This is a genomic window from Lacisediminihabitans sp. H27-G8 (assembly GCF_046156175.1).
Taxonomy (GTDB): Bacteria; Actinomycetota; Actinomycetes; order Actinomycetales; family Microbacteriaceae; genus Lacisediminihabitans.
In genome coordinates this window covers 287,345-342,924 of record NZ_JAYLVL010000003.1, presented here as the reverse complement: position 1 = coordinate 342,924, position 55,580 = coordinate 287,345, and the positions used below count along the sequence as shown (strand labels likewise).

54 protein-coding genes and 1 other RNA gene (2 of these 55 running past the window's edge) are annotated in these 55,580 nt (G+C 67.1%); 30 read left to right on the top strand and 25 right to left on the bottom strand.

The window, feature by feature from the left end; genetic code table 11:
• Positions 1-90: the 3' end of an NAD(P)-dependent alcohol dehydrogenase gene (locus VLI63_RS10950; protein WP_409156892.1), read on the top strand. The gene continues 876 nt to the left of window position 1, outside the view; only the last 90 of its 966 coding nucleotides appear in the window; its start codon lies beyond the left edge, outside the window; its stop codon occupies positions 88-90.
• 9 nt (positions 91-99) lie between these two features.
• Here the strand turns inward: VLI63_RS10950 and VLI63_RS10945 are convergent, their stop codons facing one another.
• Positions 100-1,287, bottom strand: coding sequence for an MFS transporter (locus VLI63_RS10945; protein WP_409156891.1), 1,188 nt, complete (start codon positions 1,285-1,287; stop codon positions 100-102).
• A gap of 142 nt (positions 1,288-1,429) precedes the next feature.
• Between VLI63_RS10945 and VLI63_RS10940 the strand changes: the two genes are divergently transcribed.
• From VLI63_RS10940 to VLI63_RS10925, 4 genes are read left to right on the top strand one after another with little or no spacing between them, the layout of a single operon-like run.
• Positions 1,430-2,146, top strand: coding sequence for a cytidylyltransferase domain-containing protein (locus tag VLI63_RS10940; protein WP_409156890.1), 717 nt, complete (start codon positions 1,430-1,432; stop codon positions 2,144-2,146).
• Entirely contained in the window at positions 2,143-3,015 is an 873-nt protein-coding gene (locus tag VLI63_RS10935) for an N-acetylneuraminate synthase family protein (RefSeq protein WP_409156889.1), read from the top strand. The genes VLI63_RS10940 and VLI63_RS10935 overlap by 4 nt, the downstream gene beginning before the upstream one ends.
• 11 nt (positions 3,016-3,026) lie before the next feature.
• Complete coding sequence (locus VLI63_RS10930) at positions 3,027-4,376, top strand: DUF6716 putative glycosyltransferase (protein ID WP_409156888.1); 1,350 nt, start codon at positions 3,027-3,029, stop codon at positions 4,374-4,376.
• Positions 4,373-6,436, top strand: coding sequence for an acyltransferase family protein (locus VLI63_RS10925; protein ID WP_409156887.1), 2,064 nt, complete (start codon positions 4,373-4,375; stop codon positions 6,434-6,436). The genes VLI63_RS10930 and VLI63_RS10925 overlap by 4 nt, the downstream gene beginning before the upstream one ends.
• A 12-nt stretch (positions 6,437-6,448) precedes the next feature.
• On the opposite strand, the gene VLI63_RS10920 is transcribed toward VLI63_RS10925, so the two are convergent.
• Positions 6,449-7,213: a class I SAM-dependent methyltransferase gene (locus VLI63_RS10920; RefSeq protein ID WP_409156886.1), complete on the bottom strand. Its 765-nt coding sequence runs from the start codon at positions 7,211-7,213 to the stop codon at positions 6,449-6,451.
• A 150-nt stretch (positions 7,214-7,363) separates the two neighbouring features.
• Here VLI63_RS10920 and VLI63_RS10915 point away from each other — a divergent pair, with 150 nt between their 5' ends.
• The 8 genes from VLI63_RS10915 to VLI63_RS10880 all read left to right on the top strand — a co-directional run bounded on the left by VLI63_RS10915 (position 7,364) and on the right by VLI63_RS10880 (position 13,411).
• Entirely contained in the window at positions 7,364-8,770 is a 1,407-nt protein-coding gene (locus VLI63_RS10915; protein ID WP_409156885.1) for an LLM class flavin-dependent oxidoreductase, read from the top strand.
• An 80-nt stretch (positions 8,771-8,850) separates the two neighbouring features.
• Entirely contained in the window at positions 8,851-10,092 is a 1,242-nt protein-coding gene (locus tag VLI63_RS10910) for a CpaF family protein (RefSeq protein WP_409156884.1), read from the top strand.
• Positions 10,089-10,958 (top strand): type II secretion system F family protein, encoded by an 870-nt coding sequence (locus tag VLI63_RS10905; RefSeq protein WP_409156883.1) that lies wholly within the window; start codon positions 10,089-10,091, stop codon positions 10,956-10,958. The genes VLI63_RS10910 and VLI63_RS10905 overlap by 4 nt, the downstream gene beginning before the upstream one ends.
• On the top strand, positions 10,946-11,893 hold the full coding sequence (locus VLI63_RS10900) for a type II secretion system F family protein (RefSeq protein WP_409156882.1): 948 nt from the start codon (positions 10,946-10,948) through the stop codon (positions 11,891-11,893). The genes VLI63_RS10905 and VLI63_RS10900 overlap by 13 nt, the downstream gene beginning before the upstream one ends.
• Positions 11,894-11,924: 31 nt before the next feature.
• Entirely contained in the window at positions 11,925-12,101 is a 177-nt protein-coding gene (locus VLI63_RS10895) for a hypothetical protein (RefSeq protein ID WP_409156881.1), read from the top strand.
• A 17-nt stretch (positions 12,102-12,118) separates the two neighbouring features.
• Positions 12,119-12,517, top strand: a complete 399-nt coding sequence (locus tag VLI63_RS10890; protein WP_409156880.1) for a TadE/TadG family type IV pilus assembly protein — start codon at positions 12,119-12,121, stop codon at positions 12,515-12,517.
• A 4-nt stretch (positions 12,518-12,521) separates the two neighbouring features.
• Entirely contained in the window at positions 12,522-12,968 is a 447-nt protein-coding gene (locus tag VLI63_RS10885) for a hypothetical protein (RefSeq protein ID WP_409156879.1), read from the top strand.
• Positions 12,965-13,411, top strand: a complete 447-nt coding sequence (locus tag VLI63_RS10880) for a pilus assembly protein TadG-related protein (protein WP_409156878.1) — start codon at positions 12,965-12,967, stop codon at positions 13,409-13,411. The genes VLI63_RS10885 and VLI63_RS10880 overlap by 4 nt, the downstream gene beginning before the upstream one ends.
• On the opposite strand, the gene VLI63_RS10875 is transcribed toward VLI63_RS10880, so the two are convergent.
• Positions 13,324-14,076: a LysE family translocator gene (locus VLI63_RS10875; protein WP_409156877.1), complete on the bottom strand. Its 753-nt coding sequence runs from the start codon at positions 14,074-14,076 to the stop codon at positions 13,324-13,326. The two genes, VLI63_RS10880 and VLI63_RS10875, sit on opposite strands and share 88 nt — an antisense overlap.
• 59 nt (positions 14,077-14,135) lie before the next feature.
• Here VLI63_RS10875 and VLI63_RS10870 point away from each other — a divergent pair, with 59 nt between their 5' ends.
• Positions 14,136-15,314 carry a geranylgeranyl reductase family protein gene (locus tag VLI63_RS10870; RefSeq protein ID WP_409156876.1) on the top strand — a complete coding sequence of 393 codons (1,179 nt, stop codon included), beginning with the start codon at positions 14,136-14,138 and terminating at the stop codon, positions 15,312-15,314.
• Positions 15,311-15,946: a hypothetical protein gene (locus VLI63_RS10865; RefSeq protein WP_409156875.1), complete on the top strand. Its 636-nt coding sequence runs from the start codon at positions 15,311-15,313 to the stop codon at positions 15,944-15,946. The genes VLI63_RS10870 and VLI63_RS10865 overlap by 4 nt, the downstream gene beginning before the upstream one ends.
• On the opposite strand, the gene VLI63_RS10860 is transcribed toward VLI63_RS10865, so the two are convergent.
• Positions 15,922-17,166: an MFS transporter gene (locus tag VLI63_RS10860; RefSeq protein ID WP_409156874.1), complete on the bottom strand. Its 1,245-nt coding sequence runs from the start codon at positions 17,164-17,166 to the stop codon at positions 15,922-15,924. The two genes, VLI63_RS10865 and VLI63_RS10860, sit on opposite strands and share 25 nt — an antisense overlap.
• A gap of 60 nt (positions 17,167-17,226) precedes the next feature.
• Between VLI63_RS10860 and prfB the strand changes: the two genes are divergently transcribed.
• Complete coding sequence (prfB, locus tag VLI63_RS10855; protein WP_409156873.1) at positions 17,227-18,336, top strand: peptide chain release factor 2; 1,110 nt, start codon at positions 17,227-17,229, stop codon at positions 18,334-18,336.
• A 105-nt stretch (positions 18,337-18,441) separates the two neighbouring features.
• On the opposite strand, the gene VLI63_RS10850 is transcribed toward prfB, so the two are convergent.
• Positions 18,442-19,650, bottom strand: a complete 1,209-nt coding sequence (locus VLI63_RS10850) for a Gfo/Idh/MocA family protein (protein WP_409156872.1) — start codon at positions 19,648-19,650, stop codon at positions 18,442-18,444.
• 157 nt (positions 19,651-19,807) lie between these two features.
• Between VLI63_RS10850 and ftsE the strand changes: the two genes are divergently transcribed.
• The 3 genes from ftsE (at position 19,808) to smpB (ending at position 22,028) form a co-directional block, all read left to right on the top strand.
• Positions 19,808-20,578 carry a cell division ATP-binding protein FtsE gene (ftsE, locus tag VLI63_RS10845; RefSeq protein WP_409156871.1) on the top strand — a complete coding sequence of 257 codons (771 nt, stop codon included), beginning with the start codon at positions 19,808-19,810 and terminating at the stop codon, positions 20,576-20,578.
• Positions 20,575-21,489, top strand: a complete 915-nt coding sequence (gene ftsX / locus VLI63_RS10840; RefSeq protein ID WP_409156870.1) for a permease-like cell division protein FtsX — start codon at positions 20,575-20,577, stop codon at positions 21,487-21,489. The genes ftsE and ftsX overlap by 4 nt, the downstream gene beginning before the upstream one ends.
• Before the next feature lie 62 nt (positions 21,490-21,551).
• On the top strand, positions 21,552-22,028 hold the full coding sequence (gene smpB, locus VLI63_RS10835) for an SsrA-binding protein SmpB (RefSeq protein WP_185203085.1): 477 nt from the start codon (positions 21,552-21,554) through the stop codon (positions 22,026-22,028).
• Between the two features lie 47 nt (positions 22,029-22,075).
• Here the strand turns inward: smpB and VLI63_RS10830 are convergent, their stop codons facing one another.
• Entirely contained in the window at positions 22,076-22,744 is a 669-nt protein-coding gene (locus VLI63_RS10830; protein ID WP_409156869.1) for an SIMPL domain-containing protein, read from the bottom strand.
• Positions 22,745-22,922: 178 nt separating this feature from the next.
• On the opposite strand from VLI63_RS10830, the gene ssrA reads away from it, so the two are divergent.
• Positions 22,923-23,297, top strand: a transfer-messenger RNA (tmRNA) gene (gene ssrA / locus VLI63_RS10825).
• 23 nt (positions 23,298-23,320) lie between these two features.
• Entirely contained in the window at positions 23,321-24,007 is a 687-nt protein-coding gene (locus tag VLI63_RS10820) for a hypothetical protein (RefSeq protein ID WP_409156868.1), read from the top strand.
• 6 nt (positions 24,008-24,013) lie between these two features.
• On the opposite strand, the gene VLI63_RS10815 is transcribed toward VLI63_RS10820, so the two are convergent.
• From VLI63_RS10815 to VLI63_RS10770, 10 genes are all read right to left on the bottom strand, one after another.
• On the bottom strand, positions 24,014-25,918 hold the full coding sequence (locus tag VLI63_RS10815) for an alpha-amylase family glycosyl hydrolase (RefSeq protein WP_409156867.1): 1,905 nt from the start codon (positions 25,916-25,918) through the stop codon (positions 24,014-24,016).
• Positions 25,919-25,941: 23 nt separating this feature from the next.
• On the bottom strand, positions 25,942-27,465 hold the full coding sequence (locus tag VLI63_RS10810) for an aldehyde dehydrogenase family protein (protein ID WP_409156866.1): 1,524 nt from the start codon (positions 27,463-27,465) through the stop codon (positions 25,942-25,944).
• A complete protein-coding gene (locus VLI63_RS10805) occupies positions 27,465-28,109 on the bottom strand; it encodes an HD domain-containing protein (RefSeq protein WP_409156865.1) in 645 nt (214 codons plus the stop codon). The genes VLI63_RS10810 and VLI63_RS10805 overlap by 1 nt, the downstream gene beginning before the upstream one ends.
• A 7-nt stretch (positions 28,110-28,116) precedes the next feature.
• Entirely contained in the window at positions 28,117-29,400 is a 1,284-nt protein-coding gene (locus VLI63_RS10800) for an NAD(P)/FAD-dependent oxidoreductase (RefSeq protein ID WP_409156864.1), read from the bottom strand.
• A 5-nt stretch (positions 29,401-29,405) separates the two neighbouring features.
• Positions 29,406-29,726 (bottom strand): 2Fe-2S iron-sulfur cluster-binding protein, encoded by a 321-nt coding sequence (locus VLI63_RS10795; protein ID WP_409156863.1) that lies wholly within the window; start codon positions 29,724-29,726, stop codon positions 29,406-29,408.
• Positions 29,727-29,738: 12 nt separating this feature from the next.
• Positions 29,739-30,506: an SDR family NAD(P)-dependent oxidoreductase gene (locus VLI63_RS10790; RefSeq protein ID WP_409156862.1), complete on the bottom strand. Its 768-nt coding sequence runs from the start codon at positions 30,504-30,506 to the stop codon at positions 29,739-29,741.
• On the bottom strand, positions 30,499-32,352 hold the full coding sequence (locus VLI63_RS10785; protein ID WP_409156861.1) for a PEP-utilizing enzyme: 1,854 nt from the start codon (positions 32,350-32,352) through the stop codon (positions 30,499-30,501). The genes VLI63_RS10790 and VLI63_RS10785 overlap by 8 nt, the downstream gene beginning before the upstream one ends.
• A gap of 60 nt (positions 32,353-32,412) precedes the next feature.
• Positions 32,413-33,489, bottom strand: coding sequence for a PEP/pyruvate-binding domain-containing protein (locus VLI63_RS10780; protein WP_409156860.1), 1,077 nt, complete (start codon positions 33,487-33,489; stop codon positions 32,413-32,415).
• Positions 33,486-34,784 carry a cytochrome P450 gene (locus VLI63_RS10775; protein WP_409156859.1) on the bottom strand — a complete coding sequence of 433 codons (1,299 nt, stop codon included), beginning with the start codon at positions 34,782-34,784 and terminating at the stop codon, positions 33,486-33,488. Before VLI63_RS10775 ends, VLI63_RS10780 begins: the two co-directional genes overlap by 4 nt.
• A 112-nt stretch (positions 34,785-34,896) precedes the next feature.
• A complete protein-coding gene (locus tag VLI63_RS10770; protein ID WP_409156858.1) occupies positions 34,897-35,700 on the bottom strand; it encodes an IclR family transcriptional regulator in 804 nt (267 codons plus the stop codon).
• A gap of 267 nt (positions 35,701-35,967) precedes the next feature.
• On the opposite strand from VLI63_RS10770, the gene VLI63_RS10765 reads away from it, so the two are divergent.
• Positions 35,968-36,768 carry a 3-hydroxybutyrate dehydrogenase gene (locus VLI63_RS10765; RefSeq protein ID WP_409156857.1) on the top strand — a complete coding sequence of 267 codons (801 nt, stop codon included), beginning with the start codon at positions 35,968-35,970 and terminating at the stop codon, positions 36,766-36,768.
• Positions 36,769-36,778: 10 nt separating this feature from the next.
• Here the strand turns inward: VLI63_RS10765 and VLI63_RS10760 are convergent, their stop codons facing one another.
• Positions 36,779-37,738, bottom strand: coding sequence for a LysR family transcriptional regulator (locus VLI63_RS10760; RefSeq protein ID WP_409156856.1), 960 nt, complete (start codon positions 37,736-37,738; stop codon positions 36,779-36,781).
• A 108-nt stretch (positions 37,739-37,846) separates the two neighbouring features.
• Between VLI63_RS10760 and VLI63_RS10755 the strand changes: the two genes are divergently transcribed.
• Positions 37,847-39,256 carry an MFS transporter gene (locus VLI63_RS10755; RefSeq protein WP_409156855.1) on the top strand — a complete coding sequence of 470 codons (1,410 nt, stop codon included), beginning with the start codon at positions 37,847-37,849 and terminating at the stop codon, positions 39,254-39,256.
• 101 nt (positions 39,257-39,357) lie between these two features.
• Entirely contained in the window at positions 39,358-39,867 is a 510-nt protein-coding gene (locus VLI63_RS10750) for a GNAT family N-acetyltransferase (RefSeq protein ID WP_409156854.1), read from the top strand.
• On the opposite strand, the gene VLI63_RS10745 is transcribed toward VLI63_RS10750, so the two are convergent.
• Complete coding sequence (locus VLI63_RS10745; RefSeq protein WP_409156853.1) at positions 39,864-40,217, bottom strand: hypothetical protein; 354 nt, start codon at positions 40,215-40,217, stop codon at positions 39,864-39,866. The two genes, VLI63_RS10750 and VLI63_RS10745, sit on opposite strands and share 4 nt — an antisense overlap.
• A 51-nt stretch (positions 40,218-40,268) precedes the next feature.
• Positions 40,269-40,625, bottom strand: coding sequence for a winged helix-turn-helix transcriptional regulator (locus VLI63_RS10740; protein WP_409156852.1), 357 nt, complete (start codon positions 40,623-40,625; stop codon positions 40,269-40,271).
• 78 nt (positions 40,626-40,703) lie between these two features.
• Here VLI63_RS10740 and VLI63_RS10735 point away from each other — a divergent pair, with 78 nt between their 5' ends.
• On the top strand, positions 40,704-41,318 hold the full coding sequence (locus VLI63_RS10735; protein WP_409156851.1) for a malonic semialdehyde reductase: 615 nt from the start codon (positions 40,704-40,706) through the stop codon (positions 41,316-41,318).
• A 6-nt stretch (positions 41,319-41,324) separates the two neighbouring features.
• Here VLI63_RS10735 and VLI63_RS10730 read toward each other — a convergent pair whose 3' ends face one another.
• From VLI63_RS10730 to aroA, 3 genes are read right to left on the bottom strand one after another with little or no spacing between them, the layout of a single operon-like run.
• Positions 41,325-42,137, bottom strand: coding sequence for an inositol monophosphatase family protein (locus VLI63_RS10730; RefSeq protein ID WP_409156850.1), 813 nt, complete (start codon positions 42,135-42,137; stop codon positions 41,325-41,327).
• A gap of 10 nt (positions 42,138-42,147) precedes the next feature.
• Positions 42,148-43,173 carry a ribosome small subunit-dependent GTPase A gene (rsgA, locus tag VLI63_RS10725; RefSeq protein WP_409156849.1) on the bottom strand — a complete coding sequence of 342 codons (1,026 nt, stop codon included), beginning with the start codon at positions 43,171-43,173 and terminating at the stop codon, positions 42,148-42,150.
• A gap of 3 nt (positions 43,174-43,176) precedes the next feature.
• Positions 43,177-44,577 (bottom strand): 3-phosphoshikimate 1-carboxyvinyltransferase, encoded by a 1,401-nt coding sequence (gene aroA / locus VLI63_RS10720; protein WP_409156848.1) that lies wholly within the window; start codon positions 44,575-44,577, stop codon positions 43,177-43,179.
• Positions 44,578-44,745: 168 nt separating this feature from the next.
• On the opposite strand from aroA, the gene VLI63_RS10715 reads away from it, so the two are divergent.
• Together VLI63_RS10715 and VLI63_RS10710 are read left to right on the top strand one after the other, a co-directional pair.
• Positions 44,746-45,438: a sigma-70 family RNA polymerase sigma factor gene (locus VLI63_RS10715; protein ID WP_409156847.1), complete on the top strand. Its 693-nt coding sequence runs from the start codon at positions 44,746-44,748 to the stop codon at positions 45,436-45,438.
• Positions 45,435-45,677 carry an anti-sigma factor family protein gene (locus VLI63_RS10710; protein WP_409156846.1) on the top strand — a complete coding sequence of 81 codons (243 nt, stop codon included), beginning with the start codon at positions 45,435-45,437 and terminating at the stop codon, positions 45,675-45,677. The genes VLI63_RS10715 and VLI63_RS10710 overlap by 4 nt, the downstream gene beginning before the upstream one ends.
• Before the next feature lie 120 nt (positions 45,678-45,797).
• Here the strand turns inward: VLI63_RS10710 and VLI63_RS10705 are convergent, their stop codons facing one another.
• Together VLI63_RS10705 and VLI63_RS10700 are read right to left on the bottom strand one after the other, a co-directional pair.
• The gene (locus VLI63_RS10705; protein ID WP_409156845.1) at positions 45,798-46,277 is read right to left on the bottom strand and encodes a hypothetical protein; all 480 of its coding nucleotides are present in this window, start codon (positions 46,275-46,277) and stop codon (positions 45,798-45,800) included.
• Between the two features lie 328 nt (positions 46,278-46,605).
• Positions 46,606-50,490 (bottom strand): multifunctional oxoglutarate decarboxylase/oxoglutarate dehydrogenase thiamine pyrophosphate-binding subunit/dihydrolipoyllysine-residue succinyltransferase subunit, encoded by a 3,885-nt coding sequence (locus tag VLI63_RS10700; RefSeq protein ID WP_409156844.1) that lies wholly within the window; start codon positions 50,488-50,490, stop codon positions 46,606-46,608.
• Positions 50,491-50,637: 147 nt separating this feature from the next.
• Here VLI63_RS10700 and VLI63_RS10695 point away from each other — a divergent pair, with 147 nt between their 5' ends.
• The 3 genes from VLI63_RS10695 to VLI63_RS10685 all read left to right on the top strand — a co-directional run bounded on the left by VLI63_RS10695 (position 50,638) and on the right by VLI63_RS10685 (position 54,539).
• Positions 50,638-52,077: a GuaB1 family IMP dehydrogenase-related protein gene (locus tag VLI63_RS10695; RefSeq protein ID WP_409156843.1), complete on the top strand. Its 1,440-nt coding sequence runs from the start codon at positions 50,638-50,640 to the stop codon at positions 52,075-52,077.
• Positions 52,078-52,176: 99 nt separating this feature from the next.
• Entirely contained in the window at positions 52,177-53,502 is a 1,326-nt protein-coding gene (locus VLI63_RS10690) for a hemolysin family protein (protein WP_409156842.1), read from the top strand.
• Positions 53,499-54,539 (top strand): hemolysin family protein, encoded by a 1,041-nt coding sequence (locus VLI63_RS10685; RefSeq protein WP_409156841.1) that lies wholly within the window; start codon positions 53,499-53,501, stop codon positions 54,537-54,539. The genes VLI63_RS10690 and VLI63_RS10685 overlap by 4 nt, the downstream gene beginning before the upstream one ends.
• 22 nt (positions 54,540-54,561) lie before the next feature.
• Here the strand turns inward: VLI63_RS10685 and VLI63_RS10680 are convergent, their stop codons facing one another.
• Positions 54,562-55,580, bottom strand: the 3' portion of a protein-coding gene (locus VLI63_RS10680) for an NADH:flavin oxidoreductase/NADH oxidase (protein WP_409156840.1). Its footprint extends 67 nt past the window's final position; only the last 1,019 of its 1,086 coding nucleotides appear in the window; the start codon falls outside the window, past its right edge; the stop codon is at positions 54,562-54,564.

The following is a 55,580-nucleotide window of genomic DNA, read 5'->3' as shown; positions in this document are numbered from 1 at the left end:
CATCGGGTCTACCCGTTGAGCGAGGCGAAGGATGCGCTGCGGATGCTCGAAGCGGGTGACCCCCGGGGCAAACTGGTCATCACTCCGTAGCAGACGGCTTCAGAGCCGGTCGTGCTCCGCGGCCTCGCCCGGGATGAGCGGGATTGCCGCTGCCGGCAAGAGTGCCACGGCTGCGAAAGCGAGCGGGTAGCCGACCAGCCCGATCAGCGCCCCGACCGCGGGGCCGACGATGGAGGCCGCCAGGAATTGCCCGGTGTTCTGGGCACCGAGCGCGCGACCGGCCCAGGACGGCCCGGCCATCTCGGCGACGGAGGTGAAGGCGAGCCCGTTGTCGGCCACGGTCACGGTCATCGCGATCACCAGGACGATTGCGGCAGCGCTCCATTTCGGCGCCCCGAAAGCCGCGAGCAACAGCATCACGGCGGATGCCGAGATCGCGACCCAGCGCAGCGGACGCACCCGACTGCCGACGCGGTCGCTCAGGATGCCGACGCCGATGCGGCCGATCGCCCCGACGAACTGGGCGGCCCCCACGAGCAGTCCCGCGGCGAGAGCCGGCACCTGCAACTGGGTGACCAGCCACACCAAGCCGAAGACCGAGAGGGTGAACTGCGGGAAGACGAGCAGGAGCGAGACCGCGTGGATGCGCCAGAGGAACCCGCTCGAGCGATAGGGGTTGGGGGTGGGAACGCCGGGCTCCTTCACCGGCCGCGGGGGATCGCGGATGCCGATCGCGCCGGCGACGGCGAAGACGCCGGTGAGCGCGAGAGGCACGATGAGGGCTGCCCCGATGCCGCCGGCTGAGGCCAGGGACGGCACCGTAACGGCGGCGATGGTCACCCCGAGGGGCTGGCAGGTCTGGCGGATGCCCATCGCGAGTCCCCGGCGGTCCTTGGGAAACCAGCCGACCACGACGCGACCGCTCGCGGCGTTGGTGCTGGCCGCGGCCATCCCTCCCAGCAGGAAGAAGATGCCGAGGGCGACATAGCCGGTGGAGAGCAGCGCACCGACAGTGGCGAGAGCCACCAGGCCGAGACCCCCCGCGATCACCCAGCGTTCGCCGATGCGGTCGGCCAGTGCTCCCCAGGCGATGAGGGTGAGCACCATTCCGATGGTGGGGGTTGCGGCGAGAAGTCCGGCCTGCGCCAGGCTGAGCCCGCGTTCGGTGTGGAGCAGCGGGATGAGGAAGGCCGGCACGCTCACGAACACGGTGCCGGAGGTCTGGGCGGCGACTCCGAGCGTGAGAACCGTCCACGCTCGGTGGGCGTCGGGGAAGGGAGTGCTCATCGACCGTGCCTTCCTCGTTCATTTCGAGTGTAGGGACAATCCGCAACCGCACCGTCGCCCGCCGTTCATCCGGTGGCCAACTGGAGTCCGCTTCGCCTTCCTAGTCTCGCAAGAACGAGAGATTCGAAGAGCGGAGAAACTGATGAGCATCGTCGCAGTCATTCCCGCCAGGGGCGGCTCGAAGGGCATCCCCGGCAAGAATCTGCGTACTGTCGCGGGCATTCCGCTCGTGGTGCGTGCGATCGAGGCTGCGCGCTCGTGCGGACTGATCGACCGGATCGTCGTCACGACGGACGATCTCGCCATCGCGGATGCCTCCCACGCTGCCGGCGCGGAGGTCGTTGACCGTCCGGCCCACCTCTCCGGAGACCGGGCCACCTCGGAGTCGGCGGTACTGCACGCGCTCGAGCACATCGAACCGGCCGCCGAGATCGTCGTCTTCCTGCAGCCCACCTCGCCGTTCATCGATTCGGCGGCCCTCTGCGAAGCCATCGAGCGGGTGCGGAGCGGCCAGGAAGACGTGGTCTTCTCCGGCGTCGAGACCTTCGCCTTTCTCTGGCAGCTCGACGGCGAGGGGCGCGCGACGGGCGTCAACCATGACCCGTCGGCGCGGCCCCGGCGTCAGGATCGTGAACCGCACTTCCAAGAGACCGGCGGCTTCTACGTGATGCGAGCGGCGGGATTCAGCCGTGCCCGGTTCCGCTTCTTCGGCCGGGTCGGTGTCGCCATCGTGGATGAGCGCACCGGCATCGAAATCGACACCGTCGATGAGCTGATGCTCGCCAACGCGATCGCCCCCCTCGTCGACACCACCCCCATGCCGCATCCGTCCCACTCCCCACAATTGGAGCACTCATGACAGTCAACATCGGCACCTCGAAGATCGGCACCGGCTCACCGGTCTATGTGATCGCGGAGATCGGCCTCAACCACAATGGCAGCGTCGAAACGGCGATCCAGCTCATCGACGTGGCGGCGGATGCCGGCGCCCAGGCCGTGAAGTTCCAAAAGCGCACGCCGGAGATCTCCACGCCGGAGCACATGAAGAACACCCCGCGGGACACTCCCTGGGGCATGATGACCTACCTGGAATACCGCTACCGGGTGGAGTTCAGCCGCGAGCAGTACATCGAGATCGGCGACTACGCGACGCTGCGCGGACTCGACTGGTTCGCCTCGCCGTGGGACGAGCCCTCGGTCGACTTCCTCGAAGACCTCAACGTTGTCGCGCACAAGGTCGCCTCCGCGTCGGTCACCGACATCGGGATGCTCCAGGCGCTCGCCGCGACCGGCAAGCCGATCATCCTCTCCACCGGCATGTCAACGCTCGAGCAGATCGACCGCGCGGTCGAGGTGCTCGGCACCGGCAACCTGGTGATCCTGCACGCCACCTCGACCTACCCGCTTCCCGCAGAAGAGGCGAACCTCCGCACCATCACCACCCTGCAGAAGCGCTACCCCGGGGTGCCGATCGGCTACTCCGGTCACGAGCGCGGCCTGCAGATCTCCATCGCCGCGGTCGCTCTCGGCGCTGTGGCGGTCGAGCGCCACATCACCCTCGACCGCACGATGTGGGGCTCCGACCACGCCGCGTCGCTCGAGCCGCAGGGTTTCGAGCACCTCGTGCGCGACATCCGGGTGATCGGTGAGGCCATGGGTGATGGTGTGAAGCGCGTCTTCCCGGGGGAGCTCGCCCCGTTGGCGAAGCTCCGCCGCGTCTCTGCCTGATCCCTCCGGGCATGACGATCACCCACTCTGAACTATCCGGTGCCGCCGAACAGGCAGCGGAGCCTGTGTCGACGGCAGGAGTCACCGTCCTCGCCATCGCGGACTCCGACTCCTACGTCAAGTGGGGCGCCACGCTGCTCGGTCAGGTGCCGGACGACTGGCAGCGTTCGCTGATCGTGCTCGCGAGCCCGGTCATGCCGAGCGGTGAACAGCTCGCCGCGGCGCTCAACGGTACCTCGGAGTCGATCGACGCGCCGCCGATCCTCGACCTCTCAGCCCTCGCTGTTCGCATCGCCACGCTCAAGCCGGATGTCGTGCTCCTGTCGGTGCGCGGACCTCTCGTCAAGGTGGTGGTGCGCGCGATCGTCGGTGCCTCGGACGTGCGCCCCGTGATCGTGAGCGGGCTGCCCGGCATCTCCATTCCGGCGACCAAGAGGGCTATCTCGCACCGCGCCCAGGTCGACTTCTTCGTGCTGCATTCCCGCCGTGAGGTTCGCGAGTTCGAGGCTCTGGCCGAACGAATGGGCATCGACATGCCCTTCGGGCTCGCCACGCTGCCGTTCCTGCCGCGACAGGCTCTGCCGCAGAAGACCCAGGGCCGCAACCAGAACGGCGAGGTGATCTTCGCAACGCAGGCGAAGGTGCCGGCCGAGAAGGCGGATCGGCTGGCCCTGCTGGGCTGGCTGGCCGAGTCGGCGCGGCGCCACCCGTATCTGCGTGTCGTCGTCAAGGTGCGCGCCGCTCGCGGCGAGCAGCAGACGCACGCGGAACGCTACGACTACGCCGACCTCATGGACGAGCTCCAGCCGCGCGCACCGCACAACCTCGTGGTGGCCGGTGGCGCCATGTCCGACCACCTCGCCGGCGCGGCCGGGCTGGTCACGGTGAGCTCGACGGCTGCGATCGAAGCGATCGCCCTCTCCATCCCGGTGATCATCGTCAACGATTTCGGAGTGAGCGCCGAGCTCATCAACACCGTCTTCGAAGGCAGTGGGCTCCTCGGCAACTGCGGCGATCTGGTGGAAGGGCGATTCCGGCACCCCGAGGCGGCCTGGCTCGACGACAACTATTTCCACGGTGCAGACAAGAACGACTGGCTGCGCCGGGTCGACGAGCTGGTCGCCATTCGCGCGACCGGGGACTTCCCCCTCAAACCGCTGCGGCACGGCGCCTTCGGGGGAGTGCTTCGCCGGGCCTGGGACCGCAAGCGCGCCCTCGGCCGGTTCGACCGGTCGTGGAGCGGCATGGTCGCCCTCGCGCTGGGCACTCCGGTGCGGTACGCACTCATGGTCATTCGCGGCGTGCGCCGTCGTCGCGCTCGCGCTCGGCTTGCGAATGCGGAGACCGTCGGGGAGCAATGACGGCGGTCACCGCGCTCGGCACGCGTCCGAGTCCCACGGTCTCGACCGGCTTTCGCAGCGACATCCAGGGCCTTCGTGCCGTCGCGGTGGCGCTCGTGGTGCTCGGCCACGCCGGCGTGCCCGGTCTCGGTGGCGGATTCATCGGCGTGGACGTATTCTTCGTGATCTCCGGCTACCTCATCACGGGCCACCTCCTCACCGAGCTCGAGAGGCACGGACGCATCCGGCTCGGCCGGTTCTATGTGCGCCGAGCCCGGCGCATCCTTCCCGCCGCGCTCGCGGTGCTCGTGCTCACCGTCGTGGCCTGCCTCGCTCTCGTGCCACCGCTCCGACTGCCCGAAATCCTGAAAGATGCTGCGGCGACCGCCCTGTGGGTGCCTAATGTGCGCTTCGCGATCGATCAGACCGACTATCTCTCTGGCAGCGCGCCGTCCCCCTTCCAGCACTACTGGTCCCTCGGGGTCGAGGAGCAGTTCTACCTGTTCTGGCCGCTTCTGCTGCTCGGGCTGTTCCTGTTGGTCCGACGCTCGAAGCGGATGCTCGGGGTCGCGGTCGCCGTGCTCGCTGCGCTCTCCTTCTCCGTCTGCCTTCTCCTTTCCGACGTCGCGCAGCCGGTCGCGTTCTTCTCTCTTCCGACGCGGGCGTGGGAGCTCGCCGTCGGAGGGGTGGTCGTGCTTCTCGTGCCCCTCGCCCGACGACTCGCCAGCTGGCTCGCTCCGGGGACCGCCGCGGTCCTCGCCGCGGCGGGCAGCTGGATCGGCCTCGCCGCGACGATCGGCGGTGCGCTCCTCCTGGGCACCGAGACCGCGTATCCCGGGGTCGCTACTCTCGTGCCCGTCCTCGGCACCGCTGTGGTCATTCTCGCGGGATCGGCGGGAGCCGCAGCCGGCCAGTCCGTGGATCGGCTGCTAGCCATTCCTCCGCTGCAGTACCTCGGCCGCATCTCCTTTTCCCTCTACCTCGTCCACTGGCCTCTGCTCGTCGTCGTGCACGAGCGCCTTGGCCTCGCCACCCCCCTTCCCGTGTGGCTCGGCGTCGCGCTCGCCCTCGCGGCGGTGCCGCTCGCAGCCGTCCTGTACGCGGGAGTCGAGTCGCCGCTGCGGCTCGCACGGGGCAGCTCGGCCCGATCGACCCCGCTGCTGGCGGTAGCGATTCCGACCGTGATCGCGGTCGCACTCCTCGCAACGGTGCCGCTGGTCGAGAGCAATCCGCTGCATTCGAACCGCACGGCCGGACCAACAGTCATCACCGCTCCGCCGGCCGCCACGGACTTCGTTCCGAGGGACCTCGCCCCCACGCTCGCCGGTTCCGCGGCCGACACCGGTGCACTCTACGAACGCGGATGCCAGCAGACGCTGGCAGAGTCGGCTCCACTGCGCTGCACCTTCGGCGCACGCGGCTCGCCCGTCGTCATGGTGCTGTTCGGCGATTCCCACGCCGGGCGATGGGCCTCAGCTCTCGACGAGGTGGCCCGCACGAGGGGCATCCGCCTCGAGACCTATACGAAGTCGGGGTGCCGCTCCGAAGAGAGGGACGACCTGTGGGATGACCCGGCGAACCGCTCGTGCACACAATGGCGGAAGAATGTTGTGGCCCGGCTCTCCTCCGAGAAGCCGGATGTCATTGTGCTGACGAATCATCTGGGACCGACCTCGCCCAGCAACGACGGAGCCGTGCAAGCGGATTGGGAACGCGCCGCCACGAGCACGATGGAGCGGCTGCCCGCCGCCTCCCGCGTCATCACGATCGCCGATACTCCACAGTTCCCCGCCTCGCCGCCCGACTGTCTGTCGGCGCACCTCGCTGACGCCTCGAAGTGCAGCACCCCTCGGGAGGCCGCCTTCAGCACCGCCATCAGCTCGGCGCAGAGCACCGTCGCTGCCCGCACGGGCAGCGGGTTCGTCGATCTCTCGAACTACTTCTGTTCGCCGACGACCTGCGCGCCCATCATCGGCTCGACGCTGGTCTATTCCGACGAGCATCACATGACCGCGACCTTCAGCCGCCTTCTGGCTCCGGCTCTCGATGCCGCGCTGGCTCCCTACCTGTCGATCCGATGACCGGCATGCCGTTCACGCCGGTACGACGCCCCGCGCACACCACGCCATCGCCGACACCTCGAATGGGGCGGTCGGAACGGACTTCGCGCACCGGAGCCTGAGCGCTTCGCGGCCCTCCTCCGTCAGTCCGCTGACATATGCTCCGGCAGGCCCGACGCCCAGGGTGTACGGCTGCCACCACTCGTCGAAGGATGCGAAGCGCCGGGTCACGGTGAGGGTCGACGATTCGACGTCGTGCAGGCCGGCGATGCCGAAGAGCTCCGCGAGGTGACCCTCTCGCGTGCCGGCCAGGGCGGCTTCGCCGGGAGCCTCGGGGTCGAGGTCGTGAACGGCTCTCCAAAAGGTGGCGAGCGGGCCGCGATCGCCCGCGTGGTCCCAGACGCAGGCCGTGACGAGACCGCCGGGCCGCGTGACGCGAGCCATCTCGCGCAGCCCAGCCACGGGATCCGTCATGAAGTGCACCACAAGTTGGGCGAGGGCCACATCGAACTCCCCGTCTCCGAACGGCAGCTGCTCCGCTCCGGCGAGTCGGACATCGAGCCCCGGAACGCGCCGCGTCGTCGCCTCCACGAAGGAGGGCGACGGGTCGACCGCGGCGACGGCCCCCGCGCCGAGGCGCCGCGCCAGTTGCTCGGTGAGCGCGCCGGTGCCGCAGCCCACGTCGAGGGCGCGGTGGCCCGGCTGCAGCTGCGACCAGTCGGCGAAGAGCGGGGCGAGCGGCTCGGAGTACTGGCCCATGAATCGGCCGTAGGCGGCCGCCGAGACATCGAAACTCATGGGGGAACGCTACTCCCGCGGCCACCCCAGCGGGGCAGGTGCGGCACAGCGTGAGGGTTACCCATAACTTCACTACGGCAGATTTCCGACTGTGTCGCCATGCGTCCGACTCGCTTGCCCGTGCCTGAGTGAACCGTGCAGCATGGCCGGATGCCCAACCAGACCTCGCCCCGCCAGATCCGTTTCAACGCCTTCGACATGAACTGCGTCGCTCACCAGTCCTCGGGAATGTGGCGTCACCCCGACGATCAGGCGTGGCGGTACAAAGACCTCGACTACTGGACCGAACTCGCCAAACTCCTCGAGCGAGGCACCTTCGACGGCGTCTTCATCGCCGATGTGCTCGGCACGTACGACGTGTACGGCGGTTCCAACGAGGCGGCGATCCGACACGGCGCACAGGTGCCGGTGAACGACCCGGTTCTCCTCGTCTCGGCGATGGCGCACGTGACGGAGAACCTCGGGTTCGGCATCACCGCCGGCACCTCCTACGAGCACCCCTATCCCTTCGCCCGCCGCATGTCGACCCTCGACCACCTCACCAAGGGTCGGGTGGGGTGGAACGTGGTCACCGGCTACCTGCCGAGCGCCGCGCGCAACATGGGCCATGACGACCAGCTCGAGCACGACGACCGCTATGACGTCGCCGACGAATACCTCGAAGTGCTGTACAAGCTCTGGGAGGGCTCCTGGGAGGATGACGCGGTGCAGCGTAACCGTGAGACCGGTGTGTTCACCGACCCGTCGAAGGTGCACGAGATCCGACACAGTGGCAAGAACTTCACGGTGCCGGGCATCCACCTCTCCGAGCCGTCGACGCAGCGCACGCCGGTGATCTACCAGGCGGGGGCCTCGGGCCGGGGCATCCAGTTCGCCGCGGGCAATGCCGAAGCCATCTTCGTCGCCGCTCCCACCAAAGCCGTGCTCAAGACCTCCGTCGCGAAGATCCGCGACGCGCTCGAAGCCGCCGGCCGGGACCGCTACTCCGCAAAGATCTATACCCTGCTCACGATCATCACCGACTCCACCGAGCAGAAGGCGAAGGCGAAGCACGAGGACTTCCTTCAGTATGCGAGTGATGAGGGAGCCCTCGTGTTCATGTCCGGGTGGATGGGCATCGACCTGTCGCAATACGAGCTCGACGAGCCCGTGGGCAATGTCAAGAGCAACGCCATCCAATCGGTGATCGCCAACTACGCCGAATCCGCCGAGAACGGCGAGGAGTTCACGGTCAGCGACATCGGCCGGCTCGGAGCCATCGGTGGACTGGGGCCGTTCATCGTGGGCTCGGGCGAGCAGATCGCCGACCAGCTGCAGGAGTGGGTCGAGGAGACCGACGTCGACGGCTTCAACCTCGCCTACGCGATCACCCCCGGAACCTTCGAGGACATCGTGGAGCACGTCATCCCGGTGCTGCGTGAACGAGGGGCATACCCGGAGGCCTACGTCCCAGGATCCCTGCGCCAGAAGCTGCACGGCCGGGGTGACCGGCTGCCGGTCGAGCACAAGGGAGCGTCGTTCCGGATCGGCGGCACCGGGTCGACGTCGCTTCGCTGAGAGCCCGGCTGGGCGCGCCGCGCTCAGTCGCCTGTGGATAACCTCCCCGCGGGTTCGCTCCGCCGATCGATGATGTGGGGATGTCCACGGCCGTCGCCCTCATCACGGAACAGGTGCGAGAGCGCGTGCGGCGCGACGGAGTGGATCTCGGGGGAGACCGGCAGGGCGCGCTGGTCGACAGATACGTGCGAGAGGAGGTGCGGCGCTACAGCGAACGGGCGCTCGGCGGTTCCCTGCCGATGTTGCACGACGAGCACCAGGCCGCGCGCGAGATCGTGGCCTCGATCACCGGCTTCGGAGTGCTGCAGCCGTTCTTCGACGATCCGGAGATAGAGGAGATCTGGATCAACGGCCCCTCGAAGGTCTTCATCGCCCGCAACGGGGTGCCGGAGCTCACCAGTGTGCTGCTCTCGGACACCGAGGTGCGTGACCTCGTGGAGCGGATGCTGCAGTCCACGGGCCGGCGGGTCGACCTCTCCTCGCCCTTCGTCGACGCCTCGTTGCCCGACGGATCGCGGCTGCATGTGGTGATCCCGGACGTGACCCGGCGTCACTGGGCCGTCAATATCCGCAAGTTCACCCAGCGCATCCGTGATCTGCAGCGGCTCGTCGCCCTCGGCTCGCTCAGCCACCAGGCGGCGGAATTCCTGCGCCTGTGTGTGCTCTCCGGGCAGAACATCCTGGTCTCCGGCGCGACGCAGAGCGGCAAGACCACCCTGTTGAACGCGTTGCTTTCCGGGGCACGCACCGGCGAGCGCATCGTCACCGTCGAGGAGACCTTCGAACTCGACCTCGCGGCGCGGGATGTCGTCGGCATGCAGTGCCGCCAACCGAGCCTCGAGGGCACCGGCGAGATCACCCTGCGCCGACTCATCAAGGAGGCCTTGCGGATGCGCCCCGACCGGCTCGTCGTCGGCGAGGTGCGCGAGGCCGAGTCGCTCGACCTCCTCATCGCCCTCAACAGCGGGCTCCCCGGCATGTGTTCGATCCACGCCAACAGCGCACGGGATGCCCTCGCCAAGCTCTGCACCCTGCCGCTGTTGGCCGGGCGCAACATCGACTCCTCTTTCGTGGTGCCGACGGTCGCCGCATCCGTCGACATGGTGGTGCACTGCGAACTCGCCCGTAACGGCCAGCGACGGATCACCGAGATCCTCGCGCCGAGTGGCGTCGTCACCGGCGGCACGATCGTGGAGGCCAGCCTCATCTTCGCCCTGCAGCGCGGGGTGCTCACCGCCACCGGAAGCTATCCGAGCCGCAGCGGCAAATTCGACGCGGCCGGATTCGACCTTGCGTCGATTCTGGCGGGGGTGGCGGCATGACTCTCACCGTGGTGCTCGGCTTGGTGCTGGGCCTGGGGGTGGTGCTCATCGTCTCTTCCTTCGCCTGGCCGGCGACGGGAGGGGCGCGTGCGCGGTCGCGAAGCGCAGGCGGATTCCTGCGCCAGAGACTCGCCCGGGCCGGCTTGCCGTCGGTGTCGCTCACGGCGGTCGGCGTGGTTTCCGTGGTCGGCGGCCTTGCGATTGCGGCTCTCAGCTTCGCCCTCGTTCCGGTCATGGCGATCTCGTTGATCGCCGGGGCTGGCGCCCTCGCTCTCCCGCTCGCGATGATCCAGTGGCGGGTCCGTTCGCGCCGGCGGGCGGCCAGGGTGCTCTGGCCCGACATCGTCGACCATCTCGTCTCGGCGGTGCGCTCGGGACTCGCGCTGCCGGACAGCGTCGTGACCCTCGCTCACACCGGGCCGGCGCCGACCAGAGACGCGTTCTCGGAGTTCGCACGGGACTATCGGGCCACCGGGAATTTCGGCCTGAGCCTCGATGCGCTCAAGGACCGGCTTGCTGACCCGGTGGCCGACCGAATCCTCGAGACGCTTCGGATGTCGCGCGAGGTCGGGGGGAGCGAGCTGACGACAGTGCTGCGCAACCTGTCGTCCTATCTGCGACAGGAGGCAGCCATCCGCTCCGAGGTGGAGGCACGCCAGTCGTGGGTGGTGAATGCCGCCCGGCTCGGGGTCGCGGCACCGTGGGTCATCCTCGTGTTGCTTGCCACCCGGCCCGAGGCCGCCGCTGCCTACAACACCGCCGGGGGAGCGCTGCTGATCGTCGGGGGCCTCTTCGTGACGGTGATCGCGTACCGCCTGATGCTCGCTCTCGGCCGTTTCCCGGAGGAGCGCCGATGGTTCGCCTAGACGCACTCTCCGGGTGGGCGGTGCTCTGCGGACTCGGGCTGGGGCTCGGGCTCTGGTCGCTCGCCAGTCTCGTGCCCCGATTGAGCCGACCGCGGCTCACCGCCAGGGTCGCGCCCTACGTCGTCGACGTTTCGGCTGGTGCCCGCGAGCTTCTCGGCCGCCGCACCGTCGACCCGCTCCCGGTCGTCGGAGCGCTGTTCGGCCCGGCATTCGAACGGCTCCGAACCCTGCTCGGCTCTGCGCTCGGCGGAGGAGCCACCATCGAGCTGCGCTTGCGGCAATCATCGTCGCCCCTCACTGTGGAGGCCTTTCGATCCCGCCAGTTGGCGTGGGGCATCGGCGCCGCGCTTCTCGGACTGGTCGCGCCCCTGGCGTTCGCTCGCGTGCGCCCGATCGCCCCAGCCCTGGTCGGCGCCATCGTGGTCATCTCAGCGATATCCGGCATCGTGCTCTGCGACCGGATGCTGCACCGGGCGGCCGTGAAGCGCCTTGCGCGGATCACCGCCGAGCTTCCGACGGTGTTGGAATTCCTCACCCTCAGCCTCTCGGCGGGCGAGGGCATCCTCGATGCCCTTCGGCGGGTCGGCAGGGTCAGCCGCGGCGAGCTTGCAGCCGAGCTCGCGGCCGTCGTCACAGTCGTCAACACCGGGGTGCCCCTCGCCGAGTCGCTCGACGCTCTCGCCTCCGGCATCCGCTTGCCCGCTCTCACCCGCTGCGTCGACCAGGTGACCGGCGCCCTGGAGCGAGGCACCCCGCTCGCCGAGGTGCTGCGCGCCCAGGCCCAGGATGCACGCGACGATGCCAAGCGGGAGCTCCTCGAGGTCGCGGGCAGGAAAGAAGTCGCAATGTTGGTGCCGCTGGTGTTCCTCATCCTGCCGGTGACCATCGTCTTCGCGATCTATCCGGGCATCTTCGTGCTGCAATTCGGGCTCTGACAGCGATCACCTCACGAAAGGACCATCCATCATGAACAGGCTCCGCGAACGATTCCAAGGCGCATTGGGGGATGAGCGGGGCGATGTGCCGGGCTGGGTCCTCATCACGCTGATGACCGCCGGCCTCGTGATCATCATCTGGGGTCTTGCCGGCCCGGCGCTCAGTGCGGTGTTCCAGCAGGCCATCCAGCGCGTCACCGGCTTCTGACTCGCGGAGCCGTCACCGTGTACCGCCTGCGATCCCTCGCGCGCAACGAGGCCGGTTCGGCCGTCGCCGAATTCGTGATGGTGGGTGCGCTGCTCACGGTGCTCACCCTCTCGGTGATGCAGCTCGCGCTGGCGCTGCACATCCGCAACACGGTGCTCGACGCGGCATCCGAGGGCGCCAGGTTCGCCGCCCTCGCCGACAGCTCGCTCGGGGAGGGGGCCGCGCGATCCCGGGACCTGATCTCCTCGGCCATCGGGCCCGGCTATGCGACCGACGTGACGGCCGGCTATGGACGCTATCTCGGACATTCGGCGGCGATCGTCACCGTGCGCGCGCCCCTGCCGCTCATCGGCCTGTTCGGCCTCGATGGTGGGCTGGAGGTGAGCGGTCATGCGGCTGTGGAGACGATTCCATAGTGCGATGGGTGATGCGATACGTGCTGAGGAGGGCACGGCCTCCCTCGAGTTCGTCACGGCCGGCCTGATCCTGTTGCTGCCCCTGGTCTACCTCGTGCTGACGATGTCCGCCCTGCAGGCCGCATCCCTCGCCGTGGAGGGGGCCGCTCGCCAGGCGGTGCGGGTCTATGTGCAAGCACCCGATACCCACAGTGCCGAAGCCGAGGCCGATCGGGCGATCCGATTCGCGCTCGCCGACTACGGCATCGATTCCTCGACCGCGAGCGTCTCGATCTCCTGCTCACCCCAGGCCTCCGAGTGCCTCCGGCGCCGGGCCGCAGTCACGATCTCGGTCGAGGTCTCCGTTGGTCTTCCGCTCGTGCCGTCCGTCCTCTCGGCTGGTGGCCCTGCGGCGGTGCCGCTCCGGTCGACCGCGACCGAACGGGTCTCCCGGTTCTGGGGTGCGCCGTGAGAGCACCACTGGAGCGGTTGAAGGGGGAGGAGGGATCGCTCCTGCCGCTCACCATCTTCTACGGGTTCCTCTCGCTGGTGCTGATCCTGCTCGTCGTCGCCGCGACCTCCCTCTACCTCGAGCGCAAACGCCTCTTCACGGTGGCGGATGGCGCGGCCCTCGTCGGCGCGGAGGCCTTCGCCCTCGACGACGTGTCGGTCACCGCTGGCGCCCCACGCCCGAGCCTGAGTTCCGCGCAGGTACGGTCTGCCGTTACGGACTACCTCGACACCGTGCCCCACGATCGTCTCGAGGCGTTGCGCCTGGAATCGGCCGGCACCACGGACGGCCGCAGTGCCACCGTGGAGCTCTCCGCCTACTGGCGCCCTCCGGTGGTGTCGCTGCTGCTGCCCGAGGGCATCCGCCTCGAGGTGACCGCGGTGGCACGGTCGGTGTTCGGCTGATCCCGGTCCAGCCCCAGCAGGGCGCTATTCCGCGCTGGACCCCCGAACAGCACCGCCGCGCCGAGCCCGATCATCATGACCCCACCGGCGGCGCCCAGCCTTCCGATGCGTCTCGGCGACCGAGCGAACCACTGCCGCACCGAGCCAGCGACGAGTGCCCACACGCTGTCGCTGACCAGGGCGATCGCCACGAAGACCGCCCCGAGGGTCGCGAGCTGCAGAGGGATGCCTCCGAGCGCGTAGTCCACGAACTGCGGAAGCACGGCGACGAGGAAGACGATGGTCTTGGGGTTGGAGACTCCCACGACGAAGCCCTCCGCGAGCATCCGTCGGGCGCTGCGCGGTCGGCGGGGCTCTGTGGTCTCGGCGTGCACATCGTTGCGGTGACGGATCGCCTGGATGCCGAGGAAGACGAGGTAGAGCGCTCCGACGATCTTGATGGCGGTGAACAGCACGATCGATTGCTCCACGATCACCCCGACCCCGAGGGCGACGGCGGCGGCGATCACGAGTGCTCCCGCGGCGTTGCCGGCCACGCTGAGGAGTCCACCGATCCTGCCGAGCGCGAGCGACCGGCCGATCACGAACAGCACGCTCGGACCCGGGATCAGCATCAGGCCGAGAGCGGCGAGCGCGAAGGTGAGAACGTTGCCAGCGGGGATCATGCTGAGAGCTTAGGGGCGACGCGCTCGACCGGGTTGCAGCTGGGGTACTGTCGGGATTTATGGAGGATGCCGGCGCTCGCGCAACGCGTGATGACGATGCTTCGCCCGACGTCATCTGGGATGTGCTCGTGGTCGGAGCCGGCCCCGCGGGGTCGTCCGCGGCCCGGGTCGCGGCCGAGGGCGGGGCATCCGTTCTGCTGGTCGATCGCGCGCGGTTTCCCCGCTACAAGACCTGCGGTGGGGGGCTCATCGGCATCTCCCTCGCCCACCTGCCGCCCTCGGTGCTGCCGATGGTCGAGCAGCGGGTGAGCGAGGTGCGGTTCTCCCTTCGTGGCGGGGCGCAGAAGTCCTATCGCCGCGGCCTGCCGTTTCTCGCCCTCGTGCAGCGCGAGAGATTCGATGACGCGCTCGTGAAGGCAGCCGTCGCCGGGGGAGTGACGTTTCGCGATGCGGTGGTCGTCAAGGCGGTGGAGGAGGCGGATGGCCTCGTCACCGTGACGACGGACGGTGCCCTGATTCGCGCCCGCGTCGTGGTGGGAGCCGATGGAACGAGCGGCCGGATCGGTCGCTACGTGGGGGTGCGGAATCGCGGCACCGATCTCGCGCTCGAGCTGGAGCTCACGAGAACACCACAGTCGCCGGACTATGACGGCGTGATCGCCTTCGACTGGGGCGCCGCTGCCGGCAGCTACGCGTGGGTGTTCCCCAAGGAGAAGGTGCTCACGGTCGGTGTCATCCAGGCCAGGGGCGAACCGCAACAGACTCGCGACTACCTCGACGCCTGGCTGCACACCGTCGGTCTCGACGGCCTCGAGACCGAGCGGTCGAGCGGTCATCTCACCCAGTGGAGAGCCTCGGATTCACCGCTGCGGCGCGGCTCCGTGCTCGTGGCGGGTGATGCCGCCGGCCTGCTCGACCCGTGGACCCGCGAGGGCCTGTCCTACGCGCTCCGGTCCGGATGCTGGGCAGGGGAGGCCGCCGCGGCCGCCGCTCACGGCCGCGACCGGGCACTGCACGAGTACACCGAGAGGATCCGCGAGCAGCTCGATCCGGACATCCGGGCCGGCGAGCGCCTTCTACGGTTCTTCGAGAGGCATCCCCGTCTCGTGCACCTCGCACTCGCCTATACCGGCACGGGCATGAGGCTCTTCCTCGCCGTCTGCGACGGCACCAAGACGCTCGGCGGCATCCTTTCCCGCCCTCTCCTGAGTCGCGCTCTCCGGGTGTTCGGCTCGTGACCTCGGCCGAAGCTGCCCAGCTGCTCGGCGTGAGCGCGGAGGCGCTGCCGCCGGAGATCGAGCGGGCATTCAAGCAACGGGCGCGGATGTCGCACCCCGACCGATTCACGGGTGCCTCTGCCGCCGAATCGCGCGCGGCGGCCGCCGAGTTCATCCGGGTCACCGAGGCGCGCAACCTGCTGCTGCGGCTGGCGGCGGAGCGGGTGGGAGCCGCCGGATCCGCGTCGGCTCCGCGCATCACCGAGTCGCTCGTGTACACCTCGGTTCCCGCCCCGCGTTATGTGCCGCGTCGCAGCGGCGCGACGATCATCTGGACCTTCCTGTTGGTCGTGGCCAGCGTGTTCTGTTTCATCGGCGGCACCCTGCCGCTCTCGCCGTGGAATCTGCTCTTGCTCGTTCCCCTCGACTTCTGCGCCATCGCCTTCGCCCGCACGAGCAGGCAGGCCGCGCTGGTCGGCACCCTCGTCTTCGGTGCGATCAACGCCGCGGTCGCGGTCACGATCGCCTCGTTCGGGTCGCTCGTCGCGCTCGAGATCCTGCTCGCTCCGGTGATCGCGCTGGTCGTGATCGGTCGCAGTCGGCGGGGCAGGCTCACCGACAGCGCTGCTCAGCGTGGGCGACGCGGGGCGTAACGCGGCACGTAGCGCAGCAGCACGCCCGCCCCGACGAGGCCGACGATCCCCAGGACACCGCTGGCGAAGGAGATCGAGACAGCGGCGGTGAGCGCCGAGAGCGCGAGGGGCGAGACCGCGCTTCCGGCATCCCCGGTGAATCGCCACGCTCCGAGGAACGGTGCCGGATTCCTCTGGTCCGCGAGGTCGGCTCCCAGGGTCATGAGGATGCCGCTTCCGAGCCCGTTCGCGATCGACATGAAGAGGGCGGAGGCGATGAACCACGGCACGGCAGTGGCGAGGTCATGCGTGACCGCGAGCGCGAGGTGTCCGACGCCGAGTCCGATCATCGAAGGCAGGGCGCTCCACAACCGACCGAAACGGTCCATGATCTGGCCACTCACATAGAAGAGGCCGAAGTCGAGAGCCCCGGCCGCACCGATGATCAGGGCCGTCTGGGCATCCGGGATCCCGATGCTCACCGCCCAGAGGGGCAGGATCACCTGGCGGCTCGCCCGCATCGCCCCGACAAGGGCCGCTCCGGTTCCGAGCCCCGACAGCACGGCCCGGGAGGCCCAGATCGTGCGGAACAGACCCACCGATTCCGCGGCGACGAACACCGTTCCCGCTCGCTCGGATGTCTGCGATCTGCGTTCGGCGATCGACTCGACCGGATCACGCAGCAGAAGCAGTGAGGCCGCTGCCGCCACACAGCACACGATGTGCACCCAGAAGACCGACTGGGTCGAGCCGGAGAGATGGATCACCGCCGCCGCCACGAAGGGGCCGATGAAATAGCCGAGACGGAAGGTACCGCCGAGAGTCGACAGCGCCCTGGCGCGAAAGGCACGCGGCACGAAGCTGGTCATGAACGCGTGGCGGGCCAGTGCGAAGACGGCGGTGGAGAGGCCGATGGCGAAGATGCCGAGGCCGAGGATCCAGGGGTTGGGTGCCGCGAGGGCGGTCACCAGCCCGACGATGGAGAGGAGTGCCGCGTAGATCATGGCGGTGCGTTCGCCGATGCGGCTGACGATCCACCCGCTCGGAATGTCGCCGAAGAGCTCGCCGAGCAGGATCATCGAGGCGATGACTCCGGCGACCGCGAGCGATGCTCCGAGGTTGTCGGCCACCTGCGGGATGACCGGGATGATGGCGCCCTCGCCCACCGAGAACAGCAGCGTCGGCAGGATGGCCGGCAACGCGATCGAGCGGAAACTGAAGTCCGGCTCGCTGCTGCTCATCGCCTTCGAGGCTACCCGCTCAGGGGGCGAAGGCCCGCACCCGGTAGTCTTGACGGCGATATGGACGAGCTCGATTTTTCTGAACAGATCGCCGCACTCCGCTCGACCTTCGCGGACATCCGCGCCGTCGTCGGCGTGGAGAAACTCCAGCGTGAGATCGCGGACCTGAGCGAGCAGGCCGGTGTGCCCGACCTCTGGGACGACACCGACAAGGCCCAGAAGATCACCTCCGACCTCAGTCACCGCCAGGCAGAGCTCGCAAAGATCGTGAGCATCCAGAGCCGGCTCGATGATCTCGAGATCATGGTCGAGCTCGCCAATGAGGAAGAGGATGCGTCGGCTGCGGCCGATGCAGAGGCCGAACTCTCCAGCATCCAGAAGCTGCTCGGTGAGCTGGAAGTGCAGACTCTGCTCAACGGCGAGTTCGACTCGCGCGCCGCCGTGCTCACCATCCGGGCCGGCGCCGGGGGAGTGGATGCTTCGGACTTCGCCGAAATGCTGATGCGCATGTACCTCCGCTGGGCAGAGCAGCACAACTACCCGGCGAAGGTGCTCGACACGAGCTACGCCGAAGAGGCCGGAATCAAGTCGACGACCATCGAGGTCGACGCGCCCTACGCCTTCGGCACGATGAGCGTCGAGGCCGGCACGCATCGTCTCGTCCGCATGAGTCCGTTCAACTCCGCGGGCAAGCGGCAGACCAGCTTCGCTGCGGTCGAGGTGATTCCGCTGATCGAGACCACCGACGTGATCGAGGTGCCCGAGGGCGACATCCGCGTGGATGTCTTCCGCTCGAGCGGCCCCGGCGGCCAGTCGGTGAACACCACGGACTCTGCCGTGCGCATCACCCACATCCCCACCGGCACCGTGGTGTCGATGCAGAACGAGAAGAGCCAGATCCAGAACCGGGCTGCCGCCATGCGGGTGCTGCAATCCCGGCTGCTTCTCATCGAACGGGAGCGCGAGGCCGCCCAGAAGAAGGAGCTCGCCGGTGTGATCACCGCGAGTTGGGGCGACCAGATGCGCAGTTACGTGCTGGCGCCGTACCAGATGGTGAAGGACCTGCGCACGGACTACGAGGTCAACAACCCGACGGCGGTCTTCGACGGGGACCTCGACGGCTTCATCAACGCCGGCATCAAGTGGCGTAAGCGCGACCAGAGCGAATAACTCGCCCCGGTCTCGATACGCTCGCTGGCGCTCGCTACTCGACCACCCGCTTGCCTGGTGGTCGAGTAGGTCGCCCAGCGACCGTATCGAGACCTCGACCGAGACCTAGCCCCGAAGCGTCTCCGGAGCATCCCCGAAGTCGTCGATCGGAAGACGGACCCCACCCTGCAAGGCGGACTGGTGCGCGACGATGCCGGGAAGGGTGAACCGCGCGGCGACCCAGGCGTTCACCGGAGGAAGCGTTCCGTCGACGACCGCGGTGACGAAGTCGTCGGCCAGGAAGTGGTGGCTGCCCTCGTGCCCGTCCGGTGCGCCGAGGAAGCTCTCGGGCAGGCGCGTGGCGTCGTGCACCGGGGCATGGCCGGAGATGAAGGAGGCGCGCAGCTCCGGCGCGACGTGCGCCAGTGCCGGGTCATCCGCATCCATGGTCTCGGCGGTGGCGAGAAGCGCGGTCACGTCTTCGACGCCCTCCTTGTTCTGCCAGACCGACACCTCGGCGAGCTGTTCGAAGCTACCCTCGGTGCCGAAGAAGCGGAAGCGGGATTCGCGGATGTGCGAGGGGTAACCCACCCGTCGCATTTCGTTGATGCGCATCGATCCTCCGCCGTCCAACTCGAAGAGCGCCGTCGCGTTCGAGAAGTCGTTGTCGAACATGCTGGTCTCCCGGTCGAAGACCCCATCGCCGCGGTCATCCGTCACCCCGATGCAACTCACGCTGACCGCGTGGGTCGGGATCGCGCCGAGCACTCCGCCGATGGAATGGGTGGGGTAGAGCATGGGAGGGTAGCTCGCGGTGCGCTTCCACTCGGGTCCGCCACTGTATTCGTAGGCGGCATAGAATCCGAGATCCATGTCGTGCACGTAATCGCCCTCGGCGTAGAAGACCCGACCGAAGGCCCCCTCGGCGAACTTCTCCCGGGCGTACACGGTGGCCGGGTTGTAATAGCTGGTCTCACCCATCATGTAGGTGAGGCCGGTTTCACGCACGGCGTCGATGATCGCGGCGATCTCGTCTTCGGTGATCGCCATGGGCACTGCCGAATAGACGTGCTTGCCCGCCCGGAGGGCTTCGAGCACGAGCGCCCCGTGGGTCCAGCGCTGGGTGAAGATGGCGATCGCATCCACGTCGGAGGCCAGCATCGCAGCGAAGTCGGTGACGGTGCCGTCGAGCCCCTGGGCCTCGTTCAGCTCCGATGCACGCTCCGGGAGCAGGTCCGTCACCAGAACCCGCGAAACCTGTGGGTGGAGTTTGAACAGCTTCGAGAACTGGCCGGCGAACTGGCCGGCGCCGACGACGCCAATGGAGATCGACATGAGCAACCTTTCTGGGAAGAGCAGCGTCCTCGCTGCGCGAATCTTTACTTCGCGATCAAATCTACTCGAGTAGTCCCTGTCGGTGCTTTCTGAGAGTCGTGACATCCGGCCTGTCGCTCTTCCTGATTCGGGAGTAGCTCCTTAGAGTCAAACGGTCATGATTCGGTTTGATCAGGTAACCAAGCTCTACAAGGGGAACGCGCGCCCGGCGCTCAATGCGGTGACGCTTGAGATCCTTCGCGGCGAATTCGTGTTCCTCGTTGGAGCGTCCGGCAGCGGCAAGTCCAGCTTCCTGCGCCTCGTGCTCAAGGAGGAGAACCCCTCGAAGGGGCAGATCCATGTGCTCGGGCAGAATCTCGGGCAACTCACCAGCCGCAAAGTGCCCTATTTCCGGCGCAATCTCGGGGTGGTATTCCAAGATTTCCGACTCCTCCCGCAGAAGAACGTGTTCGACAACGTGGCCTTCTCGCTCCAGGTGATCGGCAAGTCCCGCGGATTCATCCAGGAGGCGGTTCCGGATGTGCTGAAGATGGTCGGCCTCGCCGGCAAGACCAACCGGCTGCCTCACGAGCTCTCCGGCGGTGAGCAGCAGCGCGTCGCGATCGCGCGCGCCATCGTGAACAAGCCCGCGATCCTCCTGGCGGATGAGCCGACGGGAAACCTCGACCCCTCCACATCCGCCGGAATCATGACCCTGCTCGAGCGCATCAGCCAGAGCGGCACCACAGTGATCATGGCCACCCACGACGCGGGGATCGTCGACCAGATGCAGCGTCGTGTGATCGAACTGGTCAGCGGCCAGATCGTGCGTGATGAACGTCAGGGCGGCTACCAGACCCAGACCATTCCCGTGCAGGGCTTCGGTCCGGCATCCGTCTCCCGCTCCAACCTCGGCATCGCCGGGCAGGCCGAGGAGGTCTCGCGATGAGGTTCGGCTTGATCATGTCCGAGGTCGGCAACGGCCTGCGGCGCAACATCTCCATGGTCGTCTCGGTCATTCTCGTCACCTTCATCTCGCTCACCTTCGTGGGCGCCGCTATCCTGCTGCAGTTCCAGATCGGGCAGATGAAGGGTTACTGGAACGACCGCGCGCAGGTCTCGGTCTACATGTGCACCGACTCCTCGACGGCCGGCCAGTGCAACCTGGTCGAGGCGACGAAGAGCCAGAAGGCGGATGTCGAGTCGCAGCTCAAGTCGCCCGCGCTGGCCGGGCTGATCAAATCGGTCACCTTCGAGAACCACGACCAGGTCTACAAGAACTACAAGACCTACTTCAAAGACACCACCGGTGCCGACTTCATCACACCGGCCTTTCTCTCTGAGACCTTCTCGATCAATCTCAAGGACCCGTCGAAAGCCGATGTGATCCGGGAGAGCGTTGCGAGCCTCGCCGGCGTCGAGCAGGTAGTTGACCAACGCAAGTACCTCGATCCGATCTTTGCTGCGCTCAACGCCGCGAGTCTCACGGCGGTGAGCATCGCCGTGCTCATGCTCGTGGCCGCTGTGCTCCTCATCGCCACCACGATCCGACTCTCGGCATTCTCGAGGCGGCGGGAGTTGGGGATCATGCGCCTGGTGGGCGCCTCGAACCGGTTCATCCAGACCCCGTTCATCCTGGAAGGGGTGATCGCCGCGCTCATCGGATCGGTGCTCGCGAGCCTCGCGGTCGTCTCGATCGTGCGGTTCTTCGTGCAGGGATACCTCGGCACGCAGTCCCTCGACACCCCGTTCATCGGTCTGTCGGAGGCATACATCGTCGTGCCGATCCTCCTCGTGGTCGGAGCTGTGCTCGCCGCGGCATCCGCGAGTTTCGCGATCAGCCGCTACCTGAAGGTCTAGACCCCGTTAGAGTGGAGGGCTGCGCGCGGATGGTCTGGGCGCAATCAATCCAGGAGTGAATCGTGCCGAAGGAACGTGGCCAGAAGGTTGTGGCCACCAATCGCAAAGCGCGCCACGACTACACGATCGAAGACACCTATGAGGCGGGACTGGTTCTCACCGGTACCGAGGTGAAGTCGTTGCGTGAGGGTCGGGCGTCCCTCGTCGACGGCTACGCCTTCGTCGAGTACGGCGAAGCCTGGCTCGATGCCGTGCACATTCCCGAATACAACCAGGGCACCTGGAACAACCATCCCCCCCGCCGCAAGCGCAAACTCCTCCTGCACAAGGCGCAGATCCTCAAGATCCACAACAAGACCAAAGAGGGCGGCTACACCCTTGTCCCGCTGAAGATCTACTTCAGCGACGGACGCGCAAAGGTCGAGATCGCCGTCGCCAAGGGCAAGCGCGAGTATGACAAGCGCCAGGCGCTGCGAGAGCGCCAGGACAATCGCGAGGCGGATCGTGCCATGTCCGCGCGCCGCAACCTCGGCGACTGAGGGTTTTCTGCACCCGCATGTCGCGGGAGGGGCGGAGCCAGCGTGCCTCAGCTGGCGACGAACCGCGCGTCTACGACCGCATCGATCTCGATGTCCTCCGGCGTGAGCGAGAGCTCCGGCGCGGAGCCGGCGGCCATCATGCGTGACATCGGGTGGGGTGCTCCGCCCGCGGAGGCGCCCACCTGGTCGCCGAGCATGCCCGGATCGGCGAGCGCGACAGCGCGCACGGAGCCGAGCCCGATGCTCTGGGCGTAGACGCTGGCCTTCGCCACAGCGTCCTTCACCGCCCGCGATCGCACCTCCGCGATCACCGCCGTCTTGCGCCCCTCCGTCAAAGCCCAGGTGATCGCGCCGACGGTGAGGCCGTCGAGAACTGCCACCTTCTCGATCCACTCCGCCATCACGGCGAAATCATTGAACTTGACGCTGAATCCGATCCGCGAGTGGAAGACGGGTGGCAGTTGTGCGCCGTCGTGGCTCCAGGGTCTGGTGCTCCAGACCTGGATGCTGTCGCTCGACCACCACGTGATCGGACCGGTGGCGGGGGCATGCTGCTGCGCCAGCAGCGAACGTACGGTGGATGACACGGCGACGGTCTCGGCGAACACCGGTTCGCGGATCGGCCCTTCGAAACCGACCGAGAGCTGCACGGTGGCCCGTTCCGGCGGATAGAACGACGAGAATCTGCCCTGCACGGTGATGATGGTGTCGGTCATGATCGTCTCCATTGGTGTCCGGTCGTGCCCTCATCATTCCACGGGCGGTGGATTCTGCCCGGGCATCCGACGTATGCTTGAGGGCTGCCGACAGGCAGTGTGGTTCGCTTGCGGACCGTGACAATTCAACAGCGCGCGATAGCTGCTCACTCTTCCTGCACGTCGGGAAGGTGCACCTGGGGATGATCGGTTTCGACATTGCCTGCGTGAGTGTGAGAAGCGGGTCGAGGATGCAGGGTTATCTCGTAAACGACCTCTGCAAACAATAAGTGCGAAATCTAACCGCGCTGACTTCGCTCTCGCTGCCTAAGCAAGAGCACTAATGAAGTCCGTCAGTCTGGGGATGCTCTCTAACCGGATCCTGGCGTAATTTAGGGAGATTGCTGCGGTGTTGCGTCTCAGGGCGCCGCGGGACTTGAACTGGGACTGGGCTCGTCGGATTGGATGCCAGTGGCAAATTCCGGAGCCGAGCAGAACGCTTTCACTGGATACACCCGTAGAAGGCATATGACCACAGCAGTGGACGGGGGTTCAATTCCCCCCATCTCCACCCTTGCGGCTGTCGCGCGTTGTTGAATGGTCGTAACAGACCTGCCGAATGTGGCATCCGTGGCGCTGAAGGCGGGACATCGACGCATGGCCAGGAAGCGCGAGAAGCGCCCTGTTCCGGGCCCTCCCAAGCTGAGCCGACCCTACGTGCGTATCCCCGCGGGAGAGCCGATCTCCCTCGAGCGGGCCGTGGAAGAGGGGCTGCTGATCGCTCGCTCCGCCCTCACCATGGATGTCAAGAATCGCATCATCGTGAGCGCCCTGCGCGATGACCACCGCTTCGATGCGGCGGAGACCGCGTCATGGGTCGCGCTGGAATTGACCAACCTCTCCGCAGAGCAGGCCGGGTATGCCGCGCGGATGACCGAGTTGGCAAACAGCCTCACCAGCGCCAGCGGTACGACCTCGAAAGAGCACGACTACGGCCCGCGGGACTTCCGTCAACTCACTCGCCGCGGCCTGGCGTACTCGTCCCTGTCTGACGAGCTCGCGCGGCTGGTGGATGATCGGGACTTCGTCGAGAGCGTCACGGAGGATGCCCGCAGCCAGGCCTGGTCGGAACTCGGCACCGCGATCGAATCGCGGCTCGACCACGGACCGATGCAGAAGCCGGATACCGACTACGAACTCGAACGCGATACGCGTCTGCGAGCCTTCATCGCCATCGATCTCGCCCGCTTGCGGCGGAGTGCCGGCGAGATCGATTCGCACTGAGCCGGCTCAGCCCAGCCGCAACCAGAGGAACCGGTGGGCACCGAGAGTGATCCCGCCCGACAGCGTCACGACGTGACCCGTCACTAGGTCCATCGCGCGCTCCGGCATCCCGGACAGTGTCTCGGCCGAGACCTCTGCGGGGCCGTCGGAGAAGTTCGCGAGCACGAGCACGGTGGTGTCGGGGCCAGGACGTTGGTAGCCGAGCACATGCGGGTTATGGGTACCGAAGGGCACCAGTCGTCCGCCCGCGAACTCGCTGGTGTAGCCGCGCACCTCGATCAACTGGCGCAGCCCCTGGTAGATGCGACCGGCATCCGTGGTCGGGTCTGCGCGGGTCGCGTAGGCGGATGCCGGGTAGGGCGGTCGACCCACCCAGCGACTGTCATCGGCGTGCGTCAGCACCTCGAGATAGCCGTAGTCATTGAGCTGACCCACCTCGTCACCGAGATAGAGCAGCGGGATGCCGCCGGTACTCAGGATGATCGAGTGGGCGAGCAGGATGCGATCGATCGCCCCGGCATCGTGTGCTTCCATCCCCGCCAGTGACGCGGTCGTGCCCGAGATGCGGCAGTCACCGGTGCGGGGATTGTCCTGGAACGGCACCCCGCGGGCGAAGCTGCCCTCGAAGCGATTCACGTAGAACGAATTGAGGAACCGGCGATGGTCTGACTCGTCGATGCCGAGCTCCGCGGCATCCTCGTCGGCGAAGGTCCAGCCGATGTCATCGTGGCTTCTCACATAGTTGACCCAGGCCGTGCCCGGGACGATCGCGTGCCGACGCTCGAGGGCCTGCGAGAGCAAGCCCACCTCGCGGGTGGCGAGCGAGTTCCAGATGAGCGCCATCTGCAGTGGGTTGTAGCTCAGCTGGCATTCCTCGAGCGAGATGTATTCCGCGACCTGGTCGGGGTGCACGATGGCCTCCGACTTGAAGAGCACGGATGGCGCGGCGATGCGGCACACCGCATTGAACGCCTGGATCAGCAGGTGCGCCTCCGGAAGGTTCTCGCTGCTCGTTCCGAGCTGTTTCCAGATGAAAGCGACGGCGTCCATGCGCAGCACGTCCACCCCGAGGTTGGCGAGATGGAGCATTTCGCCCGCCATCGCGCGGAAGACTGCGGGATTGCGATAGTTGAGGTCCCACTGGAAGGAGTGGAACGTGGCCCAGACCCAGCGACCGTCGGGCAGCGGAACGAAGGAGCCGGAATGGTCGTCGGGGAAGATCTCCCGCACGGTGCGCTCGAATTCGTCGGGCATCGTGCGGTCCGGGTAGATCCAGTAGAACGCCTCGTGCTCGGGGTCGCCGGCGAGGGCTTTGCGGGCCCACTCGTGCTCGTCGGAGGTGTGGTTGAAGATGAAGTCGAGCACCAGCGAGATGCCGTTGGCGCGCAGTTCCGCGGCCAGTTCGGCGAGTTGCGTCATGGTGCCGAGGCTCGGGCTCACGGCGCGATAGCTCGACACCGCGTAGCCGCCATCCGAGTTGTCCTCCGGGGCGAGGTACAGGGGCATGAGGTGCAGGTAGGTCAGCCCGAGCTCTCGGAAGTAGGGGATGCGCGAGCGGAGGCCGGTGAGATCGCCGGCGTAGAGGTCCACGTAGCAGACGCCACCGAGCATCCGGTTCGACTGGTACCAGTCCGGCAGGGTCGCGCGACGGGAGTCGAGGGCACGGAGGTCGGCGGGGCGACGCTGCCAAGACTGGGCACAGTCGATGGCGAGGAGGGCGAGTTGCTCGCTTGCCTCGGCCCCGTCACCGTAGATGCGGCGGAAGAGTTCGCCGAGCCGGGGGGACTCGGCGTCGAATCGCTCTTCGAATGACGCCCAGTCCGCGTCGGTGGTGGTGTCACGGCGGCTGGCCGAGACTCGGTCGCGGAGGGGAAGCGGCGTCGCTTCCGTCCGCTCGTCAATAGGGCGCACGGCTGCAAGTGTAGGTGGCGCAGTCAGCCCCGGCTCGCTGGTGCCGTCGCGATTCGGCGATGAACCGACTTGGTCTGGAGGTAGGCGGCCAGGCCTTCCGGCCCGAACTCGGTGCCAAGGCCCGAGTCGTGTCGGCCCGCGAATGGTGCCGCGTGATTCGAGGCGAAGAAGTTGATTCCGACGGAACCGGTGTCCAGCCGGCCGGCCAGGGCGAGAGCCGCATCGTCATCGGTCGAGAAGATTGTGCCCCCGAGACCGAAGCTCGTGTCATTGGCGATCGTCACCGCTTCGTCTATCGACGAGTACCTGAGGATCGACAGCACCGGCCCGAAGATCTCCTCCCTGGCGATGCGCATGTCCGGTGTCACGTCGGCGAAGACGGTCGGAGTCACCCAGAAACCGCGATCGAACGGGGGCGGCACGTCACCGCCCGTGGTGGGCCGTGCGCCCTCGGCGATCCCCGAGCGGATGTAGCTCACAACGGTGTCACGCTGGGCGGAGGTCGCCGACGGCCCGAACACCGTTGCCGGGTCGAGCGGATCGCCCTGCGGGGCGGCCGCGATGGTCGCCGTGACCATGTCGACGGCCTCGGCGTAGCGCTCGGCGGGCACGAGCATCCGGGTGGAGATGTAGCAGGTCTGTCCGGTGTTACGCATGCACGTACGGATGAGCACGCGGGAGAGGGCATCCAGGTCGACATCGGGCAGCAGGAGCGCGCTCGACTTGCCTCCCAGTTCCAGCGTGACGGGTCTCAGCAGCTCTCCGCAGGTGGCGGCGATGGAGCGCCCGACCGGCGTGGACCCGGTGAAAGCCACCTTGGAGACCAGCGGATGTCGCACCAGCGCGTCACCGATCGCGCTCGGCCCGGTGATCACATTGAGCACTCCGGAGGGGAGCCCGGCTGCTGCCGCGGCATCCGCGATGAACCGGATCGACAGGGGAGTCGCCGACGCCGGCTTGATCACCACGGTGCATCCGGCCATCAGCGCCGGTGCCAATTTCGCGACGACGAGGTTGATCGGGAAATTCCAGGGTGCGATGAGGGCGCAGACGCCGATGGGTTCTCTGAAGACCACGGTTTCGGCGGAGCCATCCGGGAACGGTCGGATGTCCGTCGCGGCCAGGTGGTTCGCGAGTCCGGCGTAGTAGCGGAAGATGCTCGCGGCATTCGCCGCCGCCCGAGAGGTCTCCGCCACCGGCGAACCGTTCTCGAAGGTATTGGTGTGCGAGAGGGGCTTGGAACGCTTCTCGATCTCGTCGGCGAAGCGCAGCAGGATGGCCGCCCTGGTGGAGGGCGTGACATCGCGCCATCCCGTGCCGACGAAGGCGCGGTGCGCCGCGGAGACCGCGCGATCGAGGTCCGCCGCGGTGGCCTGGGGTACCGATCCCCACACCTCTCCGGTGGCGGGGTTCGTCACGGCCGTGCGACCGGATCCATCGGACCGCTTCCATCCCCCGTCGATGAACAGGTCGTCGGTGTGCGTGTACGGCAGCTCGGGTGCTCCGCCGGCGAGCGGGGATGGCTGGTCGACAAGGCGGGTGCGCATCAGATCAGCGACGTCCGGAGCAGCGCTTCCGCGCGCTCGAGTTCGGTCAGCGCCATCTCGAGCGCCGCGGAGGTGATCAGCTCCGGGATGATGTCCGTTCGCAGGCGCTGGCAGTAGGCCGAGGGAACCTGGCCGAACCAGCTCGACGCGAGAGCGATGCCCGCCGGGGTGAATCTCCACAGCCGGTCCGCGTCGCGCACGAGCGAATCCTCGATCGAGTACGACTCGGCCCGGGTGTCATGGCCGTCGATGATGTCGGTCACCCTCGCGATGAACTCGGCGTCGAAACCGAGCCCGGGCAACACCTCCCGCGCGATCTCGCAGCCCTTGATCTCATGTTCGAAGCGGATCTGCGCGCGGCGCCAGTCCTTGCCGAACCCCTCCGAGATGATCTTCGTCTCGTCGACCCGTGCCCAGCCCGTGTCGTGCAGCAGGATGGCCACGCGCACGACGAGGGAGTCTGCCTCCGGGTAGGAATCGCAGAGCCTCTCGGCAAAAGCGAACGAGATGGGGATGTGGATGTTATTCCCCCTGGTCTGCATCTCGACCTCGACCGCTCGCCACAGCCCGTCCAGGTCGGAGGCGGAGTCGGCCGCGATGGCGATGGGGGAGGTATCCACCGGATGTTGGGTCTGAAGCGTCACGACGCTCTCACTTTCTTTCTAGCGCTGGCTCGGCAGCGAGGAGCTTTTTGAGGGAGACGGAGGTGTCGGTCACGAGCCCGGCCGGGATCGCCTGGCCCGTGTGGAGGGCCTGTCGCACCGTGATGAAATCCAACGGGCAGTTGATGCAGTCCGCGGCGATGATCTCGCCGTCGCGGTAGTAGAGCACGGAGAACTTCTCGGAATCGGGGTCGCCGCGCAGGACGACCTGGTCGTGTCCCGTCGAGAGGCCGGCGATCTGCAGCTTCAGGTCGGCCTGATCGGACCAGAACCAGGGAACGGTCCGGTGCTCGGCATCGAGGCCCAGTAGGGTGGCCGCAGCCACCTTGGCCTGCTCCACCGAGTTCTGCACGCTCTCGAGACGCACCCGGCCGTTTCCGAAGTCGGTGATCGAGGGGTTCGGCATGTTCGCACAGTCTCCGGCGGCCACGGTCAGCCCGTCGGAGGTTCTCGCGTGGGAGTCGACGACGATGCCGTTGTCGATGGAGAGACCGAGCTGCTCCGCGAGTTCGGTACGCGGCACGACGCCAACGCCGATCAGCACGAGATCAGCCGGCACGATCGACCCGTCGCCGAGTTCGACGCCGGTGACCGAGCCGTTCGCCCCCGCGATCCGGGTGACCCGTGCATCGAGCACGACGGTCGTGCCGCGCCGGCGATGGGCCCGCAGGTAGAACTCGCTGGTGGCTTCGGAGACGGCTCGCCCGATCAACCGGGGGGCCGCTTCGAGCACGGTCACGGTCTTGCCAGAGGCGCGTGCACCGGCCGCGACTTCGAGGCCGATGAATCCGCCGCCGATCACCACGACGTTCTTCGCGGTGCGGAGGCTCCGCTCGAGGGCCGCCGCATCCTCGAGATCCCGCAGGTAGGTGACACCGCCGAGGTCCGAGCCGTCGAGCGGGATGCGGCGCGGGCTCGCGCCGACCGTGAGCGCAAGCCGCGCGAAGCCGAAGATCCGTCCGGATGCCGCAATGGCTTCGCCGCCCCGCGCATCTCGCGAGATGTGCACGATCTGTTCACCCGTCACGATGTCGATGTGATGGTCGGCGTAGAAGTCGGGAGTGCGAAAGGTGAGTGACTCCGCCGTCGCCTCCCCCTTCAGGAATGCCTTCGAGAGGGGTGGGCGCTGGTAGGGCGGATGCGCCTCCTCGCCGAGGAGCACGATCGGATCGGTGTCACCGAGCTCGCGGAGGCTCGAAGCGAGCTGCACCCCGGCCTGGCAGTTGCCGATGATGAGAGTGCCGCGGCGCTCCACGGAGGGAAAGTCGGACATGGCGGTCACACCTGTGTTTCCGGCGTGCGCACCCGTACGACGACGCCGTCGCTCAGCGACAGTTGGCACGAGAGACGGGAATTCTCCTGACGGTCGACTGCCGTGCCGTCGAGCATGTCGTCTTCGAGGTCCTGCATGGGAGGGAATGCGCCCATGCTTTCCTCGCACAGGAACACGTGGCAGGTCGCGCAGGAGAGACTTCCTCCGCACTCGGCGACGATCCCCGGCACGCCGTTACGAACGGCGGTCTCCATGACGGAGTCCCCGGGTTGGGCGTCGAGGGTGACCTCGCTGTCGTCCTGGGCGATGTAGGTGATGGTGGGCATTTTCGGGGTCTCCTAGATGAACTGCCGGCCGCCGTCGACCACGATGGTCTGGCCGGTGATGTAGGCGCTGTCGGGGCCGGCCAGAAACAGGGCCGTTCCCACGATGTCGTCGGGTTCGCTCGAACGACGGATCGCTCCGCGGTCGACCCCATAGCTCTCCGCATCCTCCATGAGTCCGTAACTCGCTTCGGTGAGCGTGAACCCCGGGGCGATCGCGTTGACCGTGATGGAGCGTGCGCCGAGCTCTTTCGCGAGCACCCGGGTGAGGGCGATCACGCCCCCCTTCGATGCCACGTAGTGCGCCCAGTGGGCCGATCCGCTCATGACGGTGGCCGAGGAGAGGTTGATCACGCGGGCGCCCTCCGAGAGGTGCGGTGAGCACGCTCGGGTCACCAGCCAGGGGCCCTTGAGGTTGACGGCCATCACCCGATCCCACTCCGCCGGGTCGATCTCGGTGAAGGGGGAGCGTGTGATCGTCGCGTAGATCGCGGCGTTGTTGACGATCACCTCGAGGTGCCCGCCTCCGAACTCCGCTGCCGCCGTCGCCATTGTCGACACCGACTGCAGGGAGGTCACGTCCACGGCGATCGCGAGCGCTCGTCCACCGGCAGATTCGATGAGGGCCGCCGTCTCCGCAGCGCCCTCGAGATTGACATCGGCGACCACGACCCGGGAGCCCTGCCCAGCGAAGGCGAGGGCGAAGGCACGGCCGAGGCCACCGGCCGCACCGGTGACGAGCACCGTCCGTTCGGTGGTCGCGGCCGTGCCCGCGTCAGGCATGGCTGCTTGCGAGGGCGGGCTCGGCGACCACCGGGGCGTCGATGATCGTGACCCTTCCGGTGTTGCCATCGACGCGGAGCCACTGTCCCGTCGTGATCTCGGCGGAGGCCGTGCCGGTTCCGGTCACCGCCGGCATGCCGTACTCGCGGCAGACGATCGCGGCGTGGCTCATCATGCCGCCGATGTCCGTGACGGTAGCCCTGATCTTGCCGAAGATCGGACCCCACGACGGTGCGGTGACGGGAGCAACGAGGATGTCGCCCACCTGCACCTCCGAGAGCTGGTCGGAGCTGCTGATGACCCTGGCCGGTCCCTCCGCGATGCCGCTCGAGGCGGCCATTCCGCGGAACTCGCCCTCCGGAGCATCCGAGTCGCCCAACCAGTTCGCGATCTGGTCGGAAGTGATGCCCCACAGCATCAGGGTGAACGGCTCGGTGATGACGGCGGGCGGGGTGTTGAGAGCGGGCTGCGGGCGCTGCTGGGACAGGGCGTCGATGATCACCGCACGGCGAGCGATCTCCGCCGGCCAGTAGTCCGGGCCGATGGCCGGGGCGCCGACAGCCCACCCGGTGACGTAGTCGAAGAGTGCCTCACGAACCTCGTCCCGGCGCAGGTAGAACATGTCGTTCGGGTTCGCCCAGAAGCCCTGCTCGTGCAGCATGTTCGACAGCTGCCGCGCCTTTCGCCAGAACACGCCCATCGTCCAGTGCTCGATGTAGAAGTTGTGGTTCTCCACGTAGGGATAGACCTGCCTGGCGAGGCCGAGCTTGCCCTGGAACGCTTCGAGCTGCTCTGGCGAGAGCAGTTCGGAGTACTCCTCGGTGATGCGGTCGCGCTCAACGATGAGTTCGGCGACGGGTCGGTCGATGTTCTCGCCGACTTCGAGCCGGGAGATGTAGTCGCCGATGTATCCGAGCGGAAGCTCGAGGTAGTCCATCCAGTACTTGTCGTGGGCGTAGAAACCGTTGCCGACCGTGAAGTTGAACCACGGGTCCTTGGCTTCCTCCCACGCGGCGAGCCACGCTGACCCACCGGTCGCCGCTCCGATCGCGGCAAGGGTCGCGCCCGGGTCGGCCGTGTTGCCGAAGTGGCCGGTCAGGTCGAGTTCGATAGCGAGCTTCGCCAGCTTCTTGAGCTCGTCATCCGGTCGGAACAGCTCCATGTCCACTCCCTGCACCATTTTCGCGACGGCCTGGTCCGGGATGCCGGGGAACACCTCTGTGCAGTAGGTGAAGAAGTCGAGGTAGGCGACGTAGCCGAGGTTCAGGAATTCGAAGTGGTACTGCCAGGCGCGGTAGGCGAGAGAGATGAGCTTGTCGAAGGTGTTCATGAGGTCGTCGTTCGGGCCGGTGCCCTTTCCCGATAGCACGTCGTCGATGTCGACGGCATCCGGCAGCGCCTCGAAGCTCAGGGCGTTGAGCTCCTCGATCGTCGAGTGGATCTTGCCCTTCCAACGCTCGAGCAGGGTGTCCCAGTTCTGGAAGTAGTGGCCGGCGCGCTGCATGAACTGGGGCACCCGTGCCGCGATCTCGTCGGGGGCGACGCCGACCGGGGACATGAAGACGTAGCCGTTGTGGATGCGGAACTCGATGCCGTTGGCTGGCGGGATGAGCAGGTGGCGCGAGTTGTACTGGCCGAGACAGGACACGGCGAACTCGAACCCGATCGTCTCGAAGGGCTTCGTCACGGTCGGCCAGTGCTGGCTGTCGCAGAACCAGAATTTGCTCTCCTCGACCTCGCGTCGATTCTCCTGGAAGACGAGGTTGTAGGCGTAGAGATCCTTCCACCCCTCGCCGCACTCTGCGGGCTCGAGGGCGTAGGGACTCGGGAATGACTTCTCTGTCATGTCAGGCAACCGTTCTGTTGGTGGTGCGTCTCTTGGTGGTGCGTCTCTTGGTGGTGCGTCTTAGGCCCGGGCGGCCTGTGACAGGAGTGATTTGGTGATGCTCTCGATACCGAATCCGGCAGAGGCGATGGTGATCGTTCCGCTGTCGGTCGTCGAGAACACGGTCTCGGGCCGGGACTGGAGCAACAGCAGGTTCTCGCCGGCCGGGAGGTCCCGGTCGAGCGCCCATTCGATGTCCTGGGGCGCCTTGAAGTGCCGCTCGGCCCTCTTCGCGATCGCTGCAATCGCGGTGATTTCGGCGCCGTCGATGCAGAACTCGTTTCTGCGCGGTCCGGTCACCTCCATCTCGACGAGGGCTCGAGCACCGACATCCGGAACGAGTTCGGCGTGCTTGTCACCCAGGGTCTGTCTGACGACCATGAGCATGACCTTGTCGACCATGATGTTGTCGGGTGTCACCTGGCCGGAGACGACGAGCTCACCGAGTCCGTAGGAGGCTTCGATGACGATCTTCGATCGGTCACCCGTTGTGGGGTCCATCGTGATGGCCACGCCGGCCACCCTCGCGTTCACCATCTTCTGCACGGCGACGGCCATCGACAGTCCCTCGTTCGGGATCTTGTTCTTCAGGCGGTAGATGATTGCGCGTGAGGTGTACAGGGAGGCCCAGCACCGGCGGATGTGCTCGGTCACCTCCGAGAGGCTCGTGAGCCAGAGGTAGGTGTCTTGCTGCCCGGCGAAGCTGGCCTCCGGAAGATCCTCCGCCGTCGCCGACGAGCGAACGGCCACGGGGACGGGGCTGTCGAACCGGGACTGGAGTGCCGCATAGGCCTCGACGGTTGCCGCAAACAGTTCCTTCGGCACCGGGCGGGACGTGATCTCCGACCGCAGCCTCTCCGACACCCGATCGACGGCATCGATGTCGTCCGCATCGAGGCTGAGGAGGAGGGAGTGGATGTCGTCGGCGATGCCGGCCTCGGCGATGAACGCGTCATAGGCGGCGGTCGTGATGGCGAATCCGGGCGGCACCGGCATGCCGGCTGCGGTCAGGGCGACGAGTGACGCGCACTTGCCGCCGAGGAGCGCGTGCTCCGGCGGGGTGTCGTCGTCGAAGAACTGGATGAATGGGTGACTCATTTTTCGAACTCCCAGCGGACGGGCACCGACGTCGGTGCGCGGAATGACAGGTTCTCTCCGAAGGTGATCTTCTCCCCGTCGACGAGTCGGAGGGTGGGAACGGCTGTGATCGTCTCCTCGATCACGATCCGGTCCTGCAGCTTTGCGAGGATATTGCCGAGGCAGTAGTGGATGCCGAATCCGAAGGCGAGGTGCACGCGGGCATTCGGGCGGCTCACGTCGAACACCTCCGGCTCCTCGAAGATGGTCGAGTCGCGGTTGGCTGACCCCATCAGCAGCAGGATGTCCGCGCCGCGGGGAATGGGGGTGCCGGCGATCTCGGTGTCGACGAGAGCCTTCCGGCGCCAGCCGACGATCGACGGGCTGAAGCGCAGAGTCTCGTCGATGGCACCGGGAATGCGGGTCGGGTCGTCGACGAGCTTCTGCCACTGGTCCGGATAGCTCAGCAGCAGTCGGATCGTGTTGGAGATCAGCGTGGTGGTGGTCTCGTGGCCCGCGAACAGCAGGCTGTAACAGACCGACGCGATCTCGTGATCGCTGATCTCCGCCCCCTCGAGCTGGGCACGCACGAGGTCTGCCACGAGGTTGTCTCCACCGTTCTCATGGGCGTCCGACACCAGTCGCAGGCATTCGTTCCAGTAGTCCACGAGGTTATGGGCGTGCGGGATCTGTTCGTCGTCGGAGAGATCGCCCCAGGTCATCGCCGCTCGTGAGTCCGACCACTTCTTGTAGGTAGGCACCATCTGGGGGCCGACCCCGAGGAGTCCGAGGATCGTGATGGTGGGGATGTCCACCGCGACGTCCGCGAGGAAGTCGCCGCGGGCATCCGGGTTAGCGAGCATCTGCTGGAGCAGCCGAGCAGTGTTCTCGCGGATGACCGGCTCGAGTGCCTTGAAGCGGCGGGGGCTGAATTCCTTCTGCACGATCGCGCGCATGCGAGTGTGCTCCGGGGGGACGCGGGCGGACAGTCCGGAGTACGCCGTGAACCCGCCCTCGTTCATGATGCGCACGGCTTCTGCGCTGCGCGGCCGAACCGGGGCCTGGGCGTTCTCGCTGCTGAAGGTCTGCCAGTCGGCGAAGACGGCCTTGATGTCCTCGTACCGCGAGACCACGTAGTACCCGATGCGCTCGTCGAACATGACGGGTTCCTCGGCGCGCAACTCGGCGTAGGAGGGAAAGGGATCGTTCATGACGAACGGCTCGTATCCGTGGTGGTCCGTGCGCGCACTGGGCACCGGGCATCCGCCGGTGGAGGCGGCGACGACCGGGGAAGAGGCGGTGGTCTGAGCGTTCACGTCGAGCTCCTTCTTGGGTTCCACACCTTCGTGGAGTTGGCACCATCTAACGTCGTCGGTCGGTCGAGCGAGCGGGATGTGTCCACTGGATGGACTCGAACTGCGCGAACGACTACCTCGCGGGTCGGCGGTGAAGCACCTCGTTGCGAAGCGTGGAGGCGGGAACTCGGGCGATCCCGGATTGGATCCGCTCGGCGGTGCCCAGCAGGATGGGCAGATTGTGCTCGAGCTGGTGTGCGCGAGAGGTCGGGAGCACCATGCCGAGGGCGGCGACGACATGCCCCTCGCCGTCGAAGACCGGAACAGCGATCGAGCACGATCCGAGACGCACCTCCTCAGACGCGATGGCGAATCCCTGGGCGCGGATCCGCTCCAGGTCCTTGCCGATCAGGGCGGGATCGGTCTTGGTGAACTCCGTGCGCTGCGCGAGGTCGCTCACGAGCACGGCGTCACGCACCCAGTCCTCCTCGAAGGCGAGCATCGCCCGCCCGACGGCGGTGGCATGCATCGGGAGGCGCCCGCCCACCCGGGAGGCCTGGGGAACCCTCCGGGTGCCGTAGACCCGGTCGATGTAGAGCACTTCGGCTCCGTCACGGATGGCGATGTGCACGGTCTCCCGCGTGAGTCCGAAGAGGTCCTGGAGAAAGGGGCGAGCCACATCGCGCAGTTGCCGGCCGGCGTGCTGGCCGAGCTCCCACAGCCGCAGGCCGATCTGGTACCGGCCGCGTGCATCCTTCTGCACGGCTCCCCACTCCTCGAGCTCGCCGAGGAGTCGATGGGTGGTGCTGTGGGGCAGGCCGCTCGCCGTGCTGATCTCGCTCAGGGACCGAGGGGCGGGGCTGTCCTCGAACACCGCGAGGATGCTCAGGATGCGGGACGTGACCGATTGCCCCGGAGTGGTCGTGCCGCCTGCCATGCCGCGCTCCTCACGCCCGGAACCACCGACAGCGTCGGCGCCGCTCACCGCACTGTGTGAGAAGTGTCTCACCGGATGAACGGGTGCCGGGGGACCAAGGTCACGCGCCGCGGTGATTTGTGGGTGCTACGGCGTCCACCAATCGGTGCGAATTCGCACAATGCAAGTGCGAAAAGAGCCGTTGACCCGATATTTGCGTGCAGGAATACTCAGTAGGTCGGGTCTTCGGTCTCGGCATTCCTCCAGCGCCGCCAGGAAAGAGAATCGATGAACAGCTCAACAGTGCCCCAGGCCGTTTCTCCTGACGGCGGTTCCCTTGCCGGGTTGCGAGCGCTCGTCACCGGCGGCGCGAGCGGCATCGGAGCGGCCTCGGCCCGCGCACTCGCGGCACGCGGTGCCCACGTCGTGGTCGCGGACGTCGATGCCACCGGCGCGGCAGCGCTCGCCGCCGAGATCGGCGGCTCCGCCTGGGCCGTGGACCTCCTCGACGCGGAATCCCTCACCGATGAAGCGCTCGCCACTCCGCTCGCGGGCGTCGACATCCTCGTGAACAACGCGGGCATCCAGCGGGTCAGTCCGATCGAGGAGTTCGATCCGGCCGACTTCCATCGCATCCTCGGGCTCATGCTCGAGGCTCCGTTCCTCCTGATCCGTGCCGCGCTTCCGGGTATGTACGCGCGCGGCTTCGGTCGCATCATCAATGTGTCGTCGGTGCACGGCATCCGCGCCTCGGCATTCAAGAGCGCCTACGTCGCGGCCAAACACGGCCTCGAGGGTCTCTCGAAGGTCACCGCCCTCGAGGGGGGAGAACACGGCGTCACCAGCAATTGTGTCGCGCCGGGATACGTGCGCACGCCGCTGGTGGAGAAACAGCTCGCGGAGCAGGCGGCGGTGCACGGCATCCCCGAATCCGAGGTGCTGAGCCGCATCATGCTCACCGAGAGCGCGATCAAGCGTCTGGTGGAGCCGGAAGAGGTGGCATCCCTCGTCGCCTGGCTCGCCTCGCGGGAGGCGGCGATGGTCACCGGCGCCAGCTACACCATGGACGGCGGATGGTCGGCTCGCTGAGCTCGCGGCCTCAGCGACTGGCGAGACCGAGCAGTTCGGCCTCGGAGGCAACCGTGCGATCCCGAAGGGCGTCGGCCACGGCTGCGACCGCCGGCTGGCGCAGTGATTCGCTGCGCAGCACCATCCAGTAGGGGAGTTGTTCCGCGAACTGGTCGGGCAGCAGTCTCACCAGGTCGGGATGACGGTCGGCCATGAAGCACGGCAGGAAGCCGATGCCCGAACCGGCGCGCGTCGCCTCCACATGCACGAAGACGTTCGTGGAACTGATCGAATCGCGCATCGTCGGCACGAGGCGGCGCGGGGCATCGAGGTCGTCCACCTGCAGCATCGAATCGACGAAATAGACGAGCGGATGGGTCATCAGCTCCGCGGCATCCGCCGGGGTGCCGACGCGGTCGAGGTAGTCGCGTGAGGCATACATGCCGAGAACGTATTCGCCGAGCTTCACCGCTTCGGCCCGGTGCACCTGCGGCGCGCCGACCACGACCTCGATATCGAGCCCGGAGCGGTGCTGCATCGCCCGGCGGGTCACCGTGAGGATCTCCACGCTCAGATTCGGATGCTGCCGCTGCAGCGCGGTGATGGCCGGTGTGGCGATGTAGGCACTGAAACCATCGGTGGCCGACATCCGCACCACGCCGCTGAGCTGGCGGGCGTCTTCTCCGGTGCTGCCGAGCCCCGCGATCGCCGCTTCCACGTCTTCTGCGGCACGCACTGCTCGCCGACCCAGCTCGGTCAGTTCCCAGCCCCCCACGGTGCGAGAGAGCACCCGACCGGAGAGCGTCGTCTCGAGCGCGGCGATGCGCCGCGAGACTGTGGTGTGGTTGAGGCCGAGGCTGTCTGCGGCAGAGGTGAATCGCCCCGTACGCGAGACGGCGAGCAGCACGAGAAGGTCATCGGGATTGGCGGATGTCGCGGCAGGCTCGAGCACATCTGCAAGTATGCACATAAAATGTGCGCAAGTGGTCATTGAGGCACGACGGGTCTGCAGCAATACTCAGTGAAGCCCCGACCGCTCGCCGTCAAGAACGCGCGGTCCCATCGACAGGTGTCAGAGACGACACTGGAGGAGAGCGACATGAACGTCAGCAGAAGCGTCGGAACGGCCGAGAGCGGGGGAGCCGCAGGGGAAGGTTCGGCGGGTGCCGTGACCAGCACCTCGGGACTTCGCAAGATCGTGGCCGCGTCCATGGCGGGAACTGTCGTGGAGTGGTACGAGTTCTTCCTCTATGCGACCGCCGCGAGCCTGGTCTTCGGCACCTTCTTCTTCCCGAACGCGGGCACCCAGCTCGACGGCATCATCGCGGCGTTCCTCACCTACGCCGTCGGTTTCGTCGCTCGCCCGATCGGCGGGATCGTCTTCGGTCAGATCGGTGACCGCCTCGGCCGCAAGCACACGCTGCAGGTGACGATCATCCTCGTGGGTGTCGCCACCTTCCTGATGGGCTGCCTGCCGGGCTACAACACCATCGGCTACTGGGCGCCGGCGCTCCTGGTCGCGCTGCGGTTCATCCAGGGCTTCGCCGTCGGCGGCGAGTGGGGCGGTGCCGTGCTGTTGGTCGCCGAGCACAGCCCCGACAAGGCACGCGGATTCTGGTCGAGCTGGCCGCAGGCGGCGGTGCCGGTCGGCAACCTGCTTGCGACGCTGGTGCTGCTCACGATGTCGTGGATCCTGCCGAACGACCAGTTCCTCAGCTGGGGTTGGCGAGTCGCTTTCTGGCTCTCGGCCGTGATCGTGGTGATCGGGTACTACATCCGCTCGCACGTCAACGAGGCGCCGATCTTCCTCGAGGCCCGCGCCCAGGTGGAGGCCGAGAAGGCCGTCAGCTATGGGGTGACCGAGGTGCTCAAGAAGTACCCGCGTGGCGTGCTCCAGGCGATGGGGCTCCGGTTCGCGGAGAACATCCTGTACTACATCATCGTGAGCTTCTCGATCGTGTACCTCGTGACGGTGCACCAGTACAACACCAGCCAGCTGCTGCTCGCCCTGTTGATCGCGCACGTCGTGCACTTCCTGGTGATCCCGCAGGTCGGTCGGCTCTCCGATCGCTTCGGACGCAAGCCGATCTACCTCATCGGCGCGGTACTCGGGGCCACCTGGGCATTCTTCGCCTTCCCGATGTTCGACACGCTGAACCCCGTGGTCATCGTCGTCGCCATCACGATCGGGCTGATCTTCCACGCGTTCATGTACGCCGGCCAGCCCGCGATCATGTCTGAGATGTTTCCGACCCGGATGCGCTATTCCGGGGTCTCCCTCGGCTACCAGGTCACCTCGATCCTGGCCGGGTCGCTCGCTCCCATCATCGCCTCGGCGCTGCTCCAGCAGTACAAGTCCTGGCTGCCGGTGGCCATCTACATCGTGATCGCCTGCGTGATCACCGCCGCGACGGTGCTCACACTGCGGGAGACCCGCGGGGTGTCGCTGCGCGACGTGGACTCGGCGGATGCCCGCAAGCACGGTCTCGTTCCGGCCGGGGGTCGCTGACACCCTCGCCTCCAGCGTGAGTTGCACTCTTCGGCGACCTGGACCACGGTCCGACCCGCAGAAGGGTGCAACTCGCGCGTCGTGCGGCCTACAGTGTCGGCATGGGTGAATCGCCTCCGCGCCGGTACCTCCGCCTCGACCTGGATTCTTTGCGCCCACCTCCACGGACACCGGTCGCCACGCGGGTGATCACGGATGAGCGGTTCCCGTCGATCGCGGAACTCATGGTGGAGGCCTACACCGCAACCATCGACTTCGAAGACGACACCGTCGACGACGCGCTCCGGGAGCTCTCGGTCGCAGCGGCGGGGGAGTACGGGGAGCCCCTCCGGCAGCACTGGCTCGAGGTGGTTCGGGACGACGGATCACCCTGCGCCGCCATCATCTGCACCCGTCTCTCCAGGATCCCGTTCGTGTCGTTCACCTTCACGAGTCACCGCGACACGCGCCGCGGGCTCGCGACCACCCTGGTGGCGGATGTCGCAACCGCTCTCCGGGACGAGGGGGAGACCGCCCTCAGCCTCGGCGTGACGGTGGGAAACCCCGCGGAACGGATCTACGAGCGGCTCGGTTTCCGGGACGCGGAACGGAAGCCGCCGGGGACCGCCTAGGCGAAGATGCGGAAGTCGAGCAGCTTGTAGACCGGCGTCAGCACGGCGAGCAGCGGGGCGAGAAGGCGAAGCAGGTAGGTGATCACGGTCACGTGGACGAAGTCGCCGAAGGCGAAGAGCGCGATGCCGATGAGGGCGAGGATCACGGCGGCCACCAAGCCGTTGGTGGTCTTGAGGAAGGGCGCCGCGAAGCCGACCGAGACGGCAAGAATGCCGATGTCGACGAGGAAGGCACCGGTCTCGGCATTGGGGGCGAGGTGGGAGACCGACCACAGGGTGATTCCGATGGCCCAGCCGAGCACGAAGACCAGGCCGGCGATCGGCTTGGTGAGATCGCGTGATGCGGGCATGGGGAACGCTCCTTCTTCCGGCAGCCGAACAACCGGCTGACGCAAACGATCTTATCGCGCAGCCGCCGGGGCTTTTGCGAGGTTGCTCGTCGCCCACGCCGCGAGTTCGTCGAGCGCGGGCAGGAGGGCGAGCCCCGAGGTCGAGAGCCGGTACGACACGGACACGGGTGGTCCGGCATCCACGGTCCGCTCCACGATGCCTGCCGCGACCAATTCGGTGAGGCGCTCCGAGAGCACCGAATCGCTGATGCCGACGACCGCTCTCTTGAGCTCGGCGAAACCGGCCGTTCCGGTCTTGAGAGTGCCGAGGATGACCCCGTTCCAGCGCTTGCCGAGAAAGTCGAACGCTCTCGCGAGCGCGGAGTCGCACATTCGCGGGTCGGATTCGGCGCTGATCTGGTCGGGCATGGAATGCAGTCTACAGTGCTACTGTTACACAAGCAGCTAGTTTTATACTAGTAACTTCATCTTTACGATCGGATTGCCATGACTCTTTCCTCAGCTCCCGCCCTCGACTCCCTGAACGACGCCGGTCGCTCGCTGCTGTTCACCGAGGCGCGCACCGCCAACACCTTCGCAGACGTCCCGGTGACGGATGCCGAGCTCTCCCAGATCTGGGACCTCGCGAAATGGGCGCCCACCCAGGCGAACCTCCAGCCCCTCCGCGTCGTCTACGTGCAAAGCCCCGAAGCTCGTGCACGGCTCGTCCAGCACATGTCCGACGGCAATAAGGAGAAGACGCTCGCCGCGCCGGCCGTCGCCGTACTCGCCCTCGACTCCCGATTCCACGAGCACGTGTCGACGGTCATGCCCTTCATGCCGCAGCTCGAGGAGGTCTTCGAGGGCAACGAGGATGCCCGCTTCAGCACCGCTCGCCTCAACTCCGCGCTCCAGGCCGGCTACTTCGTGCTCGCCGTGCGCGCGCAGGGTCTCGCGGCCGGTCCCATGAGTGGCTTCGACGCGGCAGCGTTCGACGCCGACTTCTTCCCGGACGGGCGGCTCAAGTCCTTCATGGTGGTCAACATCGGCCATCCGGGCGAAGGAGCATTCCGCAACCGTCTTCCGCGTCTCGACGCCGCGCAGGTCGTCGATTTCGCCTAGCCGGCCTCAGGCCAGGGCCGCGATCACGCGATCGTGAAGTAACCCGTTGGTGGCGAGGGCGGAGCCGTGCCACGGCCCGTCCTCACCGTCGACGGAGGTGAAGGTGCCGCCAGCCTCCCGCACGATGGGCACGAGGGCGGCCATGTCGTAGACCTGAAGGTCGTACTCGCCGGAGACCTCGAGCAGGCCCTCCGCCACCATCATGTATGGCCACATATCGCCGTAGTCGCGAGTTCGCCACACGTGCCGCGTGAGTTCCAGGAGCTGGGGGAGCCTGCCCGCGTTCTCCCACCGGGTCAGGCCGCTCAGGCTCATCGAGGCATCCGCGAGCTCCGACACCTGGGACACGTGGATGCGACGGGCCTGGTCGCTGTGGAGGGCGCCGAGTTGTTCGTTGACAAAGGCACCCTGGCCGGTCGCGCCCCACCAGCGTGTGCCGAGGGCTGGCGCGCTCACCACTCCGACAACGGGAACGCCGTCGATCGCCAGCGAGATGAGGGTGGCCCAGATCGGCACCCCCCGCACGTAGTTCTTCGTGCCGTCGATCGGATCGATGATCCACTGCCGGCGAGAGTCGCCCCCCGCTCCCGGTTCCACGCCGAATTCCTCGCCGCGCACGGAGTCTCCCGCGCGGCTGTCCGCGATCGCCGCGCGCAGGGCGGTCTCTACAGCCCGGTCGGCATCCGACACCGGGGTCATGTCCGGCTTAGTGGTGACCACGAGGTCGACGGAGCGGAAGCGGTCCATCGAGATGGCATCCGCCATGTCCGCGAGCTGACGGGCGAAGGAGAGGTCTGACTGCAGGCTGTATTCGGTCACGGCATCAAGGTTAGGTGAGCGAGGCGAGCAGGCGTTGGAACGAGTCCAGCCGCAGCCTGCCCGAATCTCCCAGCTCACCGGCGGCGACCCGTTCGTTCATCGCGCAGTCCGGAGCATCGGGCAGGTGCGTGCAGCCACGCGGGCAGTCTTCGGCGATCGCCGCGAGGTCGGTGAAGGCCCGCAGGATGTTCTCGGTGTTCACGTGTCCGAGACCGAAGGATCGCACGCCGGGGGTGTCCACCACCCAGCCGCTGCCCACCCGGTACGAGATAGTGGAAGAGGAGGTGTGGCGACCGCGTCCGGTGACGCTGTTGACCCGGCCGATAGCCCGGTTCGCATCGGGGACCAGGGCGTTGACGAGGGTGGACTTGCCGACGCCGGAGTGCCCGACCGCCACGGTGGTGTGCCCCTCGAGCAGTGCGGCGATCTCGGCGGTCGGCATCGCCCCGACCCCGCTTCGCACGACCGTGATGTCGAGCCCGGCGAAGTTCGCCAGAAACCCGGTGGGGTCGGCGAGGTCGGTCTTGGTGATGCACAGGATCGGCGTGAGCCCCGCATCGAAGGCGGCCACGAGATAGCGGTCGACGAGTCGCGGACGCGGCTCCGGGTTGGCTGCCGCCACGACGATGAGCATCTGGTCGGCGTTCGCGACGATGATGCGCTCCACCTCGTCCGAGTCATCCGCGCTGCGGCGAAGCACCGTGGTTCTCGGCTGGATGCGCACGATCCGAGTCAGCGTCCCCTCGTCGCCAGAGGTGTCACCCACCAGATCGACGTAGTCACCCGTGACGATCGGCTGCTTCCGCAGCTCGCTCGCGCGGGAGGCGAGCGCGGCGTGCTCCTCGGGGGTCCCCTCACCGACAATTACGGAGTATCGCCCGCGGTCGACGGTGAAGACCCGTCCCGTCACAGCATCCGTGTGCTCCGGTCGGATCTTGGTGCGAGCCCGGTTGCCCTTGGGGTTTGGCCGATTGCGCGCCTCGTAGTCCGCGTACTTGTCGTCGTCTTCATCGTCGACATCGGTGAGCCAGCTCATGCCTTAGATCAGGTCGAGCGGATCGGCGGAGCGGGCGCGGAGGCCGAGCAGGGAGGTGGTCCAGAGCTCGGGGAACTGGGGGAGGGTCTTGGCCGTCGTGGCGATATCGTCCACCGTCACCCCGTCGACGGCGAGCCCGATGATCGCGCCGGCCGTCGCCATCCGATGGTCTTCGTAGCTGTGCCAGGCTCCGCCATGAAGGGGGCGGGGGTGGATGACGAGGCCGTCGTCAGTCTCGGTGACAGCTCCACCGAGGGCATTGATCTCGGTTGCGAGGGCCGCGAGACGGTCGGTCTCGTGCCCGCGCAGGTGGGCGATGCCGGTGAGCACTGTCTCTCCCTCCGCGAGGGCCGCGAGGGCCGCGATGGTCGGGGCCAGTTCGCTCGCATTGTCGAGGCGGATGCCGCGGAGCACGCCCGTGCCCGTGACGGTGAGGTCGCCGAGCCCGTCGCCCGTCTCGGCGAAGGAGACCTCGCCGCCCATCTCGGTGAGGATCGACGCCATCTCGGCACCGACCTGCGTCGTGTGGGTTGGCCATCCCGTGACGGTGACCGATCCCCCGGCGACGAGTGCGGCGCCGAGGAACGGGCCGGCATTGGAGAGGTCGGGTTCGATGTCGATCTCGATGCCGGCGATCTCGCCGGGCGGAACGATCCAGAGACCGGGTTCGGGGCTCTGCACAGCGACGCCGCGACGGGCGAGAGTCGCGATGGTCATGTCGATGTGGGCGAGGCTCGGAAGCCCGTCTCCGACGTGCCGGAGGGTGAGGCCGTTGGTGAAACGTGCCCCGGCCAGGAGCAGTCCTGAAACGAACTGGCTCGACGCGGAGGCATCGATCTCGATCTCACCGCCGGCGACGACACCCGTGGCGTAGAGGCTGAACGGGAGCTTTCCGCGGCCGTCGTCGCTGACATCCACCCCCAGCGCCCGAAGCGAATCGATGGTCGTCCGCATCGGCCGCCTGCGGGCGGATTCGTCACCGTCGAAGGCGACCGGTCCGAGCGCGAGTGCGGCGACCGGGGGCAGGAAACGCATCACCGTGCCGGCGAGCCCGCAGTCGATCGAGGTGCCGCCGGAGAGTTCGCCGGGGGTGATGAGCAGATCGGGACCGAAGGGCGAGTCTCCCGGTAGCTCGACGATATCCGTGCCGAGTGCACGGAGCGCCTGGATCATCAATGCCGTGTCGCGCGAGTGGAGCGGGGCGCGCAGGGTCGAGGGGCCGCTCGCGATCGCCGAGAGCACGAGCTCGCGATTGGTGAGGGACTTCGACCCGGGCAGCGCGAGACGGGCGGCGAGCGGCCCGGTTGCGACGGGTGCGGCCCACGGTCCGGGCTCGCCGCTCACGATCAATCCCTCATCGCCGAAGGGGTTGAATTCGGGGCCGGAATACTTGAAGACATGCATTGGTTACTAAGGGTATCGGCACAGCACCCAGAAGGGATGCGGTCGAGGAGAGGATGACCCGTGCCAGTTCTGCTCGAGCGCCCCGCGGTGATGGGGCGAAGAACGCCCTCCAGCCTGCCGCTCAGCGGCCAGGCCGCTCGTTGGCGCAGCGAAGTAAGCTTGGCGGCGATGAGCACTTCGAAGGATGACACCGCCACACCCGCCGACTCGGACGCCGTGGCATCCGAGGTCGCGACCGCAGAGCCGGAGACGCCGGTCGTCGATGTTCGCACGCTCTTCGAGGCCCAGGCGATCCCCTTCATGGACCAGCTGTACGCCGCCGGCCTTCGGATGACGCGCAACCCCTCGGACGCCGCTGACCTGGTGCAGGAGACATTCGTCAAGGCGTTCGCGGCCTTCGCCCAGTTCCAGCAGGGTACGAATCTCAAGGCCTGGCTGTACCGCATCCTCACCAACACGTTCATCAACAACTACCGCAAGAAGCAGCGCGACCCCTACCAGGGAACCATCGATGACCTCGAGGACTGGCAGCTCGGCGGTGCCGAATCGGTGACCCAGGGTCGTTCGACCCGCTCGGCCGAGGCAGAGGCGATCGATCATCTGCCCGACAGCGCGGTGAAGGATGCCCTGCAGTCCATTCCGGAGGACTTCCGGATGGCCGTCTACTTCGCCGACGTCGAGGGCTTCTCCTACCAGGAGATCGCCGACATCATGAAGACCCCGGTGGGTACCGTCATGAGCCGCCTGCATCGTGGCAGGCGGATGCTGCGGGACCTCCTCTCCGAGTACGCGCTCGAACGAGGCATCAACACCTCTGGGACGCGTGCCCAACCTGCCACTGCTGGGAGTAAGAAGAAATGACCGACTGCGGATGCGACAAGGCGAAGGCCGAACTCGAAGAGTACCTGCACAATGAACTGGCCAAGGCGGATGCCGCTGACATCGCCGAGCACATCGCCAACTGCGACGACTGCACCGATGAAGCGCACGTGGGGATCGTGCTGACTCAGGCTGTGCAGCGCGCCTGCCGCGAGACGGCCCCGAGCGACCTGCGCGACCAGGTGCTGCTCACACTGCGCACCCTGCAGTCGAACCACTGACGGCTCCCGAGGCCGTTGAACTACGGTCTGTCTGAGCGCAGAACTGGCACTTGGTGCTGTGCGGAAGTGCCCTGACAGCACCAGGTGCCGGCTCTCTGGTCTGGTGGCAGCGGAAGCGCCTCAGGTGGACCGACCAGACTGCTCCAGCGCCGTGCGGATCTTCCCAACCAGGGTCGCCGTCTGGGCCATGAGGGCTTTGTCGACACGGATCGCTCGCCACCCATCCTCCATGAACTCGTCGAGGCGGCGGATGTCCCTGGCGAACTGCCGATCGTTGCCCCAGTGTCCCCTGCCGTCGTATTCGACCAGAACGCGCTCCTTCGCATAGACCAGGTCGCCGAGTCCGATAGTGGCGCCGTATCGATTGGTGATCACCGCGTTCACCTCGGGCTCTGGAAGCCCACCGCGGACGATGAGCAGACGCAGCATGGATTCTCGCGCGGAGTCGATGTTCGCCCGAATTCCCTCGAGGGCCTCGCGAAGACGGCCAATGCCCGGCCGATTCGCCGACTTCTTCCCTCCGACAACGAGTTGCGCCATCGTCGCTCGCGGGCTCTGTCGGCTGAGGAGCCCGTCGCCCATCACGATCAGGTCGTCCACGCTCAAGACTCGGGCGAGCTGGATTTAGGTGTCGATGGGAGACGTGACCCGAAGGCCGCTCCCCACCCTCGTCACTGTCGTTTGCGCCACGACTCCGGCAATAGCGGGCGGCAGGGGGCTGTGGCGAGTCATCCGCCCAGAGTGTCGCAAGGGCGGGCTTCACGAGCAAGTTATCCAGAGCCCCTGCTCCACGGCGGCAGTCGCCTCCACAGCACTGGCAGTTGGTGCTCTTAAATCGGTCCGAGACAGCACCAACTGCCAGTCCTGCGCCTTCGGTGCAACAAAAAGCCCGCCTCCGGAAGGGAGGCGGGCTCTTGGCGTAGAACTGCTAGCGCACCGTCAGGGCATGGTCCATCAGGTCGATGAGCTCCTGCGCGCTGCGCTTCGATGAGCCGGTGGCGGGGCTCGCAGATGCCGGACGCGAGGCGACCGAGATCGCGCGGCCCTCATCGAGGCGCTTCGCCAGTTCGAGGCAGATGAACGGCCAGGCTCCCATGTTCTCCGGCTCTTCCTGCGCCCACACCAGCTCGGCGTTCGGATACTGCTCGAGCACGGCCTTCAGCTGCTGCTGGGGCAACGGATAGTACTGCTCGAGACGCACGAGAGCGACATCCGTCTGACCGCGCTTCTCCACCTCGGCGTGCAGGTCGTAGTGGATCTTGCCGGCGTGCAGCACGACCCGCTTGACGGCGCCCTTGTCGGTGATCCGTGAATCGTCGATCACCGGCTCGAACTTGCCGGTCGTGAACTCGGCGATGTCGCTCGTCGCCCCTCGCAGCCGGAGCATCGCCTTCGGAGTGAAGACGATGAGCGGTCGACGCGGCCGGGCGTAGGCCTGGCGGCGCAGCAGGTGGAAATACGATGCCGGTGTCGAGGGCCGCGCCACGGTCATGTTGTTCTCGGCGCAGAGCTGCAGGTAGCGCTCGATCCGGGCGGATGAATGGTCCGGACCCTGGCCCTCGTAGCCGTGTGGCAACAGCAACACGACACTGGAGCGCTGGCCCCACTTCTGCTCGGCGCTCGAGATGAACTCATCGATGATGATCTGGGCACCGTCGGCGAAGTCTCCGAACTGGGCCTCCCAGAGCACGAGCGCGTCGGCTCGCTCGACCGAGTAGCCGTACTCGAAGCCCATCGCGGCGTACTCGCTCAGCAGGGTGTCGTAGATCCAGAACCGGGCCTGGTTGTCGCTGAGGTTGCCGAGCGGCAGCCATTCCTGGCCGTTGAGACGGTCGTGGAGCACCGCGTGACGCTGCACGAAGGTGCCGCGCCGGGTGTCCTGGCCGGCCATCCGCACCGGAGTGCCCTCGAGCAGGAGCGAGCCGAGGGCCAGCAGCTCGCCGAAGCCCCAGTCGATCGATCCGTTTCGGCTCATCTCGGTGCGCTTCTTGAGCAGCTGCTGGAGCTTCGGATGAACCGTGAACCCGGCAGGCGGGTTGTCGTGGGCATCCCCGATGGTGGTGATCACGCCTTCGCTCACCGCGGTGGAGGCGGGCTCGCCGGAGCGGTCGTCCTGCTGGGATCCCGGGCGTTCGAGGTCGGAGACGGCGTTGCCATCCGCGGTGATGATCGGCATGGAGCCGGTCTGTGCCGCGTGAGTCTCGGCGAAGGCGCGCTCAAGTCGATCCTGGAAGTCGGCGTGCGCCGCGTCGTATTCCTCCTGCGTGATGTCGCCGCGACCGACGAGAGCCTCGACGTAGAGGGTGCGCACGCTGCGCTTGGCCTCGATGAGGTTGTACATCAGCGGCTGAGTCATCGACGGGTCGTCGCCCTCGTTGTGACCGCGACGGCGGTAGCAGATGAGGTCGATGACCACGTCCCGGTGGAACTTCTGGCGATAGGCGAAGGCGAGCTCCGCCACCCGGATGACGGCCTCGGGGTCGTCACCGTTCACATGGAAGATCGGGGCCTGGATGGTCTTCGCGACATCCGTGGAGTAGATCGACGTGCGACCCTCCCCGGGAGGAGTCGTGAAGCCCACCTGGTTGTTGATATTCACGTGCACGGTTCCGCCGGTGCGGTAGGCGCGAAGCTGTGACATCTGCAGGATCTCGGAGACGATGCCCTGGCCGGCCATCGCGGCGTCGCCGTGCACCATCACCGGCAACACGCTGAAGGTGCCGATCGGCTTGCGGTCCTGCTTGGCGCGCACGATGCCCTCGAGCACACCGTCGACGGCCTCGAGGTGGGACGGATTCGCGGCGAGGTAGACCGGGATCTGGTCGCCCTTCGCGCTCGTGAAGGTGCCTTCGGTGCCGAGGTGGTACTTGACGTCACCGGAGCCCTGCACCGTGCGGGGATCCTGCGTTCCCTCGAATTCGCGGAAGATCTGACCGTAGGTCTTGCCCGCGATGTTGGTGAGCACATTGAGACGGCCACGGTGGGCCATGCCGATTGCCACCTCGTCGAGGTCGGCTTCGGCAGCGCCCTGGAGCAGCGCATCAAGCAGGGCGATGGTGGATTCCCCGCCCTCGAGGCTGAAGCGCTTCTGGCCGACGTACTTGGTCTGCAGGAAGGTCTCGAAGGCCTCGGCCTCGTTGAGCTTTCCGAGAATGCGCAGCTGCTCGTCCTTGGTCGGCTTCGTGTAGACCTTCTCCACGTGCTGCTGGATCCAGGCACGCTGTTCCGGGTCCTGGATGTGCATGTACTCGATGCCGATGGTGCGGCAGTAGGAGTCGCGGAGCACGCCGAGGATCTCGCGCAGCAGTGCGGCACGCTTGCCGCCGAATCCGCCCGTGACGAATTCACGGTCAAGGTCCCAGAAGGTGAGCCCGTGGCTCGAGATGTCGAGGTCGGGGTGGGTGCGCTGCTTGTATTCGAGCGGGTCGACATCCGCCATGAGGTGCCCGCGCACGCGGAACGAGTTGATGAGCTCCTGCACCCGGGCGGTCTTGCCCACCTGGTTGCCGAGGTCGACGTGGATGTCGCTCGCCCAGTGGATCGGGTCGTAGGGGATGCGCAGGTCGGAGAAGATGCCCTGGTAGAAGTCGCGCTGGCCGATGAGCAGCTCGTGCACCTTCTTGAGGAACTCGCCGGAGCCGGCACCCTGGATGACGCGGTGGTCGTAGGTGGACGTGAGTGTGATCGTCTTACCGATGCCGAGATCGGCGAGGGTAGTCAGCGACATGCCCTGGAACTCCGCCGGGTACTCGAGGGCTCCCGCACCGATGATGGCGCCGGCCCCCTTCATCAGACGCGGCACGGAGTGCTCGGTGCCGATTCCGCCCGGGTTGGTGAGCGAGATCGTGTTGCCGGCGTAGTCCGCGGCGGTCAACTTGTTGTTGCGGGCGCGAGTGACCACGTCCTCGTAGGCGACGAGGAACTCCTGGAAGCCCATCGACTCGGTGTTCTTGATACCGGGCACGAGCAGCGCGCGGGTGCCGTCGGGCTTCGGCAGATCGATCGCGATCGCGAGGTTGATGTGCGCCGGTGCGACGACCGAAGGCTTGCCGTCGACCTCCTCGTAGAAGACGTTCTGGCTCGGGAACTCCTTGAGCGTCTGCACGAGAGCCCACGCGATGAGATGGGTGAACGACACCTTGCCGCCGCGGGCGCGCTTGAGGTGGTTGTTGATGACGATGCGGTTGTCGATCATCAGCTTGGCCGGGATCGTGCGCACGCTCGTCGCCGTCGGCACGGTGAGGCTGGCATCCATGTTCGCGGCGAGCGACTTCGACATGCCCTTGAGCGCGGAGACGACGTCCTGTGGCTCGGCGGCCGCGGCATCCGTCGTGGCGATCGGCGCGGTCTGGGGGGATGCTGCCGGAGCCTGTGCCGGGATCGGCTGCGGTTTTGGCTGGATCGAGGTGGTTCGGGCGATGGGCTGGCTGCCGGTGGTCGTGGGCGGCTCAACCGGGGCCGGGGCCGGAGCCGGAGCGGCAGGAGCCGCTTCGACGGGAGCCGCTTCGACGGGAGCCGCTTCGACGGGAGCCGCTTCGACGGGAGCTTGGGGTGCGACAGGCTCGGCCGGTGCTGCGGGCTGGGGGGGAGCGCTCGGCTCGGCGGGGGCAGCGGGAGGGGTCGGCGCCGGGGGAGTGGATGAGGCCTCAACCGTGGTCTGGTGGTAGCTCTCGAGGATCGGCCACCACGACTGGTCTACCGAGTTGCGATCGACGATGAAGCGTTCGTACATCTCATCGACGAGCCACTCGTTTGCTCCGAATTCGCCGGAGGATCCATCTTCTGATGCCACTCCGGTCACTTGGCTAGACACAGCCGATCGCCCACTCTCTTTGAATCGCTGTTCTCACTGATCACATCGGTGTGCGGCCCGGTGTTCCACGCTGGCCACAGACACTTCAAGCTTAATCGCATCGGAGTGGCCCTCCGTGCCCAGCGGCAAGGGATTACCTTTAAAAGCATGGAGTTTTACGAGACGACCCCCCGGCACGACCTCACCTATTCCGACGTCTTCCTTGTGCCGAGTCACTCGGATGTCGGCAGCCGCCTGGCGGTGTCGCTCGCGCCCGAGGACGGCACCGGGGCGACGATCCCGATCGTCTCGGCGAACATGAACTCGGTCACCGGTCCCCGTCTCGCGGCGGCTCTCGCCCGCCGCGGGGGGCTCGCTGTACTTCCTCAGGACCTCCACCTGCAAGAGCTGGATGCGGCCATCCGCTGGGTGAAGGCGCAGCCGGTGGCCTTCGACACCCCCCTCTTCCTCTCCGCGGACCAGACCGTGGCGGAAGCGCTCCGGCAGATCCCGGCGATCGGCGGTCACGGCATCGTGATCACCGACGAGCGCGGTGCCTTCGTCGGCTGCATCCCGGCGCTCCGTCTCGGCACGGCGCTGCCCGATGCCAGACTCGGCGACCTGTTGCACGGCGCGCTCGCGTCGATCGACGCTGACGACGTCACGGATGCGCGGGCTGCCTTCGACCTGATGGTCGCAGCGGATCTCGAGTTCGCTCCGGTGCTGCACCACGGTGCCGTCGTCGGCACGCTCAGTCGCACCAGCGCGTTACGCTCCACGCTCTACCAGCCGGCCCTCGACGCGAACGGCAGGCTCCGCGTCGCCGCGGCCGTCGGAATCAACGGGGATGTCGCGCGCAAAGCCGCCGCCCTCGCCTCCGCCGGCGTCGACGTGCTGGTGCTCGATACCGCTCACGGCCACCAGGAGGGCATGTTGCGCGCCATCCGTGCCGTCAAGGCCCTTGGTCTCAGCGTGCCCATCGTCGCCGGCAACGTGGTGACGACCGCCGCGGTGAAGGATCTCGTGGCCGCGGGGGCTGACATCGTCAAGGTCGGCGTCGGCCCCGGCGCCATGTGCACCACCCGCATGATGACCGCCGTCGGACGCCCGCAGTTCTCTGCCGTGCTCGAGACCGCGGAAGCCGCGCGCGAACTCGGAGCGCACGTCTGGGCGGATGGCGGCGTGCGGTATCCGCGGGACGTGGCTCTCGCGCTCGCCGCTGGGGCGTCATCCGTGATGATCGGATCCTGGTTCGCCGGAACGATCGAAGCACCGGGCACCCTCGAGACGGATGCCGCCGGTCGGCTCTACAAGGAGAGCTGGGGCATGGCCTCCACCAAGGCCGTTCATGACCGTTTCGATCGACTGGACCCGTACGAGCTCGCCCGGAAGACCCTCTTCGCCGAGGGCATCTCGTCGTCGAAGATCTACCTCGACCCCCTGCGCCCCTCTGTCGAAGACCTTCTCGACATGATCACCTCCGGAGTGCGTTCGTCGCTCACCTACGCTGGCGCGGCGAACCTCGCCGAGTTCCACGAGCGCGCCCTGGTTGGCATCCAGTCCGCGGCGGGCTACGAAGAGGGCAAGGCGCTGCCGGTCAGCTGGTAGCTCCGGCCTTTTGGCAGGTGGCGTCCCGTACACTTGACCGAATAATGGACGACCCCCCTTCATGGCGCCCTGCCCCTCTCGCTGCTCGCGGTGATGCCCGTGTATGAGCTGATCACGCTCGGTGTCGGTCTCCTGCTCACCGTCGGCACCGGCTTCTTCGTTGCCTCGGAATTCTCCCTCGTCAACCTCAACCGGTCGGATCTCGAATCCCGGATGGCCCGGGGAGAGAAGCGCCTCGGCCTCACCATCGGTGCCCTCAAGATCACCTCGACCCACCTCTCGAGCGCACAGCTCGGAATCACCCTGACGACGCTGCTCACCGGCTACACGATGGAACCGGCGATCGGAGGTCTCCTGTCGGGGCCCCTTTCCGGGCTGGGGTTGACCGCCGCCGTGACTACCGTGATCTCCTCGGTGCTCGCCATCGTGCTGGCCACTCTGCTCTCGATGATCGTCGGCGAACTCGTGCCGAAGAACTTCGCCCTCGCGCTTCCACTGCCGACGGCCAAACTGGTGATCCCCTTCCAGGTGGGCTTCACCGCGGTATTCCGTCCCTTCGTGACGCTTCTCAACAACACCGCCAACGTGATCCTGAGGTCCGTGGGGATCGAGCCGAAAGAGGAGCTCTCCTCCGCCCGCACCGCCGAGGAGTTGCGCTCCCTGGTGCGCCGATCCGCCACCGAGGGGAGCCTCGACCGCGATACCGCGACGCTTCTCGCCCGCACCCTCGTGTTCAGTGAGCACATCGCCGCCGACGTGATGACTCCGCGCCCACGGGTATCCAGCGTCGACCGCACGGACTCGGCGCACACCGTGATCGTTCTCGCCCAGCGCACCGGATTCTCCCGGTTCCCGGTGATCGACGACTCGATCGATGATGTCGTCGGACTCGTGCACGTGAAGCAAGCGGTCGCCGTGCCGCGCGAGAAGCGGGCGGATGTGCCGGTCTCCGCCCTGCAATCCGATGCGCTGCGCGTGCCGGAGACGATGAAGCTCGATGTGCTGCTCGGGGAGTTGCGCGGCCGGGGCTACCAGATGGCCGTTGTGGTGGACGAGTACGGCGGCACCGCCGGAGTCGTCACGCTCGAGGACCTGGTGGAAGAGCTCGTCGGAGAGGTGGCGGACGAACACGACCGCACTCTCGCCGGTGTGGTTCGTTCGCGGGACTGGCTCACCTTCCCCGGCATGCTCCGACCGGACGAACTGCTCGAGCGGGCGGATGTCGTGATCCCGGAAGAGGGCCCATACGAGACGGTCGGCGGCTTCATGATGAGTGAGCTCGGCCGGCTGCCGCTCGTGGGTGACACCGTTGCGGTGGAGGGCGGCGAGTTCCGGGTCGAGCGTCTCGATGGTCGGCGCATCGACCGTGTGCGCTACACGCCCACCACGGACCCCTCGGTGATCACGGACGGAGCCTCCTCGTGAGCGACACCTGGGGCATCGCCTGGCTGGTGATCCTGCTTCTGATCAACGGTTTCTTCGTCGGTGCGGAGTTCGCCGTGATCTCGGCACGCCGATCCCAGATCGAGCCGCGGGCCGAAGCGGGAAGTCGTGCCGCGAAGTCGACTCTCTACGCGATGGAACACGCCACGATGATGCTCGCCACCAGCCAGCTCGGCATCACGGTGTGTTCGCTGCTTATCCTCAACGTCTCCGAGCCGGCGATCCACCACCTGCTGGAGTATCCGCTCGCCCTGACCCACCTGCCCGAAGACGTCGCCGGCACCATCGCCTTCGTGATCGCCCTCATCGTCGTCTCGTTCCTGCACGTCGTCATCGGCGAGATGGTGCCGAAGAACCTGTCGTTCTCGGTTCCGGATCGTGCCGCGCTCATCCTCGCGCCGCCGCTCGTCTTCATCTCGATGGTCTTCCGCCCGATCATCTACGCCCTCAACGCGACGGCGAACGGGGTGCTGCGCCTCTTCCGGGTGCAACCCAAGAACGAGGCGAACAGCGCCTTCACCGTCGATGAGGTGGCCAACATCGTCGCGCAATCCACGAAGGAGGGTGTGCTCACCGACTCCATCGGCGCACTCAACGCGGCCTTCGAGTTCACCGCCAAGAAGGTGAAGGACATCGCCGTCGGTATGCCCCACCTCGTGAGTCTCTCGGAAGCCGCGACACCGGCCGACGTCGAGCGCGCGGTGGCTCAGAACGGATTCTCCCGCTACGTGCTCGTCAACGACGTCGGTGAGCCGACGGGCTACCTGCACCTCAAGGACGTGCTCGACCTGGACGAGGTCGGCGAATTCGACGAGCCGGTGCCGCCGAAGCGCATCCGCAAGCTCATCTCGATCTTCCGTGGAATGGACCTGGAAGACGCCCTCGCGGCCATGAGGCGTTCCGGGGTGCACCTTGCGAGAGTCTTCGACGATTCCGGGCAGACGAGGGGCGTCCTGTTCCTCGAGGACATCATCGAAGAGCTCGTGGGCGAAGTGCAGGACGCCACCCGCCGCAGGTGAGCTCAGCGCGTCGTGACGACTCTCAGGCCGGCCACTTCGCCCGGAGGTACTGGTCCGGCCAGTAGTCCAGTTCGACGCCGAGCTCATGCGCGGCGCGAAGCGGGAAGTGCGGGTCGCGCATGATCGCGCGGGCCAGCATCACGGCATCCGCCTGGCCGGAGGCGATGATCTGTTCCGCCTGCTGCGCCCCGGTGATGAGTCCGACCGCGCTCACCTCGACCGAGGAGGCGTGCTTCACGAAGTCGGCGAAGGGCACCTGGTAACCGGGTGCGAGCGGGATGGTGGTGCCGGAGACGAGACCGCCGGTCGAGATGTCGAAGAAGTCGGCGCCGGCATCCCTGGCCCAGTCGGCGACCGTCGCGGTCTGCTCCCGGTCCCAGCCGCCTTCCGCCCAGTCGGTAGCCGAGAATCGCACGAACAGCGGGACATCCTCGCCCGCTTCTGCACGAACGGCTGCGATCACCTCGAGCAGCAGCCGGGCGCGGTTCTCGAGACTTCCGCCGTATTCGTCGGTGCGGAGGTTCGACAGCGGCGACAGGAACTGGTGGAGGAGGTAGCCGTGCGCGGCGTGAAGCTCGAGCACGTCGAATCCGGCGTCGAGGGACCGGCGGGTGGCAGCGGCGAAGTCGGCGACGACAGCGTCGATGCCGGCCCGGTCGAGTTCGGCGGGAACGGCGTAGCCGGTGAACGCGACAGCGGAGGGGGCGACAGCCGTCCATCCCCCCTGCGATTCCGGCACGCTCCCGCGCTCGTCAGCCCAGGGACGCCAGGTGGAGGCCTTGCGCCCGGCATGTGCGAGCTGGATGCCGGCGACGGCACCCTGCGCGTGGAGGAAAGAGACGATGCGCGCCCACGCATCGCGCTGCTCATCGGTGTAGATGCCGGTGTCTTCGGGGGAGATGCGACCCTCTGCGCTCACCGCGGTCGCTTCGGTGATCACGAGTCCGGCACCGCCCTTGGCGAATCCGCCGAGGTGCACGAGGTGCCAGTCGGTCGGCACCCCGTCGTGCTTCTCCACCGAGTACTCGCACATCGGCGCGA

What these genes read in the sequence shown, in the direction of transcription:
- VLI63_RS10770 (WP_409156858.1), bottom strand. Translation starts at nt 35,700, where the DNA reads ATGGCAGGCGGCACGACCACTCCGGGGCAATCGGTCACGTCCCGCATC.
- VLI63_RS10710 (WP_409156846.1), top strand. Translation starts at nt 45,435, where the DNA reads ATGACCGACTGCGGATGCGACAAGGCGAAGGCCGAACTCGAAGAGTAC.
- VLI63_RS10740 (WP_409156852.1), bottom strand. Translation starts at nt 40,625, where the DNA reads ATGCCCGACCAGATCAGCGCCGAATCCGACCCGCGAATGTGCGACTCC.
- VLI63_RS10800 (WP_409156864.1), bottom strand. Translation starts at nt 29,400, where the DNA reads ATGTCCGACTTTCCCTCCGTGGAGCGCCGCGGCACTCTCATCATCGGC.
- prfB (WP_409156873.1), top strand. Translation starts at nt 17,227, where the DNA reads ATGGACGAGCTCGATTTTTCTGAACAGATCGCCGCACTCCGCTCGACC.
- ftsX (WP_409156870.1), top strand. Translation starts at nt 20,575, where the DNA reads ATGAGGTTCGGCTTGATCATGTCCGAGGTCGGCAACGGCCTGCGGCGC.
- VLI63_RS10790 (WP_409156862.1), bottom strand. Translation starts at nt 30,506, where the DNA reads ATGCCTGACGCGGGCACGGCCGCGACCACCGAACGGACGGTGCTCGTC.
- VLI63_RS10925 (WP_409156887.1), top strand. Translation starts at nt 4,373, where the DNA reads ATGACGGCGGTCACCGCGCTCGGCACGCGTCCGAGTCCCACGGTCTCG.
- VLI63_RS10695 (WP_409156843.1), top strand. Translation starts at nt 50,638, where the DNA reads ATGGAGTTTTACGAGACGACCCCCCGGCACGACCTCACCTATTCCGAC.
- VLI63_RS10885 (WP_409156879.1), top strand. Translation starts at nt 12,522, where the DNA reads ATGGGTGATGCGATACGTGCTGAGGAGGGCACGGCCTCCCTCGAGTTC.
- VLI63_RS10895 (WP_409156881.1), top strand. Translation starts at nt 11,925, where the DNA reads ATGAACAGGCTCCGCGAACGATTCCAAGGCGCATTGGGGGATGAGCGG.
- VLI63_RS10760 (WP_409156856.1), bottom strand. Translation starts at nt 37,738, where the DNA reads ATGACCACTTGCGCACATTTTATGTGCATACTTGCAGATGTGCTCGAG.
- VLI63_RS10905 (WP_409156883.1), top strand. Translation starts at nt 10,089, where the DNA reads ATGACTCTCACCGTGGTGCTCGGCTTGGTGCTGGGCCTGGGGGTGGTG.
- VLI63_RS10820 (WP_409156868.1), top strand. Translation starts at nt 23,321, where the DNA reads ATGGTCGTAACAGACCTGCCGAATGTGGCATCCGTGGCGCTGAAGGCG.
- VLI63_RS10715 (WP_409156847.1), top strand. Translation starts at nt 44,746, where the DNA reads ATGAGCACTTCGAAGGATGACACCGCCACACCCGCCGACTCGGACGCC.
- VLI63_RS10935 (WP_409156889.1), top strand. Translation starts at nt 2,143, where the DNA reads ATGACAGTCAACATCGGCACCTCGAAGATCGGCACCGGCTCACCGGTC.
- VLI63_RS10920 (WP_409156886.1), bottom strand. Translation starts at nt 7,213, where the DNA reads ATGAGTTTCGATGTCTCGGCGGCCGCCTACGGCCGATTCATGGGCCAG.
- VLI63_RS10875 (WP_409156877.1), bottom strand. Translation starts at nt 14,076, where the DNA reads ATGATCCCCGCTGGCAACGTTCTCACCTTCGCGCTCGCCGCTCTCGGC.
- VLI63_RS10940 (WP_409156890.1), top strand. Translation starts at nt 1,430, where the DNA reads ATGAGCATCGTCGCAGTCATTCCCGCCAGGGGCGGCTCGAAGGGCATC.
- VLI63_RS10735 (WP_409156851.1), top strand. Translation starts at nt 40,704, where the DNA reads ATGACTCTTTCCTCAGCTCCCGCCCTCGACTCCCTGAACGACGCCGGT.
- VLI63_RS10915 (WP_409156885.1), top strand. Translation starts at nt 7,364, where the DNA reads ATGCCCAACCAGACCTCGCCCCGCCAGATCCGTTTCAACGCCTTCGAC.
- VLI63_RS10795 (WP_409156863.1), bottom strand. Translation starts at nt 29,726, where the DNA reads ATGCCCACCATCACCTACATCGCCCAGGACGACAGCGAGGTCACCCTC.
- VLI63_RS10755 (WP_409156855.1), top strand. Translation starts at nt 37,847, where the DNA reads ATGAACGTCAGCAGAAGCGTCGGAACGGCCGAGAGCGGGGGAGCCGCA.
- VLI63_RS10750 (WP_409156854.1), top strand. Translation starts at nt 39,358, where the DNA reads ATGGGTGAATCGCCTCCGCGCCGGTACCTCCGCCTCGACCTGGATTCT.
- VLI63_RS10765 (WP_409156857.1), top strand. Translation starts at nt 35,968, where the DNA reads ATGAACAGCTCAACAGTGCCCCAGGCCGTTTCTCCTGACGGCGGTTCC.
- VLI63_RS10860 (WP_409156874.1), bottom strand. Translation starts at nt 17,166, where the DNA reads ATGAGCAGCAGCGAGCCGGACTTCAGTTTCCGCTCGATCGCGTTGCCG.
- VLI63_RS10945 (WP_409156891.1), bottom strand. Translation starts at nt 1,287, where the DNA reads ATGAGCACTCCCTTCCCCGACGCCCACCGAGCGTGGACGGTTCTCACG.
- VLI63_RS10810 (WP_409156866.1), bottom strand. Translation starts at nt 27,465, where the DNA reads ATGCGCACCCGCCTTGTCGACCAGCCATCCCCGCTCGCCGGCGGAGCA.
- VLI63_RS10910 (WP_409156884.1), top strand. Translation starts at nt 8,851, where the DNA reads ATGTCCACGGCCGTCGCCCTCATCACGGAACAGGTGCGAGAGCGCGTG.
- VLI63_RS10900 (WP_409156882.1), top strand. Translation starts at nt 10,946, where the DNA reads ATGGTTCGCCTAGACGCACTCTCCGGGTGGGCGGTGCTCTGCGGACTC.
- VLI63_RS10870 (WP_409156876.1), top strand. Translation starts at nt 14,136, where the DNA reads ATGGAGGATGCCGGCGCTCGCGCAACGCGTGATGACGATGCTTCGCCC.
- VLI63_RS10745 (WP_409156853.1), bottom strand. Translation starts at nt 40,217, where the DNA reads ATGCCCGCATCACGCGATCTCACCAAGCCGATCGCCGGCCTGGTCTTC.
- VLI63_RS10785 (WP_409156861.1), bottom strand. Translation starts at nt 32,352, where the DNA reads ATGACAGAGAAGTCATTCCCGAGTCCCTACGCCCTCGAGCCCGCAGAG.
- VLI63_RS10830 (WP_409156869.1), bottom strand. Translation starts at nt 22,744, where the DNA reads ATGACCGACACCATCATCACCGTGCAGGGCAGATTCTCGTCGTTCTAT.
- ftsE (WP_409156871.1), top strand. Translation starts at nt 19,808, where the DNA reads ATGATTCGGTTTGATCAGGTAACCAAGCTCTACAAGGGGAACGCGCGC.
- VLI63_RS10930 (WP_409156888.1), top strand. Translation starts at nt 3,027, where the DNA reads ATGACGATCACCCACTCTGAACTATCCGGTGCCGCCGAACAGGCAGCG.
- rsgA (WP_409156849.1), bottom strand. Translation starts at nt 43,173, where the DNA reads ATGAGCTGGCTCACCGATGTCGACGATGAAGACGACGACAAGTACGCG.
- VLI63_RS10850 (WP_409156872.1), bottom strand. Translation starts at nt 19,650, where the DNA reads ATGTCGATCTCCATTGGCGTCGTCGGCGCCGGCCAGTTCGCCGGCCAG.
- aroA (WP_409156848.1), bottom strand. Translation starts at nt 44,577, where the DNA reads ATGCATGTCTTCAAGTATTCCGGCCCCGAATTCAACCCCTTCGGCGAT.
- VLI63_RS10780 (WP_409156860.1), bottom strand. Translation starts at nt 33,489, where the DNA reads ATGAGTCACCCATTCATCCAGTTCTTCGACGACGACACCCCGCCGGAG.